Origin of the sequence: Pseudomonas sp. FP215, assembly GCF_030687795.1 — a bacterium.
GTDB lineage: Bacteria > Pseudomonadota > Gammaproteobacteria > Pseudomonadales > Pseudomonadaceae > Aquipseudomonas > Aquipseudomonas salmasensis.
In genome coordinates this window covers 634388-692058 of record NZ_CP117447.1, presented here as the reverse complement: position 1 = coordinate 692058, position 57671 = coordinate 634388, and the positions used below count along the sequence as shown (strand labels likewise).

General features: G+C 61.1%; 42 protein-coding genes, 2 tRNA genes and 2 pseudogenes (2 of these 46 running past the window's edge). 15 read left to right on the top strand and 31 right to left on the bottom strand.

The window, feature by feature from the left end; all coding sequences use genetic code 11:
* Positions 1-6796 carry the 5' portion of a dermonecrotic toxin domain-containing protein gene (locus PSH76_RS02935; RefSeq protein ID WP_305493568.1) on the bottom strand. The gene continues 152 nt to the left of window position 1, outside the view, so 6796 of the gene's 6948 nt are visible here — the first part of the coding sequence; the start codon lies at positions 6794-6796; its stop codon lies off the left edge, out of view.
* Between the two features lie 166 nt (positions 6797-6962).
* On the opposite strand from PSH76_RS02935, the gene PSH76_RS02930 reads away from it, so the two are divergent.
* Positions 6963-8231: an Hsp70 family protein gene (locus PSH76_RS02930; RefSeq protein ID WP_032893792.1), complete on the top strand. Its 1269-nt coding sequence runs from the start codon at positions 6963-6965 to the stop codon at positions 8229-8231.
* 538 nt (positions 8232-8769) lie between these two features.
* On the opposite strand, the gene PSH76_RS02925 is transcribed toward PSH76_RS02930, so the two are convergent.
* The 3 genes from PSH76_RS02925 to PSH76_RS02910 all read right to left on the bottom strand — a co-directional run bounded on the left by PSH76_RS02925 (position 8770) and on the right by PSH76_RS02910 (position 11120).
* Positions 8770-9783, bottom strand: coding sequence for an AI-2E family transporter (locus PSH76_RS02925; protein WP_003188124.1), 1014 nt, complete (start codon positions 9781-9783; stop codon positions 8770-8772).
* A 177-nt stretch (positions 9784-9960) separates the two neighbouring features.
* Positions 9961-10260, bottom strand: a complete 300-nt coding sequence (locus tag PSH76_RS02915; protein ID WP_003188123.1) for a PsiF family protein — start codon at positions 10258-10260, stop codon at positions 9961-9963.
* Positions 10261-10331: 71 nt separating this feature from the next.
* The gene (locus PSH76_RS02910; protein WP_032893796.1) at positions 10332-11120 is read right to left on the bottom strand and encodes a helix-turn-helix transcriptional regulator; all 789 of its coding nucleotides are present in this window, start codon (positions 11118-11120) and stop codon (positions 10332-10334) included.
* 98 nt (positions 11121-11218) lie between these two features.
* Between PSH76_RS02910 and PSH76_RS02905 the strand changes: the two genes are divergently transcribed.
* Positions 11219-12106, top strand: coding sequence for a DMT family transporter (locus tag PSH76_RS02905; RefSeq protein WP_044271043.1), 888 nt, complete (start codon positions 11219-11221; stop codon positions 12104-12106).
* Between the two features lie 96 nt (positions 12107-12202).
* Here PSH76_RS02905 and PSH76_RS02900 read toward each other — a convergent pair whose 3' ends face one another.
* Positions 12203-13093, bottom strand: a complete 891-nt coding sequence (locus PSH76_RS02900; RefSeq protein WP_305493567.1) for a triacylglycerol lipase — start codon at positions 13091-13093, stop codon at positions 12203-12205.
* 176 nt (positions 13094-13269) lie between these two features.
* Here PSH76_RS02900 and PSH76_RS02895 point away from each other — a divergent pair, with 176 nt between their 5' ends.
* Positions 13270-13800, top strand: a complete 531-nt coding sequence (locus tag PSH76_RS02895; protein ID WP_003188119.1) for a bacterioferritin — start codon at positions 13270-13272, stop codon at positions 13798-13800.
* 113 nt (positions 13801-13913) lie between these two features.
* Here PSH76_RS02895 and PSH76_RS02890 read toward each other — a convergent pair whose 3' ends face one another.
* Entirely contained in the window at positions 13914-15926 is a 2013-nt protein-coding gene (locus PSH76_RS02890; RefSeq protein ID WP_305493566.1) for an AsmA family protein, read from the bottom strand.
* Positions 15927-15936: 10 nt separating this feature from the next.
* On the opposite strand from PSH76_RS02890, the pseudogene PSH76_RS02885 reads away from it, so the two are divergent.
* From PSH76_RS02885 to PSH76_RS02870, 4 genes and pseudogenes are all read left to right on the top strand, one after another.
* Positions 15937-16389 (top strand): annotated as a pseudogene (locus PSH76_RS02885) (urease accessory protein UreF); the annotation flags it as partial.
* 14 nt (positions 16390-16403) lie between these two features.
* Entirely contained in the window at positions 16404-17018 is a 615-nt protein-coding gene (ureG, locus tag PSH76_RS02880) for an urease accessory protein UreG (protein ID WP_003188109.1), read from the top strand.
* 22 nt (positions 17019-17040) lie between these two features.
* Positions 17041-17613 carry a HupE/UreJ family protein gene (locus tag PSH76_RS02875; protein WP_003188108.1) on the top strand — a complete coding sequence of 191 codons (573 nt, stop codon included), beginning with the start codon at positions 17041-17043 and terminating at the stop codon, positions 17611-17613.
* A 176-nt stretch (positions 17614-17789) separates the two neighbouring features.
* Positions 17790-18899 carry an AGE family epimerase/isomerase gene (locus PSH76_RS02870; protein WP_098949716.1) on the top strand — a complete coding sequence of 370 codons (1110 nt, stop codon included), beginning with the start codon at positions 17790-17792 and terminating at the stop codon, positions 18897-18899.
* Positions 18900-19008: 109 nt separating this feature from the next.
* On the opposite strand, the gene PSH76_RS02865 is transcribed toward PSH76_RS02870, so the two are convergent.
* From PSH76_RS02865 to PSH76_RS02825, 9 genes are all read right to left on the bottom strand, one after another.
* Positions 19009-19914, bottom strand: coding sequence for a cation diffusion facilitator family transporter (locus PSH76_RS02865; RefSeq protein ID WP_003188105.1), 906 nt, complete (start codon positions 19912-19914; stop codon positions 19009-19011).
* A 173-nt stretch (positions 19915-20087) separates the two neighbouring features.
* A complete protein-coding gene (locus PSH76_RS02860; protein WP_005784288.1) occupies positions 20088-20855 on the bottom strand; it encodes an SDR family oxidoreductase in 768 nt (255 codons plus the stop codon).
* An 822-nt stretch (positions 20856-21677) separates the two neighbouring features.
* Positions 21678-22394: an ABC transporter ATP-binding protein gene (locus PSH76_RS02855; protein WP_005784287.1), complete on the bottom strand. Its 717-nt coding sequence runs from the start codon at positions 22392-22394 to the stop codon at positions 21678-21680.
* Entirely contained in the window at positions 22391-23266 is an 876-nt protein-coding gene (locus tag PSH76_RS02850) for an ABC transporter ATP-binding protein (RefSeq protein WP_003188102.1), read from the bottom strand. Before PSH76_RS02850 ends, PSH76_RS02855 begins: the two co-directional genes overlap by 4 nt.
* A complete protein-coding gene (livM, locus tag PSH76_RS02845; protein WP_003188100.1) occupies positions 23263-24540 on the bottom strand; it encodes a high-affinity branched-chain amino acid ABC transporter permease LivM in 1278 nt (425 codons plus the stop codon). Before livM ends, PSH76_RS02850 begins: the two co-directional genes overlap by 4 nt.
* A 2-nt stretch (positions 24541-24542) precedes the next feature.
* On the bottom strand, positions 24543-25457 hold the full coding sequence (locus PSH76_RS02840; RefSeq protein WP_003188099.1) for a branched-chain amino acid ABC transporter permease: 915 nt from the start codon (positions 25455-25457) through the stop codon (positions 24543-24545).
* Positions 25458-25658: 201 nt separating this feature from the next.
* Positions 25659-26795: a branched-chain amino acid ABC transporter substrate-binding protein gene (locus tag PSH76_RS02835; RefSeq protein WP_098949717.1), complete on the bottom strand. Its 1137-nt coding sequence runs from the start codon at positions 26793-26795 to the stop codon at positions 25659-25661.
* 374 nt (positions 26796-27169) lie between these two features.
* Positions 27170-28453, bottom strand: coding sequence for an FAD-binding oxidoreductase (locus PSH76_RS02830; RefSeq protein WP_305493565.1), 1284 nt, complete (start codon positions 28451-28453; stop codon positions 27170-27172).
* Positions 28454-28597: 144 nt separating this feature from the next.
* Entirely contained in the window at positions 28598-30088 is a 1491-nt protein-coding gene (locus tag PSH76_RS02825) for an aldehyde dehydrogenase family protein (RefSeq protein WP_305493564.1), read from the bottom strand.
* 153 nt (positions 30089-30241) lie between these two features.
* On the opposite strand from PSH76_RS02825, the gene PSH76_RS02820 reads away from it, so the two are divergent.
* The 3 genes from PSH76_RS02820 to nadE all read left to right on the top strand — a co-directional run bounded on the left by PSH76_RS02820 (position 30242) and on the right by nadE (position 33384).
* Positions 30242-31132, top strand: a complete 891-nt coding sequence (locus tag PSH76_RS02820) for a LysR family transcriptional regulator (protein ID WP_305493563.1) — start codon at positions 30242-30244, stop codon at positions 31130-31132.
* Positions 31133-31338: 206 nt separating this feature from the next.
* Positions 31339-32553 (top strand): nicotinate phosphoribosyltransferase, encoded by a 1215-nt coding sequence (gene pncB / locus PSH76_RS02815; protein ID WP_305493562.1) that lies wholly within the window; start codon positions 31339-31341, stop codon positions 32551-32553.
* 3 nt (positions 32554-32556) lie between these two features.
* Entirely contained in the window at positions 32557-33384 is an 828-nt protein-coding gene (gene nadE, locus PSH76_RS02810) for an ammonia-dependent NAD(+) synthetase (protein ID WP_305493561.1), read from the top strand.
* A gap of 136 nt (positions 33385-33520) precedes the next feature.
* Here the strand turns inward: nadE and azu are convergent, their stop codons facing one another.
* The gene (gene azu / locus PSH76_RS02805; RefSeq protein ID WP_003188091.1) at positions 33521-33967 is read right to left on the bottom strand and encodes an azurin; all 447 of its coding nucleotides are present in this window, start codon (positions 33965-33967) and stop codon (positions 33521-33523) included.
* Positions 33968-34300: 333 nt separating this feature from the next.
* Here azu and PSH76_RS02800 point away from each other — a divergent pair, with 333 nt between their 5' ends.
* A complete protein-coding gene (locus PSH76_RS02800; protein ID WP_005784271.1) occupies positions 34301-34483 on the top strand; it encodes a hypothetical protein in 183 nt (60 codons plus the stop codon).
* A 161-nt stretch (positions 34484-34644) separates the two neighbouring features.
* Here the strand turns inward: PSH76_RS02800 and PSH76_RS02795 are convergent, their stop codons facing one another.
* The 14 genes and pseudogenes from PSH76_RS02795 to rnr form a co-directional block, all read right to left on the bottom strand.
* Positions 34645-35535 carry a transglutaminase family protein gene (locus PSH76_RS02795; RefSeq protein ID WP_032893813.1) on the bottom strand — a complete coding sequence of 297 codons (891 nt, stop codon included), beginning with the start codon at positions 35533-35535 and terminating at the stop codon, positions 34645-34647.
* Positions 35535-38021: a circularly permuted type 2 ATP-grasp protein gene (locus PSH76_RS02790; protein ID WP_278916919.1), complete on the bottom strand. Its 2487-nt coding sequence runs from the start codon at positions 38019-38021 to the stop codon at positions 35535-35537. The genes PSH76_RS02795 and PSH76_RS02790 overlap by 1 nt, the downstream gene beginning before the upstream one ends.
* Positions 38022-38169: 148 nt before the next feature.
* Positions 38170-41460 carry a DUF2126 domain-containing protein gene (locus PSH76_RS02785; RefSeq protein WP_305493560.1) on the bottom strand — a complete coding sequence of 1097 codons (3291 nt, stop codon included), beginning with the start codon at positions 41458-41460 and terminating at the stop codon, positions 38170-38172.
* Positions 41461-41849: 389 nt separating this feature from the next.
* Positions 41850-41966, bottom strand: a pseudogene (locus PSH76_RS02780) (NAD synthetase); the annotation flags it as partial.
* Positions 41967-42526: 560 nt separating this feature from the next.
* Positions 42527-42976: a hypothetical protein gene (locus PSH76_RS02775; protein ID WP_047712445.1), complete on the bottom strand. Its 450-nt coding sequence runs from the start codon at positions 42974-42976 to the stop codon at positions 42527-42529.
* A complete protein-coding gene (locus tag PSH76_RS02770; RefSeq protein ID WP_078802395.1) occupies positions 42973-43905 on the bottom strand; it encodes an NAD synthetase in 933 nt (310 codons plus the stop codon). Before PSH76_RS02770 ends, PSH76_RS02775 begins: the two co-directional genes overlap by 4 nt.
* A 222-nt stretch (positions 43906-44127) precedes the next feature.
* Positions 44128-46431 (bottom strand): YgiQ family radical SAM protein, encoded by a 2304-nt coding sequence (locus PSH76_RS02765; protein WP_003188080.1) that lies wholly within the window; start codon positions 46429-46431, stop codon positions 44128-44130.
* A gap of 208 nt (positions 46432-46639) precedes the next feature.
* On the bottom strand, positions 46640-48037 hold the full coding sequence (dnaB, locus tag PSH76_RS02760; protein ID WP_003188079.1) for a replicative DNA helicase: 1398 nt from the start codon (positions 48035-48037) through the stop codon (positions 46640-46642).
* A gap of 110 nt (positions 48038-48147) precedes the next feature.
* Positions 48148-48594, bottom strand: a complete 447-nt coding sequence (gene rplI, locus PSH76_RS02755) for a 50S ribosomal protein L9 (protein ID WP_003171376.1) — start codon at positions 48592-48594, stop codon at positions 48148-48150.
* An 18-nt stretch (positions 48595-48612) separates the two neighbouring features.
* Entirely contained in the window at positions 48613-49506 is an 894-nt protein-coding gene (locus PSH76_RS02750) for a hypothetical protein (RefSeq protein ID WP_305493559.1), read from the bottom strand.
* 36 nt (positions 49507-49542) lie between these two features.
* Positions 49543-49773: a 30S ribosomal protein S18 gene (rpsR, locus tag PSH76_RS02745; RefSeq protein WP_002551829.1), complete on the bottom strand. Its 231-nt coding sequence runs from the start codon at positions 49771-49773 to the stop codon at positions 49543-49545.
* A 29-nt stretch (positions 49774-49802) separates the two neighbouring features.
* Complete coding sequence (gene rpsF / locus PSH76_RS02740) at positions 49803-50219, bottom strand: 30S ribosomal protein S6 (protein WP_098949725.1); 417 nt, start codon at positions 50217-50219, stop codon at positions 49803-49805.
* 324 nt (positions 50220-50543) lie between these two features.
* Complete coding sequence (gene rlmB, locus PSH76_RS02735) at positions 50544-51305, bottom strand: 23S rRNA (guanosine(2251)-2'-O)-methyltransferase RlmB (RefSeq protein ID WP_003188074.1); 762 nt, start codon at positions 51303-51305, stop codon at positions 50544-50546.
* On the bottom strand, positions 51302-53929 hold the full coding sequence (gene rnr, locus PSH76_RS02730) for a ribonuclease R (protein ID WP_003188072.1): 2628 nt from the start codon (positions 53927-53929) through the stop codon (positions 51302-51304). Before rnr ends, rlmB begins: the two co-directional genes overlap by 4 nt.
* 224 nt (positions 53930-54153) lie before the next feature.
* Here rnr and PSH76_RS02725 point away from each other — a divergent pair.
* The 4 genes from PSH76_RS02725 (at position 54154) to PSH76_RS02710 (ending at position 57204) form a co-directional block, all read left to right on the top strand.
* A tRNA-Leu gene (locus PSH76_RS02725) sits at positions 54154-54240 on the top strand.
* A gap of 154 nt (positions 54241-54394) precedes the next feature.
* A tRNA-Leu gene (locus tag PSH76_RS02720) sits at positions 54395-54481 on the top strand.
* Positions 54482-54625: 144 nt separating this feature from the next.
* A complete protein-coding gene (locus tag PSH76_RS02715; RefSeq protein ID WP_003188071.1) occupies positions 54626-55651 on the top strand; it encodes an extracellular solute-binding protein in 1026 nt (341 codons plus the stop codon).
* Positions 55651-57204: an iron ABC transporter permease gene (locus PSH76_RS02710; protein ID WP_305493558.1), complete on the top strand. Its 1554-nt coding sequence runs from the start codon at positions 55651-55653 to the stop codon at positions 57202-57204. Before PSH76_RS02715 ends, PSH76_RS02710 begins: the two co-directional genes overlap by 1 nt.
* 108 nt (positions 57205-57312) lie before the next feature.
* Here the strand turns inward: PSH76_RS02710 and PSH76_RS02705 are convergent, their stop codons facing one another.
* Positions 57313-57671 carry the final stretch of a methyl-accepting chemotaxis protein gene (locus tag PSH76_RS02705; protein WP_032893836.1) on the bottom strand. It continues 1576 nt past the right edge of the window, so only the last 359 of its 1935 coding nucleotides appear in the window; the start codon falls outside the window, past its right edge; the stop codon is at positions 57313-57315.

Here is a 57671-nt window from a genome sequence, read left to right as displayed (position 1 = left end):
CGGCCTCAACATCAAACCCCACTGTCTCGACGTTATAGCCACTTGGCGCCTGGCGCAGCGGCTTGCCGTTTTCGTCATATTCAAAGTGGGTGTTTATTCGCGACAGAATATTGTCCCCCGACAAATGAATCGGCACCTCCATCAGAACGTTACCCTCGGCGACCTTCTGGCTGCCCACCTTCATGGTGTAGGTCTGGCCGCCCTCGCCGAAGATCCCCGACGGCAGTACGGTACCGCCGTAGACACCGACGATTTCCCCTTTGGCGATACGCCGGTTGGCCACCACCATGGACTGGCCGATCAACGCCTTTTCGCCAGGCACTTTCACATCCTGCGCGGTGAACGTGCGCAGTTGCAGTTGCGCTTCATAGCGTGCACCGACGTGCTCATAGCCTTCGAACTGGATGTAGGGTTTGACCTGCGCGGAGGTGTATTGCGCGCCGGAATCCAAGGTCACTTGCCTCTCCAGGGTTCGGATACGGATCGGCCTGCCCTGGTAATCCCTGAGTGGGTACTTGCCGTTGTTGGCGCGGATGTAACTGCCGACCGGATTAGGGTTGGCCGTGAAGTGCACTTCCCGGCGCATGTAACTGAGTTCGGCCGTTGTATAGGGCTTGACCGGCATGGATTCCGACGCGTCGACAAACTCATCGTCGGACCCCGGCGGCGCCATCCCGCCCGCCAGGCCTCGGCGGCGCCACACGCCATTGACGTCAGGCTTGGCCACGATTGCGCTGCTGGTCAGGCGCAAGGGGTTATCCGCCGCTTGTACCCATAACACGTAATGCTCGCCATCACCCGCATCGGGCATGCTCGCCACGAAGTAGCGCTTGCCATTGAAGTCGATGGCTTGCGCCTGGGACAGTTGCAAGCCGTTGCCATCGCTATCCGCCAACACTTCAAGGCTCGCTGTCGGCACCAGCGCCTGCGCCACTTCATCGCGGCTCAAGCGTTCGATCAATTGTGCTTCTTCAATCTCGAACTGCGCCTGCAATGCCTTGACCTTGGTGTCGTAGGTTGCACGGGGCAGCGTCCCGGCCTCGAAGTCGCGCTGCAAGGCTTCCATTTGTTCGTGATGGGGTTCGTTCTGTGCTTCAAACTGCGCCCGGTATTTATTCGCCACATAGTCTTTCCAGAAGTCTCTGGCGAGCATGGCTTGCAACTCCTGGGCGGAGTTATCCAGGCTGAGCACCCGTTGGTAGGCCGCATCAAGCATAGCCTGGGTCACATTGCCGAAATGGGCAAACCGGGCCTGCTGCGGTTGGCCGGGCAATTCAAGGCGATCCTTGAGCCCATGGCGATACGCCATGCGCACCTCCACCTCTTCCACGGCCCTCAAGGCGCTCTCCCGTTGGGCAGGGCTCAAGCCCTCACGCGCGTTGATCGCAGCCCTGCGCTGGTCGATATCCTCCAGGGCGATCTTTTCCAGCTCATCGAGACGGAACAGCCCCTTGGACAGCTTCAGCAGGGCCTCACCCTGGGTCGAGTCCAAAGCGAGTGCCTTGGCGTTGTAGGTCATCAGCAGAATCTCCAGGTTGCTGAAGGTCAACGCCGCCCGGTCACAGCAGGCCGCCCGCCCCGCCCACTCGAACATCTCCTTGCGCAACTGCTCGGACTCATTGCTGTTTTGAGTGATGCCATCGATCACCTCCCAGATGCGGCGCTGCAAGTCTTCACGCCCGGCAGGCGCTATTTCCAGGTCCCGGAGCACTTCAAAGAAGCCGTCCGAACCCTGTAACGCACGCAGGGTGGACCACTGGAGCCGGCGCTGCGCCAACTGCTCAGTGGAAAAGCCCGTGGACCAGCGCCGAAACGGAGCATCCGCGTCATGCGACACCACCGGGCCATCCACCGCACTCGTCACACTGGCGACCAATCGATTGGCTGCTCGCTCGGTGGCGGTGAGCCGGTCGCCGTAGGCGTTGATGCGTTGTCGCGTATCGGCGGACAGCGGGTTAAGGCCCAGGTCGGTTACCCGGGTGACCCGCAGTGTCTGTTCCAGTTGCTCGTCCGACGGGGCGATCAGCGCATCGGGCAAGGTGGAAATATTGTTGCCTCGCAGGTACACCATGTCCAACAGGGGGAGCTCGTCCAAGCCGGTAGGCCAGGTATCGAGGCCGGTGGCCCCCATGCCCAACGAGTGCAGGTTGGTCATTTGGCTGAAGTCCGGCGCCCTACTCAGGGGGTTTGAATTGAGTACCAGAGCCTTGAGCGTGGTGCGTGACGAGAGTATCGCCGCCGAATCGGCAGTCAGGCGGATCCGGTTGTTTTGCAGGGACAAGCGGGTCAAGCCATGCATCTGCCCCACCGCCGGCGGTAACTCACGCAACTGGTTCTTGGACAAATCGAGCCAGCGCACCCCACGAAAACGCGCGAGGAACCCTTCCGGCGAGGTTCGAAGGTTCATATTGCTCAGTTTGAGCGAACCCACATGGCTGAAATCAGCGTCCAGGTCAGGCAGGCTCGGCAGGTTCAGATCACTGAGGTTCAACTCCAGGCCGAAAGGTTCGCCATCATTGGTGAGCTGTTGCGGTGTTTCTTGCCTCCAGCAGCGCAAGATGCGGTCCCAGGCCTGGTGGCGGTCACGCAAAGACCCTGCGTCATTGGCACGCTCGCCAACACGCACATAGCGCTGGCGCTCACCACCGCCTGAGAACAGCCACCCGTTCAACTGCCGGAGCAGCACAGAATGCTCTTGCCAGAGGCGGTTGAGCTGCGCATCGGCCCCTTCACCCCAGGACCAGATAAGCGCCCTGGCCTTCTGCACGGAGTACTCGGGGTACATGTACTGCACCTTCTCGATGCGCGGGTTTTTACTGTCGAAAGCGCCCTCCAGTGCCCCTTGCAACAGGTCGGGTCGAGACTGGGCCAGGTCCTGCCAGTACTTATCGAAGGTTTTCCAATAATCGGGGGGGAAGCGATTATTCTCGAGCAAGGTGACATTGTTGATCCGTGCCACGGTTTCCAATTGATCCGCGGGCGGCACCAGGTTGTCCTGTGGTACCTGTTGCAGACGGTTTTGACGCAGGTCGAGGCGCTCCAGCCCGGCTTGCTCTCTCAACCCCGAAGGCCACCGCTCGATGCGCGTCCTATACAGATTCAGCTCTCTTAAATGGGGCATGCCACTGAAGTCTGGGGTTACGCCCAGCGGATTACTCGACAGGTCGAGCACTTGCAGCGCATTGAGATTACTCACCAAGCCCGCGCTATGTTCAGTCAACTGCAAGCCGTTGTCGTGCAGCTTCAACGCAGTGAGCTGCTTCATGTCGCCAATCACCGCAGGCAGCTCGGTCATTTCGGCCCCGGTGATGCTCAAACTGTTCAGCTCGTTAAAGTTTTCGAGGAACAACACACTGGAATGCCCACCCCATTTGACATTCGACAGCACCAATTCCTGGACATGGTCGAAGCCTCCTTTTATGGCGGGCAAATCCACCCCATAGAGGTTGTCCCTGGGCAGGCGAATGTGCAGTTGGCTCCCGGTCTCACGGCGCCAGCAGCGTTTGATCTCTTCGCTCACACGCCACTCCTCGCTGTAAGGGGCCAAGGCCCGCGCTCCCTTAGCTTGCGCCCAGACTTTCAAGGTTTTTTTCAGGGTGCGGTACTCCAACTCACGGCGGCTCAACTCGCCCCGCACGTCTTCACCCAGCGACTCAATGAACGCCGTGACCTGCTCGTCGCTGAAGGTTGGAAACAACCGCCGTACCCGCTCCGCCGGGGAGCGAAGCACATTCCCCGCCGTCCTTAACAACTGACGCACCCCTGGGGCGCCGCCCAACAGCCTGGCCATCGGGTCGTAGTCAGGTTTGCGCAGTGGGTTCTCCTCCAGCACCGTGCGCAACGGCTCTCGCGGTAACGGGCTGCGTTGAATCGCCTGCTTGAGCTCAACGGCACTGCTCAAGCCCAGGCGCTGGCGTTCATCGAGTGCCAATTGTTCCCAGATAGCGCTGTAGAAATCACCGGGCATGGAGGCTTGGAAGTCGCCGCTTTCCAGCAGCACCAATGTGCGTTTATGCGGAAAGTCAGGCGAGCCGATGGCATCCAGCACCGTGCCTTCAGCCGAATACTGACGCAGCTCGATGCGCGAACCCCGGTGCCAGCCCGGCAGGGTTTCCAGGGTGCGCAAGGCCAGGCGCTGGCTATCGAGGTGCGTCTGGGTGTCCAGGTGCAACCCTTCGTAGGCACGGGCCACCCGGGTTTCCTGGGCACACCATCGGGCTTGCGTGGCCAGGGGCTCGGGCAAGCGACGGGTGCTGCGAAAGGCCTGCAACTGATCGGTCGTCGCCCCTTGCAGCACACGCTCGGCGACCGGTGCGGGCAAGGCCGGGTAGGTATCCAGCAGACGTTGCACATCGGCATCGGGCGCAGGGTTCAGCGCTTGGTAGCGTTGTTCCAGTAACGGCCCCTTGAGGCTGTCAACGGCATCGCCGAGATAGTGGCGCAGCTTGCCGGCGCGCACCTCCAGCGACTCCTCGGGGCTGCCGGGAAACTCCTTGAGCAGCGGGTCGACACCCTGCAACGTATACAACAACTCGCGCAGCAAACCGCCCCGGGCCATGGCGCTTTCGGTCACCACCATCACGCGCTTGCTGGCTGAAGCCGGTGCGTCGGGCGTCTCCCAGAGCACCTCGCCCTGGGGGCCGATGACTTTCAGCGCCACGTTATCAGGCAACAGGCCGCGGCGTTGAAGCAGGTCAAATTGCAGCTTGGGTTCGGCTTTAGAGTATTCCAAAGGGTCACTGCTTCTGATGCGCTCGGCAAAGGTGGTGAGCTGCTGGTGCAGTTCGAAGCGTTTGAGCGTGTCTTCCAGTAACCACGGCAACGGCTCGTGATGGAGCGCGGCCTGGCGCAACACGTCGGTGTCGACACCGCTGATGCGCAGCGGGTCCGCCTGGTCGACAAGCCCCAGGCGCTTGAGCAAGGTCGGTTCATCCCAGGTCAGCGGTTCTTCCAGCTCATGGCTCCATACCCCGTTGTGGTTGTGTTCCAACTCTGGGGTATAGGCGCCGGAGCGGGTCGGGTGCTGGATGCGGTAATCGCCAGTGAGGGGGTCTTGCTTGACCTGATAATGGGCGTCCTCGAATGCCACCAGTTGCTGCCCGTCATGCTCGTACAGGCCAAGCGCGTTGGCCTTGGCCTCGGGCGCCGGTTTGACGGGCGCTTCGTAGGGCGCGAGGTCAGGGTTCCACAGCACCTGCTTGCCGGACGGCATCGTCACAGGCTTGAGATGCTCCACCGCGCTCTGCCATTTGACGGCAGGCAGCACCTTGGCGCCGGTGGCAATAAACGCCACGTTCAACGCCACCGACGCAAAATGCGCCCACATTTGCCGTGGCTCGCCTTGCCCATAGGCCTCTATCCCTTCAAAGACCTCGTAGCACATCTGCGACGCGCCCACGGCCAGCATGATGGGCCCCAACCCTGGCACCACGAAGGCCGCCAGGTTGAACACACTGACAGCGGCGTCGAAAAAACCTTCCAGACGCTCCAGCCGCGCCTTGCGGTCCTCGTCCTCGGTGGGTACGGCCACGGCCCGCGCATCACTCAAAATCTTGCGGATATGTGCCTGGCGACTGCGCTGCCAGAGGTCACCACTGAGCAGGAAGCCGTCCATGGGCAAACGTACCAACGAGGTACGCAGCGGATAATCGGCCCCACCGTTGCCGTTATCGGCTGGCTGGTACAACCGGCTGAAACGGGCGAAAAAACCGCCTTGCTCGCGCACCGGTACAAAGCGGCTGAAAAAGCGTCGGTAGGATGCGCTGTGCAAGCGCATGCGCAGATCGACCATGAACTCGCCACTGGAGGCGTACTCCTTGACCGGCTGTTGCGGGTCGCCGGGTATGTACACCACCAGTGGCTCGGTACGGTCCGAACGTTCACGGTCTGGCCCGATCAGCAGCGGCCCTACCAGCACACTGTCAAACACCTTGAGGGCGGCGTAGGTGACCGGCTTGCCCGCCAGCTTTGGCGTGCCGGAACCGGCCACTACCAGTTTGAGCATCTGGTAGGCATCGGCGCTCAACGCCCCGTTTAACTGCAACCGGGCAATCTCGATGCTCAGCGCCAGTTGCTGGCGTTGATGCTCCTCAAGCAACTGCTCCAGCGCCTCGCGCTCTTGGGCGGCGTCGGGTTCGACAACCGCCTTGATGTGCTTCTGGTATTGCGCGCCGAGGTCCAGGGTGCGGCACAGCTTGGCAAACTCATGGGGCTTGATCGCCACCGCGTGGGCGTTGACGGCGGCGAATGTCGCAATGATGTGGGGGTTCTCGGGATTCCAGCGGGTAATGAGTTGGCAATCGGTGCACGGCGAAGGCTGTTCTTCATCGGCCTCGAAATTGGCCAGAGCCGCTTCCAACAGGGATGTACCACGGTAGGTGTAGGTCAGGCTGGGGTCGTTTTGCTGTTCAAAAACAAAGGCCCCGTAGAAATCGTCGCGAGCACCTTTGTAGGCGTATTTGCGCACGAGGAACACATTGCGTACATCCAACTCCAGGTTGAACTGCTTTTTGATCGCGTCCTTGAGCGGCTGCTCGGCGAACGCCAGGATGTCGTCGATCTGGCCAAGATGTTCTTCGATTGAATTGAGGGTTTCGCGAAAACGTGTGTGCTGCTCGGCCAGGGTGGTTTTGTCTTGGTGAGTCGCGGCCAGGTACCAGGAAGGAATGTCCATCTCGTGCTGGCCCAGCTCTTCCTGGCGCTGGGTCGTGCCCTCCAGGAACCAGCTTGGCACGCGTTGTTTGAGGAAGTCGTAGTGCACGCCGCGCAGGTCGGCGGTAAAGGTTGCATCAGGCATAGCGGTTCATCCGTGAGCGGTAAAACCGCAGCCTAGCCAAACCCCGGCAGCCTCAAGACGTAGCTATGTAGCGCGAATGCCGATGGATTTACGGATCACCGGTCTACGCATCCGCGCGCCAGTGGCATACACTGCGCGGCCGTTTTTTGCCCGGAACCTGTGAGACATGAAAAACGCATCCCCAGCCCGTGCCTGCGGCATCGACTTCGGCACGTCCAACTCCACCGTCGGCTGGATCCGCCCCGGCGAGGAGACGCTGATCGCGCTGGAGGACGACAAGATCACCCTGCCGTCAGTGGTGTTCTTCAACTTCGAGGAGCGCCGCCCGGTCTACGGTCGCCTGGCGCTGCACGAATACCTGGAGAACTACGAAGGCCGCCTGATGCGCTCGCTCAAGAGCCTGCTGGGTTCCAAGCTGATCAAGCACGACACCAGCGTGCTCGGCACTGCCATGCCCTTCACCGACCTGCTGGCACTGTTTATCGGCCAACTCAAGAGCCGCGCCGAAGCCAACGCCGGCCGTGAGTTCGAAGAAGTGGTGCTGGGCCGCCCGGTGTTCTTCGTCGATGACGACCCGATGGCCGACCAGGAAGCAGAAAACACCCTGGTGGACGTGGCGCGCAAGATCGGCTTCAAGGACATCTCCTTCCAGTACGAACCGATTGCCGCGGCCTTCGACTACGAGTCCACCATCACCAAAGAAGAGCTGGTGCTGATCGTCGACATCGGCGGTGGTACCTCCGACTTCTCCCTGGTGCGCCTGTCGCCGGAGCGTCGTCACAACGACAACCGCCAGAGCGACATCCTCGCCACCGGCGGCGTACACATCGGTGGTACCGACTTCGACAAACAGCTCAGCCTACAAGGCATGATGCCGCTGTTCGGCTACGGCAGCCGCATGAAAAGCGGCGCCTACATGCCCACCAGCCACCACATGAACCTGGCCACCTGGCACACCATCAACTCGGTGTACTCACAAAAATCCCAGCTGGCCCTGGGCAGCATGCGCTACGACATCGAAGACACCGGCGGCATCGACCGCCTGTTCAAACTGATCGAACAGCGCGCCGGGCACTGGCTGGCCATGGAAGTGGAAGAAACCAAGATCCAGCTCACCCACCAAGACAGCCGCCACGTGCCGCTGGACCGCATCGAAGCCGGCCTGAGCGTAGACCTGAGCCGCGCACTGTTCGAGTCGTCCATCGACAGCTTGCTGGAACGTGTACGCGGCAGCGTCACGCAGTTGCTCAACGACGCCTCGGTGAGCGTGGCGCAGGTGGACACCGTGTTCTTCACCGGCGGCTCCAGCGGCATCCCGGCACTGCGCCACAGCATCTCGGCAATGCTGCCGAATGCGCGGCATGTGGAAGGCAATATCTTCGGCAGTATTGGCAGTGGTTTGGCGATTGAGGCGAGCAAGCGTTACGGTTGCTGAGTTGTAGCTAAAACCGTGGCACGCCCCTCCGACGGTAACCACGATGCGAAGCGAGCCGCTCTTGATCTTGATCTGCTTTTGATCTTAAGCGCCCCGTCAAACCACGCTGGCCGAACGCAGGCTTGAATTCGTGGGTAACCCGGCAGGACGCCGGGTTAGCCGCCCCGCGCCATGGATGGCGCGTGGCGGCGGCCCACGGATTCAAGCCTGTGTTCGGGCACACCGAGCGTGAGCGAGGTGCCGAGTGGTGGGGCAAGAGCCCTTTGGTTACTTTGGGGCTTTTCCAAAGTGACCCGCCGTCAGGGCGGAACCCTAAGCGGCCGTTACCGCAGCAATGGATATACACACAATCCAACTGCGTTGACTGCCAGGCCGCCTTCGCGAGCAAGCCCGCTCCCACAGTTTGATCGCGGGGCGTCAGATAGATAGGGGCCGGCTGTGAGGCAGCCATCGCAGGCAAGCCAGCTCCCACAGGTGATCGCATTTCAATGTGGGAGCGGGCTTGCCCGCGATGGCGTCAGCCCAGGCGACACAAGGCCTAAACCATCCCCCCAAGCTTCAGCTCACTCTTCAGATAGGCATAGTAAATCGGCCCCGCCACCACCCCCGGCAAGCCGAACGCCGCCTCAAACACCAGCATCGCCAACAACAACTCCCACGACTTGGCACTGATCTGCCCGCCAACAATACGTGCGTTGAGGAAGTACTCAACCTTGTGGATCACGATCAAATACCCCAGCGCCGCCACCGCCACCCAGATCGACAACGACAACGCCACAATGGTGATCAGCGTGTTGGAGATCAAGTTACCGATCACCGGCAGCAGGCCGAGCAGGAAGGTCAGCACGATCAGGGTCTTGGTCAACGGCAGGTGGATGCCACACAACGGCAGCACCACCGCCAGGAACACCGCGGTGAAGGCCGTGTTCAGCGCGGCGATCTTGATCTGGGCAAAAACGATGTTGCGAAACGCCTGAACCAGCAGGTGCAGGCGGTCGAACAGCGCCGCGGCCAAGGGTTTGCGCTTGGTCAGGTCGGGCACGCGCTGCAAGGCGATGATCGCGCCCAGCACCATACCGATCAGCAAGGTGACGAACATGTGGGCGGCGTCTTTGCCGACCAGTTGCAGTTCACTCAGGTGCTTGCTCAGCCAATCGCCGATGGCCACGCGGAACTCGGCGGCACTGGCGGGCAGGTAAGCGTCGATGGACGGCGGCAATTGGCCGCGCGCGCGGTCGACCACGCCCATGAATTTATCCAGGGACGCCCCGGGGTTTTCCGCTTCGTGGAGCAGGAAGCTGATGGCGCCGGCGAAGATCAAGGCCAGCACGCTGACAATCAAGGTGCCCAGCAAAGCCACCGCCAGCCAGCGTGCGCGCCGGCCTTCGATCAGGCGTTGCAGTTGAGGGGTGAGCATGTTGACCAGCTCATAGACCAACAGGCCGGCCAGCAGGCTGGGCAGCAATTTCAGCGGCAGTACCAGCAGCAACCCGCCGAAAATGATGATGTAGCTGGACAGCAACAACACATGACGCTGAGAAAACGTTGGCATACAGCCTCAAAACAAACGGCGTTGAAGGATGTTGTAGGAGCGAGCTTGCTCGCGAAAAACGCAAGAGCGCCTCGTTTAGTCAGGGCGCCCGTGTGATCGTTCACGTTTTTCGCGAGCAAGCTCGCTCCTACAAAGGGGCTGTGTGCGAGTGTCGCAGCCTTCTATGGCCCGGGGCTATTATTTCTTCAGGCAGGTGCTCATGAAGGTTTTGCGCGCGTCACCGGCCAAGGCTTGGGTTTTCGCCGACGCATTGCAGTCTTTCATCTTCTGCTGCTGCGGGGTCAGGGTCTTGGCGTCGTTGGCGGCAGGTGCCGACAGGCAGGTCTTCATGAAGGCCTTGCGGTCATCGCCCTTGAGCGTCTTGGTGGTGGCCTCGGCATTGCAGGTGGTCATTTTGTTCTGCTGGGCAGTGGCGGCAAAACCCTGGGCACACATCAGCAGGCCCATCATCAACAACGGAATACGCAGCATCTTCATGGAGTTTTCTCCCTGTTACCGTGCCGACGGGCACGGCCTACCGCGCAGTGTAGTCAAAACCTGTTACAACTTCACCGGCCACGGATATTCGCCCGTCGGTATTGCTCCGGCGTGCAGCCAGCGTGGCGCTGGAACATGGCGATAAACGCCGAGGCGGTGCTGTAGCCCAGATCAAACGCCACGTGTTGCACGCTGCGGTCGCTGTCCAGCGCTTCGATGGCCGCCAGGTAGCGCAGGCGCTGGCGCCATTCGCCAAAGCTCATGCCCAACTCGCGCACAAACTGGCGTGCCAGGGTGCGCTCGCTCACATGCACCTGCTCGGCCCATTGCGCCAGCGGGCGGTTGTCTCCCGGCGCGGCCTGCATGCCCTCCAAGACCCCAAGCAACCCAGGGTGGCGGGCGTAGGGCAGGAAGCAGTCGTGAACCGGCGCCTGCCGGAGCTGGTCCACCAGCACTTGGGCCAGACGAATGTCAGCATCGGTGCGCGGTGCATTGACATCGCGCAGGGCGAAATCCTTGAGGATCGCCTTGAGAATGTCGCTGATCGCCAGGGTGCAAGGCTGCTGCGGCAACTGCTCGCACAGCTGCGGCGCCAGGCCTACGGAGTGGTAGACAATCGCCTCGGCATTGTAGGAGCTGTGCTCGGTATGCGGCGGCACCCACACCGCGTACTGCGGTGGCGACATGAAGCGATTGCCCGCCACTTCCATGCGCATCACGCCGCTGGCCGAGTAATCCAGCGAGCCCCAGGTGTGCTGGTGCGGGGTGCATTCGGTGTCCGGGGCAAAATCGGAATACCGAAAGTACACCGGGCTTGGCAGGCGGGCGAAATCGGGCAGGCGTACGGTGTGTCGGGACATATTGTCTGGATTCAACGCTCGGTTGTCTGGATCGCAGTATAGGCTTCGATCCAGACAGAGGATAATCCTGCCTCGTCAACACACTGGGTTTCTTTTCAATGCAATACGCGTATCCACTGCTGGCTATCTTTATCTGGGCCGGCAACACCGTGGTCAACAAATTGGCCGTGGGCTCGATCTTCCCGGCTGAAATCGGCTTTTACCGCTGGCTGTTCGCAGCGTTGCTGTTCACGCCGTTCATGCTCAAACCGGTGGTCGCCCACTGGCCGCAGATCCGCCCCAACCTGGGCAAGATCTTTATCCTCGGCGTGCTCGGCATGGCGGTGTATCAAAGCCTGGCTTACTACGCCGCGACGCTGACCAGCGCCACCAACATGGGCATCATCCTGTCGCTGATGCCGCTGATGGCGCTGACCGCCGCGATCATCAGCCTTGGTCAACGCCTGACCTTTGGCGCCTTGACCGGCGCGGTGCTGTCGTTCGCAGGCGTGGTAGTGGTGGTGTCAGCCGGCAGCCTGGGCGCGCTGCTGCAACATGGGGTCAACCTGGGCGACGGCATGATGCTGATTGCCACGCTGGCCTACGCGGTCTACAGCACCCTGCTAAAAAAATGGCAGCTGCGCCTGCCGCCGTTGGTGCTCCTGTATTTGCAAGTGCTGGTGGCGGTGGTGGTGCTGTTTCCGCTGTACCTGTTCTCGGCCAAGGCAGGTCTGGGCTGGGCGAATATCCCGCTGGTGCTGTATGCGTGCCTGCTAGCGTCGATGCTGGCGCCGTTGGCGTGGATGCACTCGGTGAAGACCCTGGGGCCAAGCCGTACCACGCTGTTTTTCAACCTGCTGCCCTTGATTACCGCGCTGATTGCGGCGCTGGTGCTCAAGGAAGAGTTGGCGCTGTATCACTTGGTGGGCGGTTTGCTGACCTTGGGTGGGGTGATTTTGTCGGAGCGTTGGACCACGCCGGTTGGCCGGAGGGTCAGCGTGGCCTGAGCCATCGCTATCGCAGGCAAGCCAGCTCCCACAGGGGAATGCATTTCAAAGGTAGGAGCTGGCTTGCCTGCGAAGAACGATAACGCGGCTGCCCGGTTAAACCCCGGCCGCCTTCAGCCGCCGGGCATGCTCGACAAACAAACGGATCGGCTCGGCCCCATTGCCCACCAGCCCCAGGGATTGGTTGACGATATCGAAGTGGTCCAGGGCGTAGTCATCGCCGATCACCGTGCCCAGGTGCGAGCTGTAACGCCCGACCAGGCCGTCACACTGGCCCTTCTCCCGCACAAAGCTGCGGGCGAACCAGCGGCAACTGCGATTCGTCCCATCCAGCAAGTTGCGCCCGCGGTCGGTCTTGCCCGGCTGCAAGGTGCCGGACCACGAGTAATAGCGCACACCGTTGACCTCCTCCACTCCCTGCCCACCCCATTCCTGGGGCAACCCCTGGGGATATTGGCGATTGAACAGCGCCACACCCGCGCTGGTCAGGGACTGGTGCGAGGCCGGCAGATCGGCCTTGAAGCGCGGCCCGCGATAGCCGGTTTCCAGCAGGCCCATCACCCAGGCTGCCAAGTGAAAGGCAGCGCTCATCAGCCGGCCTTTGACGCTGTCGACCGGGTAATGGGCGTGGATATGATCGGCCAGTTCCGAGCCATGATTGGGCCCGGCCACCGAGGTCACCGAGGCCACCCATTGCGGGCGCGTGGCCGCCGCATAGCGAGCGGTGAGCGAGCCCTGGCTATGCCCGATCAGGTTGACCTTGTCGGCGCCGGTTTCGCGCAGAATCCGCTCGATCTGCACCAGTAACTGCTCACCGCGCACCTCGCTGGAATTCAGCGGCGCAACCTGCACAGCAAATACCTGCGCCCCACCAGCCCGCAGCGCCGGGACGATGCCGTACCAGTAGGGGAACCACCCCAGGCGTACAAAACCCAGCATGCCGGGCACCAGCACCAAGGGGTAACGTGTAGCTAACGACTGCGGCATGGGCCGAACGTCCTTGATCCAGACGGAATAAAGTCAGGCTAGCCCACGCCCGCGACCAGAAGATGACACCCGCCGGCAAATCCAATAAAACTTTTTGCTCCGCCCAGGACTCACACCTGATAACGACCCCGCCGGCAGAGCGTGGCGTACAACCGGATTAGCCCCAGGAGATTGAAATGACTCAAGCACAATTGACTGACGTTGCAACCCTGCGCAGCCGCGCCCGCCAGAACGTCGAAAACGGCGCCGTAACCGAAGGCTACGACGCCGACCGCGAAGAAATCATCCGCCTGCTCAACGAGTCGCTGGCCACCGAACTGGTCTGCGTGCTGCGCTACAAGCGTCACTACTTCATGGCCAACGGCCTCAAGGCCAGCGTGGCTGCCGATGAGTTCCTGGAACATGCCACTCAGGAAGCCGAGCACGCCGACAAACTGGCCGAACGCATCGTGCAGCTGGGCGGCGAGCCGGAGTTCAACCCCGACCTGCTGTCGAAGAACTCCCATGCGCAATACGTGGCAGGCAACACCTTGAAGGAAATGGTCTACGAAGACCTGGTGGCCGAGCGGATCGCCGTAGACAGCTACCGCGAGATCATCCAGTACATCGGTGACAAAGACCCGACGACCCGTCGCATCTTCGAAGACATCCTGGCCCAGGAAGAAGAACACGCCGACGACATGGCGGATATTCTGCAGGACCTGTAACCACTAACACTGCAACACCCCACTGTGGGAGCGGGCTTGCCCGCGATAGCGTTGGATCAGTAGATAAATCATTGACTGATACTCCGCTATCGCGGGCAAGCCCGCTCCCACAGTTACTTAACAGTTTTTGGCGCCTTGCCTTCCTTCATCTGTTGCAGCAACGGTGCGCACTCATTGGGCTCACCACCGCTTGGGGCCACCAAGGCGAGCAAGCCGGCGGCCGGCCCGGCAATCACACCCAGGGCGACCATGCCGGCACCACGCAGGGCCAGCGGGATGGCCTTGACCCCGGCATTGGGCTTGATGAACGGCCCGTTGACGTACAGCGGTGAACGCAGGGAGAACAGGCGAAAGCCCTTCGATTCCGGCGTGATGGTCAGGTCCAACTGCTCGGTGGCCATATTCGCGGTGCCGTCGATGTAGATGATCGCGTTCTCGGTATCGAACACAAACAACCGCGTGGTCGCCAGGCCCGTCTTGATGCCGAAGTCCGCCGCCGCGCAATTGATCTTCACTTCCTCGTCGCCGAACAGGCGGCCTACCACGTAGTTACCCACGTTGAGCCCGGCGATTTCCATCAGGCTACGGCTGATGGCGCCATCGTTGATGAGCATCTTCAGGTCGCCGTTGGAGGTGCCCAACAGTGCCGCCACCGAGTTACCGCGCCCGGCAATATCGGCATCGCCGTTGAGTTCACCAAAGCTGGTTTTCATCGGTTCGAAGGTGGGGAACAACTGCTTGAGCTTGAAGTTACGCGCCGTGAGTTTGGCGCGGCCCTCCATCGGTGTGGTGCGGCCGTTCAAGCGAATCTGCGCATCGAGCTTGCCACCGGCCACGCCGAAGCGCAGGGGTTCGAGGCTCAGTTGGCCGTCGTTGAGTATCAGGTGGGTGTAGAGGTCGGTAAAGGGCAAATCGGCGCTGTGCACGATGCGCTTGCCGGTGAACTCGACGTCAGCATCCATATCGTGCCAACGCTCGGTGCGGAACTCTTCAACCGGCAGCACTTTGGTCGCCGGCTGTTTGCTTTCACCACCACGGGCTTTTTGCTTGGCGTTGGAGTCCGCGCCGATCAAAGGCGCCAGGTCATCCATCAGCAACTGATTGGACACCAGCGCGCCGCTGAGCTTGGGCCGTGGCTGGCTGGCGACATAGGCCAGGTCGCCATGGATGTCGCTGTTGCCGATCTTGCCGTTGAAGTTCTCGTAGCGGAAGGAGGCGCCGCTGGCTTCATGCAGTTTGGCGATCAGATGGCCGTCGGTGGAATAGGCCGGCGAGTCCGGCAGGGTCACGCCGGTCAGCGGGTACAGGTTGCCCAGGCTGCTGCCCGACAGTTTCAGGCGCAGGTCCAGGGCGCCGAGGTTCAGCGGGTCGGTCAGGGTACCGGCCAGCGCGATGCTGGTGTCGGCGATCTTGACCTGGGCTTGCAGCGGGAACGGCTTGGCCGCGTCCTGCAAGGCCAGCAAGCCACCGATCTTGCCCGTGCCCGCAAGCTTCTGGCCATGATACTGGCCTTTGACCTTGAGGCCGAACGCGTAGTCCTGGGGCGCCGAGCCTTTTTCCAGGGCCTTTTTGGCATCGGCGTCGCCGACGATTTCACCGAAGGGAATCGGCTTGCCCAGCGGGTCGATGATCACATCCAGCTGGGTCTTGAGGCTTTGATCGTCGAGGGTCACATGGCCTTTGTCGAAGCCGATGGCGCCAATGTCCACCACCCAGTTGGACGGTTCGGCGTTGGGGTCCTTGGGGTCGAACTTGAAGGTCCAGTTGGCGCGGCCATCCGCCAGGCGCTGCAACTGGGCACTGGGTTCAGTGAGGTCGATGCGCGGGATCACCACACGCTGCACCAGCAAGGCCAGGGGCGATATGCGCAGCTCAACCTTCTTGAGCGTGACCATCTGCGGTTGTTTCGACCAATCGGGGTTACCCAGTGTCAGGTCTTCGGCAATCACATGGGGCCACGGCACCCAGGCGCGCCAGCCGCCTTCATCGGGCTCACGCTGCCACACCACGGCGAGGTTGCCGTTAATGGCGAACGGGCGATGCAGCTCTTCGGAGACCTTGGCATTGAGGGGCGGCTTGATGCGGTTCCAGTCGAAGAACACCAACACCAGTACCACGATGGCCATTAACAGAACGAAGCTGGCGCAGTTGTGCGACGAGCACCGTGCCAGTCGTGAGACCCGCGAGCTGTATCAGGAGAGCCGCCAGATGGGCTACTCATTGCAACAACTGCTCAACGGCTTGCCGGAACTGGACGACAGCGCCCGTGACTTTCTCGCCCAACGCGACGAACCGCACCTGGCCCTTGGCTGGGCCCTGGCCGCGCGCGCCTGGCACATCAGCGCCGACGACGCCCTTGCCGCCTGGCTGTGGAGCTGGCTGGAAAACCAACTAGCGGTGCTGATGAAAACCCTACCACTGGGCCAGCAAGCGGCCCAGCGGTTGACCAGCGAACTGCTGCCGTTGCTGCAACAAGCCCAGCAGGATGCCGAGCGCATTAACCCTAACCATTTGGGCAGCGCCGCTTTTGGCCTGTCCCTGGCGTGCATGGCCCATGAGCGCCAGTACAGCCGCCTGTTCCGTTCCTGATTGTGGAGAAGCACATGAACACACAACCCCTGCGCGTCGGTATCGGCGGCCCGGTAGGCTCGGGCAAGACCGCCCTGACCCTGGCCCTGTGCCTGGCGCTGCGCGATCGCTATAACCTGGCGGTGGTCACCAACGATATCTACACCCGCGAAGACGCCGACTTCCTGGTGCGCAACCAGGCCCTGGCGCCGGAGCGCATCATTGGCGTGGAAACCGGTGGCTGCCCGCACACGGCGATTCGCGAAGATGCCTCGATCAACCTGGAGGCCGTGGACCAGCTCAACCGCCGTTTTCCCGGCCTGGACCTGATTCTGGTGGAGTCCGGCGGCGACAACTTGTCGGCCACCTTCAGCCCGGAACTGTCGGACCTGACCATCTATGTGATCGATGTGTCTGCGGGCGACAAGCTGCCGCGCAAGGGCGGGCCCGGTATTTGCAAATCCGACCTGCTGGTGATCAACAAGATCGACCTGGCCCCGCTGGTCGGCGCCTCGCTGGAACTGATGAACAGCGACACCCAGCGCATGCGCAACGGCAAACCCTTTGTGTTCAGCAACCAGAAAACCGGGGTCGGCCTGGATGACATTGTCGCCTTCATCGAACGCCAGGGCCTGCTGACCGCCGCCTGATCAACCCATAAGGAACCTGTCCATGAGACTCAACAGACTTTTCGCCGCCGCCGCGCTGCTGCTCGCCCCGGCCCTGGCCTTCGCCCATCCGGGCCATGGCGACAATGGCCTGGTGGCCGGTATCAGCCACCCCTTGGGCGGCCTCGATCACTTGCTGGCCATGGTTGCGGTGGGCCTCTGGGCTGCCCAGCAAAAAGGCGCCGCGCGCTGGGCGCTGCCGTGTACCTTTGTCGGCACCATGCTGATCGGCGGCGTGCTGGGTTTTGAAGGGCTGCAACTGCCGGCACTGGAAAGCGGGATTGCTGCTTCCGTGCTCGCCCTGGGCCTGGCGGTAGCATTGGCGGTGCGGCCACCGCTGTTCGTGGCCGTGGGCGCCACGGCCTTGTTTGCGTTGTTTCACGGCGTGGCCCATGGCCTGGAACTGCCGGATATGACCAGCCCTTGGGCGTATGCGGCTGGGTTTGTGGGGGCGACTGCCGTGTTGCACGCTGCGGGTTATGCGGTGGTGCGCTTTTTACCAGCAGCTGCAGCGCCACTGGTGCGAGTGGCCGGGGCGGCTTCGGCGGCGACTGGGGTTTGGTTGCTGGCGGGCTGATTTGCGGCACTGCTGAGGGCCTCTCGTTCCCACGCTCCGCGTGGGAACGCAGCCGAGGACGCTCTGCGTCCCAAAGCATGACGCAGAGCGTCATAAAATGCGTTCCCACGCAGAGCGTGGGAACGATCAGCCTGCTACCATGCGCGCCTACACCCCTGCCGTGACGACGCCAGCCAATGCCCATCGCTTCCCCCTCTTCCCTGACGCCTGTGCTCACGCACTTCCATGACCTGATCGTGCCGCTCTGGCAAGGCCCGGGCTGGAATGCCGACCTGGCACTGCCCTTTGAGGCCCTGGACGCCGACCACCAGCCTCTGCCCCCACAGCGCTATCGCGCCATGGCCTGCGCCCGGCAGTTGTACCTGTTCGCCAGCCTGATCGGCGAACCCGACGCGGCGTTCGCCGAAGAACGTGCGGCGGCGCTGTTTCGCTCCCTGCAACGGCACTTTCATGATGCCGAACACGGTGGCTGGTTCTACAGCATCGACCCCGCCGGCCAACCGCTGGACAAGCGCAAAGACCTCTACACCCACGCCTTCATTATTTTTGCCTGCGCCCATTACTGGGCCAAGGTGCGTGAGCCGTTGGTAGAGTCGGTGCTCAACGCCGCCCTGGAAGTCGTCGCCCAACGCTTTGCCACCGGCGACGGCTTGTACGAAGCGGTACTGGAGCGCAATTGGGCCTCGCTCAACGCGGGCCCCTTGCAAAACCCGTTGATGCACCTGGCTGAAGGTTTCCTGGCCACCCTCGCGGTGCGTGAGGATGCCGAGGTACAAGCGGCCCTGCTGGCATTGGCGACGGCCATGCAGCAACGCTTCATCGACCGCGAGCACGGCGTGATGATGGAGAAACCGCTGGGTGCTGTGGATAACTGGTTTGAACCGGGGCACCAGTTCGAATGGTTCTTTTTGCTCGAATCTTCAGCTGTGCTGCGCGGCACCGCGTTGCATGGCTCGCTGACACGGGCATTTGCCTATGCCGAGCAAAAGGGTGTGGATAAGTTAAGCGGCGCGGTCAGCGGCATGCTCGCGCTGGATGGCACGGTGCGCGACGGCACCCAACGGATCTGGGCGCAGGCGGAGTACCTGCGGGCGCTGACCTTGCGGCCAGGTAGCGAAGCAGTGCTGCTGCGTCAGTTGCAGGCGCTGCAACAGCGCTTTTTGCATGCAAAGGGTTGGCATGAATGCCTGGATGCCGAGGGTAAGGTGAGCCGACGGGATATGCCTTCGACTACGCCTTATCACTTGGCGACTTGCTATCAGGGTTTGATCCGGCATCTGGGCTGACCAGCAGGGCCCCATCGCAGGCAAGCCGGCTCCCACACTTGAATGTGCGAACACTATCAACTGTGGGAGCTGGCTTGCCTGCGATAGCCTCACCTCGGTCTAACTGACCTCACGCAATCCACTTGCGATCCCCGGTAAAACTGATCGTCAACCACCGCGCCGCATCCGCCGCCCCCAGCCCTGTGGATATCTCCTCACGCAGCCCATCAAGGGTGGCGACGTTATCCACCGGGTAATCCGCCGGCAGCACCACATGAATCTCGATAAACCGCGCGCGCCCGTGCTTCTGCACATAGGACACGTAGTCGTCGAAACCATGCTTGGCCTGCGCCGCGTCCATCACTTCGCGGACCTTGTCGTCCAAGTGATCCGGCGCGATGCCCAATACTTCGCGCAACGCCGGGCGCAAAATCTTGAATGCCGGCGCCAGCATGCTCAGGGCCAGCAGGATCAGGATCAACGGGTCCACGTAGACTGCCCACTCGCCATAGCCCTGGGACTTGAGCAACAGCGCCGCCAGGAAGCTGATCAACAAGCCCACCGACAGCATCGCGTCCACCAGCCAGCTGATGTTGTCGAACTGGATCAATGACGATTTGAGTGTGCGATTGCGATAGCGCACGTAGAAGAAGTAGGCGAACTCCACGACGGTAAACACCGCCGCATAAATGATCACCAGCCCCAACTCGATTTCGCGCCCGCCATTGATAATGCCGAACACGCCATTGAGGAACGCGTAGATGGCGATCAACAGCAGGAAACTGCCTTCTATCAACAGCACCATCGGTTCCAGGTGCCAATAGCCGAACTGGAAACGCTCGTTGCTTTTCTTGGCGATCAGCTTGGCCGTGATCAGCATCAACACCTTGATGGCGGTGGCGATCAGCGAGAAAAAGCCGTCGAACAGAATGGATTGGGCGCCGGATATCACACCCGTGACAATCCCGGCGATCGCGACTGCGAACATCAGGATGGTCGATTGTTTGAGCAGTGCCTGCTCACCTCGGTTACTCACATTGCCTCCTGTCAAAACCTTTAAACCGCTGGGTGCGGTGGGGTTTTCAGGCCGGCAGTGTACCTTATGCCGCATTTTGGCCGATTTGCCGCCACTGAAAGCGGGGCGCAGAGCGCCCCCGGCGGCATTACCACGCGGAGCGTGGGAACGATCAGCGTGTGTCGCGCAGGTGCTTAGCCCTTGGCCCCACGCTCAATCGCAAACCCAGCCCAGGTCTGGCTCACCGGCATCAGCTCCAGGCGGTTGATGTTCACGTGGGCCGGGGTATTCATCACCCAGAAAATCGTATCGGCAATATCCTGCGGCTGGATCGGCTCGGCCCCGGCATAGGTGGCGTCGTAACGCGCCTGGTCACCGCCGAAGCGCACCAGGGAGAACTCGCTCTCACACAGGCCCGGCTCGATATTGGTCACGCGCACGCCGGTGCCTTGCAAGTCGCAGCGCAGGTTCAACGAGAACTGCTTCACGAACGCCTTGGAACCGCCATACACATGGCTGCCCGGGTACGGGTAGTTACCGGCGATGGAGCCCAGGTTGATGATCCCGGCGCCACGGCCATGGGCGATCAGGCGCGGCAACAGCAGATTGGTGGTGGTCAGCAGGCCCTTGATGTTGGTATCGACCATGGTTTCCCAGTCGTCGAGGTCGCACTTGGGTGCCGGGTCGGTGCCCACGGCGAGACCTGCGTTGTTGATCAGGCCACGCAGCTTGGCGAACGACGGCGGCAGGTTGGCGATGGCCTCCTCCATGCCTTTACGGTCGCGCACATCCACCACCAGGCCATGCACTTCGGTCTGCTTGGAAAGCTCTTCGACCAAGGCGTTCAAGCGCTCGGCACGACGACCGGTGAGCACCAGTTTCCAGCCGGCCTCGGCAAAACGACGGGCACAGGCTTCGCCGAAACCTGAAGTGGCGCCAGTGATAAACAGCGTGTCGGACATGGTGTTCTCCTTACGGGCATCGGGAAAAAAACAGCCAGCAGAATGCCCTTACGCCGCCGTTGCGGCAACCGCTATGCACGCACATGCCTGCGCAACTGGTCATTTTTTAACCAACACTATTAAAGCCTTATAAACCGTGGCTTGCAGCCATATGCGCGCAGGTTATCCACAACTGCGCCCACAGTCTTTGGGGGCAAGTGCAAATGGCTCAAAGCCGCTGTGTACAAGGGTTGCAGGCGGTTTTAGAAAGTTTTTTTCTTGACCTGGGGGAGCGCCTATGTAGGCGCTGACAAATGCAGAAAAACACAACGATGGCTCCAGGCCAGTCATTCCGGCCCCTGCGCGCGTCTTTCCAGAGTTTAGTCACAGACTTATCCACAGGCAGGAATGACTTATTTCGTTCATATACCTGTGTCTTTAAACAGGTTGACAAACCCCTGGGGCGCTCGTGAAAAACACGCTGATCAAAAAACAACCACAGAGCTGTAAGCCACGTATTTAAAGGCTTTCAGCCAGCTACTCCCACGTTACCCACAGCCGGTTCCACAGTGGATGGGGACAAGTCAAAACTGTGACAAAACAGGGATTTGCGGCGGCTATATGTCGCGCTTTTGAGGTGGGCTGGATTTGTTTTCCACAATTTGGTTGAGCGCTTGTGGACATCGCAAAAACAAATGTGGGAACCGGCTTTGGGTGGGAGCTGGCTTGCCTGCGATGCGGCCACCTCGGTATGTCAGCTAAACCGAGGTGATGCTATCGCGGGCAAGCCCGGCTCCCACATAAGGCCCGGTTCCCACAGGGTTGATGCGCCTGGATCTTAGGTCAGTGACCACCCAGGTAGGCGTTGCGCACTTCCTCGTTCACCAGCAACTCCTTGCCGGTGCCTGTCAGGCGAATCTCACCATTGACCATTACATAGGCCCGGTCCGACAGGCGCAGCGCATGGTTGGCGTTCTGCTCCACCAGAAAGATGGTCATCCCAGTGGACGCCAGCTCGCGCAGGGTGGAAAAGATCTGCTTCACCACAATCGGCGCCAACCCCAGGCTTGGCTCATCGAGCAGCAACAGCTTGGGCCGGCTCATCAGCGCACGGGCGATGGCGAGCATTTGCTGCTCACCACCGGACATGGTCATCGCCCGCTGGTTGCGCCGCTCCTTGAGCCTGGGGAACAGCTCGAACATGCGCTGCATGTCTTCACTGGCGAACTTGTCGCCAATAGGGATGGTGCCCATCAGCAGGTTTTCCTCGACGGTCATGTCAGGGAACACCCGCCGCCCTTCCGGCGACTGCGCAATGCCGTTGGAAGCGATGTAGTGGGACGACTTGTGGGTAATGTCGACGCCGTTGTAGAGGATCTGCCCCGACTCGGCCCGAGGCTGACCGAAGATCGACATCAGCAACGTGGATTTACCCGCGCCATTGGAGCCGATCAGGCTGACGGTTTCGCCTTCGTTGATGTGCAGCGAGACTTTTTTCAGGGCCTGGATCGGGCCATAGAACACGTCCAGGTCCTTCATTTCGAGGATAGGTGCACTCATACCAGCTCCTCTTCGTCCGCGCCCAGGTAGGCGGCGATCACTTTCGGGTCGTTGCGGATCGCATCCGGGCCGCCTTCGGCGATCACGTTGCCGTGGTCCAGCACCACAATGTGGTCGGAAATACTCATCACCATGCCCATGTCGTGTTCGATCAGCACCACCGTGAGGTCGTGTTCGTCGCGCAGCAGGCGAATCATCGCGCTGAGGGCTTCGGTTTCCTGAGGGTTGAGGCCCGCTGCCGGTTCATCCAGGCAGATGATCTGCGGCCGCGTGCACATGGCGCGGGCGATCTCCAGGCGGCGCTGCTGGCCGTAGGAGAGCTCGCCGGCCAGGCGGTTGGCGCAGTCCACCAGGTCGACCACTTCCAGCCAGTAGAACGCGCAATCCAGCGCATCACTTTCGGCCTTGCGGTAGCCCTTGGTATTGAGGATGCCGGCGAGCATGTTGCGGTTGACCCACATGTGCTGAGCCACCAGCAGGTTTTCCAGCACCGACATTTCCTTGAACAGACGAATGTTCTGGAAGGTGCGCGCAAGGCCCGCGCGATTCACCAGATGGGTGCCGCCGAACATCTTGTAGTACACACGGCTGAGGAAGCTTTTGGGCGACACGAAGTCGGTGGCCTCAAAGCGCTCGCCGAGCAGTTGGATGACGTTGGTTTGCTTGCCCCGTACGTTGAGTTCGATCTTGCCGCCACTGGCTTTGTAGAAGCCGGTAAGGCAGTTGAACACCGTGGTCTTGCCGGCGCCGTTGGGGCCGATCAGGGCGAAGATCGAGTTGCGTTTGACCTGCAGGCTCACATCACTGAGGGCCTTGATGCCTCCGAAGTGCATCATCAGGTGTTCGACGGACAGCACGACTTCCTTGCTCATGGCGCTACCCCCTTGCGTGGAGTCACGCCGGTACGGCTGATGCGAATCAAGCCACGCGGCCTCCAGATCATCATCACCACCATCAACACGCCAAACAGCAACACGCGGTATTCGGAGAAGCTGCGCAGCAATTCAGGCGCCACGGTCAGCACAAACGCGGCAATCACCACGCCGACCGTCGAGCCCATGCCGCCCAACACCACGATGGCGAGGATCAACGCTGACTCAAAGAACGTAAACGACGACGGGTTGACGAAGCCCTGGTAGCTGGCAAAGAACACCCCGGCCAAACCGGCGGTGGACGCGCCAATGGTGAAGGCCGAGAGTTTGACCAGCACATGGTTCAGGCCCATGGAGCGGCAGGCGATTTCATCTTCGCGCAGGGCTTCCCAGGCGCGACCGACCGGCATGCGCGTCAGGCGATGCTTGATGTACAGCACGGCCAGCACCACCAAGAACAGCACGATGTAGATGAACATGAACTTGATATTAGGGTTGTAATCGATGCCGAAAAACTCGTGAAACGGAATGCCGCCATCCTTTGCACGCTTGCCAAACTCCAGGCCCAGGAAGGTTGGTGACGGCACGGGCATACCGTTCGGGCCGCCGGTAAACGACAGCCAGTTGTTTAGCACCAGGCGAATGATTTCACCAAAACCCAGGGTCACGATGGCCAGGTAGTCACCGTGCATTCGCAGCACCGGGAAGCCGAGTATGCATCCCGCCAACGCCGCCGCGATGGCCGCCAGTGGCAGCACGGTCCAGAAGCCCAGGCCCAAGTATTGATAACCCAGCGCCAGACCGTACGCACCGATGGCGTAGAAGGCCACGTAACCCAGGTCGAGCAGGCCCGCCAGGCCCACCACGATGTTCAGGCCCAGGCCGAGCAACACGTAGATCAGCCCCAGGATCACCACGGTGAGCAGGTACTTGTTGGCAAAGATCGGGAACACGATGGCGATCACGATCAGCGCCGGAATGATCCAGCGCAGCCGCGACTTGTAGTCCGGTGGCAGCACGTGCACGCCGGAGCCGCTGCTCTCAAACCCTTGCAGGATCTTCACGCCCTTGGGGGTTTGCAGGAACAGGCTCAGGGCAAAGCGCCCGGCCATGACGATGGCGACCAGCACGGCAACCCGCGCAGGTTCCAGGTTGAAGCTGTAGCCGTCGAGCACCACGCCGACAATCGGGCCGAACACGATCAGCGAAATCAGCCCCGCGAGCACCGTATCGACCACACTTTTCTTGATATCAATGGATTTGGCAGCAGACATGTTTACACCTTAGCCACGAGTGGGCGACCAAGCAGGCCCTGGGGACGGAAAATCAGAATCACCACCAGCAGGGAGAAACTGAACACGTCTTTGTAGTCAGAGTTGATCAACCCCGAGAACAGCGACTCGGAAATACCGAGGATGATCCCGCCGAGCATCGCCCCAGGCAGGGAGCCGATGCCGCCGAGTACCGCTGCGGTAAACGCCTTGATGCCGATGATGAAGCCGGCATAGAAGTCGAAGGTGCCGTAGTTGAGGGTGATGAGCACGCCGGCCAGGGCGGCCATGGCGGCACCGATGACAAACACGTAGGAGATCACGCGGTCGGTGTTGATGCCCAGGATCGAGGCCATCTTGCGGTCTTGCTGGGTAGCGCGGCACATGCGGCCCAGCTTGGTGTATTTGATGATGTAGGTGAGCAAGGCCATGCCAGCAAAAGCGGCGACCAGAATGAACACTTTGGTGTAGGTCAGTTGTACAAACCCGGTGCCGATATCGACGCGCCAGGCGCCGGCCAGCAGGGTGGGAATCCCTTGTTGCTTGGCGCCCTGGGCGATCTGTGCGTAGTTCTGCAGGATCAGTGAGATGCCGATGGCGCTGATCAGCGGTGCCAGGCGGGTGGAGTTACGCAACGGTTTGTAGGCGACACGCTCAATCACCCAACCGTACACGCCGGTGACGACCACGGTGAAGATCAAGGTACCGAGAATGAGCAGCGGGAAGGATTCGATGCCGAAGTAAGCCAGCAGTGCCAGACTGATCGCCGCGAGGTAAGCGGAAATCATATAAACCTCGCCGTGGGCGAAGTTGATCATGCCAATGATGCCATAGACCATTGTGTAGCCGATGGCGATCAGGCCATAAACCGACCCGAGGGTCAGGCCGTTGACCAGTTGCTGCAGGAAAATACCATCCATAACGCAATCTCACGCGGTGAGCACCTGCACACCGGTGGGTGTGCGGCGCTTCTGGAGGAAAAGACAGATCGGGGTCAAAACACAGCCCTTATGTGGGAGCGGGCTTGCTCGCGAATGCGGTGTGTCATAAACACATTCGGCGACTGACACTCTGCTTTCGCGAGCAAGCCCGCTCCCACATTGAGTCCGTGGTGCTTGTACTTACTTCTGCTTTTCCAACTGATGGTATTTGCCGTCTTTGTCCCACTGGTAAACCACGTAGTCAGAGACTTTCAGGTCGCCCTTGGAATCCCAGGCTTTTTCGCCCATGACGGTTTTAACCGGGTTGGCCTTGAGCCACTTGGCAGCGTCTTCGCCCTTGTTGGACTTGGCACCGTTGAAACCGGCGGCCAGGGCCTGGATCGAGGCGTAGGCGTACAGGGTGTAGCCTTCTGGCTCGGTGCCGTTCTTGCGGAACTCTTCCACCACGGTCTTGCTGTCGGGCAGCAGGCGCGGGTCGGCGCCGAAGGTCATGTACACGCCATCGACGTACTGCGCGCCGCCGGCGGTGGCTACCAGTTCGTCGGTGACCACGCCGTCATCGGACATGAACTTGACGTCTTTCAAGCCCGCTTCACGGATCTGGCGCACCAGTGGGCCGGCTTCCGGATGCAGGCCGCCGAAGTACACGACGTCGGCGCCCAGGGAACGGATCTTGGTAACCAGGGCGCTGAAGTCTTTCTCGCCACGGGTCAGGCCCTCTTCCAGCACCGGCTTGACGCCGCGCTTGGTCAACTGGGCTGCGGTGGCGTCGGCCAAGCCTTTGCCGTAGGTGTCCTTGTCGTTGATCACCGCGACTTTCTTGCCCTTGAGCACATCGACGATGTAGTCGCCGGCGACGATGCCTTGCTGGTCGTCACGCCCGCACATGCGGAACATGGCGCCCAGGCCGCGTTCGGTCACTTGTGGGTTGGTGGAGCCTGGGGTGATGGCGATGATGCCCGCTTCGTCGTAAACCTCAGACGCCGGGATGGTATTGGATGAACAGAAGTGCCCGACCACGCCGATCACTTTGTCCTGGTCGGCCAGGCGGTTGGCCACGGCCACGGCCTGCTTGGGTTCACAGGCGTCGTCGCCCGCCACCAGCTTGATCTGCTCGCCGTTAATGCCGCCGGCCTTGTTGATAACGTCGGCTGCCGCCTGGGCACCCTTCATGTACTGCTCACCGAAAGCGGCGTTGGCACCCGTCATCGGGCCCGCCACACCAATTTTCACATCAGCTTGAACAAACGTAGAAACACCCAGCGCCGCAGCAACGGCGAGGGCCAGAAAACCTTTCTTGTAAAACGTCTGGGACATGAGTGGTGCTCCGATATTTTTGATTTTTGGCACGACAACTTGCATTCAAACCTTTCACCGAAAGCTCAGAGCAAGCCGCGTGCCATTACGTTTTTATTCTTCAAAAAGACACGGTGTCATTGTTATTACAGGCGTTTCGACGCCTTTTGCCAGGACGTGCAACCGTCTAGCGTCTACAGGTGCAACCAACACTGCAAAAAAGTACAACCCTGGCAGGTCGCACCTGCAACCACAGGCATAAACGACAGTTCCTACAGCTGTAACAACGTGCGTAACGGAACTGCACATTTACAGTGCGTGATTGCTACGACTTGCACCAATACAGATGGGTAGCCTGCTAAGAAAATGCAGGCTTCTGAGGGGTATTTCGCTGATCAGATCACGATCCTCAGGCATTGCCCGGCGTGATAGAGCGAGAAGCCGGCTTCATACAGGCAACTGCGCAGGCCTACCCCGGCCAGGGGTTGCATGGGCGCAAAGGGGATCGGCAAGGCTTGGGGGTCCTGGTGACACAGGTAGTCGGCAAACGCCTTGCCCACCACGCTGCCGGTGGTCACCCCGCGCCCGTTATAACCGGTGACCGCCACCAGGCCGGGGGCCGGTTCGAACAGGCGCATCAAGTGGTCGGGGGTGAACGCGATGCAGCCGGTCCAGGTGTATTCCCACTGCACCGGTTTGAGGTACGGGAAGTAATGTTGCTGCACCCGATCGGCCCACGCTTTGAGAAACCATGCCGGTTTCTGGTTGCCATTGCCGAGGCTGCCGAGTAACAGGCGGCCATCGGCATCGCGACGAATGCTGCTCAGGACCTGGCGCGTGTCCCATGAGCCTTGGCCGCCGGGGAGGATCTGCTTGGCCGCGTCATCGGTCAGCGGCGCCGATGCCACCTGGTAGTAATAGCCGGGGAAGAAGTTACGCCGCAACTCGGTCCATTCGCCTTCGGTGTAGGCGTTGGAGGCGATCACCACCTGCGCGGCCTGCACCGCGCCCTCGGCGGTCTGCACCGACCAATCGGCGCCTTGACGCTCAAGCTGGGTGACCGGCGAATGATCGAACAATTGCCCGCCCAGCCCCACGGCGGCATTCGCCAACCCCGTGGTGTAGGCCATGGGGTTCAAGGTGCCGGCGCGCCGATCGAGCAGCGCGGCGGCGATTTTGCGGGTGCCGGTGGCGTGCTCGCAGACCTGGCCGGTGAGTAACTCAACCGGCGCGCCACGGCGTTTCCACTGCTGCTCACGGCTGCGCAAATCCGCCTCGCCACGGGCGTTGTGCGCCATGTGCAAGGTGCCTTCACGGCGCAATTGGCAGTCGATGTTGTACTTGTCGATCAGGCTGAACACCAGGGACGGCGCCGCACCCAACATGCGGTTGAGTTGGCTGCCCACCGCCGTGCCGAAACCGGCCTCGATCTCGTCCGGTGGAATCCACAGGCCGGCGTTGACCAGCCCGACGTTGCGCCCGGAACCGCCGTGGCCGGTGCGATGGGCCTCCAGTACGGCGACGCTTTTACCCTGCTCCAGCAAATGAATGGCCGCCGACAAACCGGTGATGCCGGCGCCGATCACGCACACATCCACCTTGACCGCGCCCTTGAGCGCGGCCCGGTCGGGGCGGCCAGGGGTGAGGTGTTCCCATAAACATGTTTCGCGCAGTGCCATTGCCAGACTCCGGGATGAATTCACCACCGCTCGTTCCCGCGCTCTGCGTGGGAATGTAGCCTTGGACGCTCCGCGTCCGCATTGTCGTGACGCGGAGCGTCACAGGATGAGTTCCCACGCAGAGCGTGGGAACGATCAGTCTGGTCAGTCGAAGGTGATGCCTTGTGCCAACGGCAGCTCCAGCGAGTAGTTCACGGTATTGGTCTGCCGGCGCATATACCCGCGCCACGCATCCGAGCCCGACTCACGCCCGCCGCCGGTCTCCTTTTCACCCCCGAACGCGCCACCGATTTCCGCGCCACTCGGGCCGATGTTGACGTTGGCAATGCCACAGTCGCTGCCCACCGCCGACATGAACTGCTCGGCTTCACGCACGTCGGTGGTGAAGATGCAGGACGACAAGCCTTGCGGCACGGCGTTGTTCAGGCGCAGGGCTTCGGCGAAGTCGGTGTAGCCCACCACGTAAAGAATCGGTGCGAAGGTTTCGCTGCACACCACGTCGCTTTGCTCGGGCATTTCCACGATGGCCGGCGATACGTAGTAGGCGTTGGGGAATTTGTCTTGCAGTTGGCGCTTGCCGCCGAACACCTTGCCGCCTTCGCTCAAGGCTTGCTCAAGGGCGTCCTGCATGTTGTCGAAGCTGTGCTTGTCGATCAGCGGGCCGATCAGGTTGCCTTCCAGCGGGTGGCCGATGCGCACCTTGGAATAAGCAGCCTTGAGGCGGGTGACGATTTCTTCCTTGACCGACTCATGGGCAATCAGCCGGCGCAGGGTGGTGCAGCGTTGGCCGGCGGTGCCCACTGCGCTGAACAGGATGGCGCGTACGGCCATGTCCAGGTCGGCGCTCGGGCCGAGGATCATCGCGTTGTTGCCGCCCAGTTCAAGGATACTGCGGGCAAAACGCGCGGCGACTTTGGGTGCCACTTCACGGCCCATACGCGTGCTGCCGGTGGCGCTAATCAGGGCGACGCGCGGGTCATCCACCAGCGCAGCGCCGGCGTCGCGGCCGCCGATGATCACTTGGCTGAGGTACTCGGGAGCACCGTCGAACGTCTTCAGCACGCGCTCGAACAGGGCTTGGCAGGCCAGTGCGGTGAGCGGGGTCTTTTCCGACGGTTTCCAGATCACCGCGTTGCCGCACACCAAGGCCAGCGCAGTGTTCCACGCCCACACGGCCACCGGGAAGTTGAAGGCGCTGATCACGCCGACCACGCCCAGCGGGTGCCAGGTTTCACGCATATGGTGGCCGGGGCGCTCGGAGGCGATGGTCAAGCCGTACAGCTGGCGCGACAGGCCGACGGCGAAGTCGCAGATGTCGATCATTTCCTGCACTTCCCCCAAGCCTTCCTGGGTGATCTTGCCGGCTTCCCAGGAAACGAGTTCACCCAGGTCGGCCTTGTATTCGCGCAATACATCACCGAACTGGCGCACCAGCTCGCCACGCCGCGGTGCCGGCACCTTGCGCCAGGCCTCGAATGCATGCTCGGCGCGACTGACCTGTTGCTCCACCTCGGCGGCGCCTTCCCAATGGACACTGCCGATACGGCTGCCATCAATCGGTGAATGCACGGGTTGTTTCCCGGCCTGGTACAGCACCGGGTTTACCCCGAGACGATCAAGCAATGCGGCAACCATGGGTCACTCCTTCAATCTGCATACAAAAATTCGCACCGCAATACGCACGGCGATCCTGGCCCTATTTGTAGCTGGCCCAAGACTTGCCAACAAACGACGATTAGGCGAGATATCATTCCCTTTATTCATGCAAAGAATAAGAAGAGGCATGCCGTGCTGAACAAAAGACATTTGCCCTCGATCACCGCCCTGCAGTGTTTCGAAGCGGCCACCCGCCACCTGAGCTTCACCCGCGCCGCCGAGGAACTGAACCTCACCCAAAGCGCGGTGAGCAAACAGGTGGCGCAGCTGGAAGAACTGTTGCAACACCTGCTGTTTCGCCGCGTGCGCCGGCGCTTGCAGATGACCCCGGCGGGCGACCTGTACCTGGTGGAAGTGCGCAAGATCCTCACCCAGGTAGAGATGTCTACCCACTACCTGCGCTCCTACGGCGGCGAAACCGAAGTGCTGCGTGTGTCCACGCCCTACACCTTCGGCGCACGCTGGCTGGTGCCGCGCCTCAAGGGTTGGCGCTTGCGTCACCCGCAGATCCACCTGGACCTGTGCAACGAGCAGGACCCGGACGAGTTGTTGCAAGGCAAGGCCGACATGGCGTTCTACTTCGGCCAGGGCGCACGTCCCGGCACCGAGAGCCTGAAACTGTTCAGTGAAGAGCTGGTACCGGTGTGTGCGCCCGAGAGCCTGCCCGCCCAGCCCTTCACCGACCCCACGCAACTGAGCGAGCTGGTGCTGCTGCAAAACGCCTCGCGGCCCCAGGGCTGGCATGACTGGTTCGCCAGCCAGGGCTTTCATACCGAGCACAGCTACCATGGGCCGCGGTTCGACACGTTCTACATGTGCATCCGTGCGGCGCAGGTGGGGTGTGGCGTGGCGTTGTTGCCGCGTTTTCTGGTGGAGGAAGAATTGGCCGAGGGCAAGTTGGTGATTCCCTGGCAGTATGGGATGCCAAGCCAGGATGCTTATTACCTGGCGTATCCTGAGCATTCTGCGGAGGTGCCCAAGGTGCGCGAGTTTGTGAAGTGGATGATGGAGCAGGTTATTTAGGCGCCTGGAAAACCGCCATCGCAGGCAAGCCAGCTCCCACATTGGAATGCATTTCAACGGTGGGAGCTGGCTTGCCTGCGATGGCGCCAATAGCCTCACTGAAAAAATCACTGGCAATCCCCCACAGGTCTATGCGCCACTAACCCCCTTCCTCAATTGTGCGTAAAGGCCGGCCTCCATCGCCGACCCGTCTGGAGATTCCCGTTATGAGCGAGAGTGTGTTTGCCGATCGCATCGTGCAGAACCTGCTCGACACCGACTTCTACAAGCTGACCATGATGCAGGCGGTGCTGCACAACTACCCGAACGTGGAAGTTGAATGGGAGTTTCGTTGCCGTAACAGTGAAGACCTGCGCCCTTACCTGGCGGAGATCCGTTACCAGATCGAGCGCCTCGCCGAGCTGAGCCTGAGCCCCGATCAACTGGGCTTCCTGGAACGCATCAGCTTTATGAAGCCGGACTTTTTACGCTTCCTCGGGCTGTTTCGCTTCAACCTGCGGTATGTGCAAACCGGCATCGAGAACGGCGAGTTGTTTATCCGCCTGCGCGGGCCGTGGCTGCATGTGATCCTGTTTGAAGTGCCGATGCTGGCCATCGTCAGCGAGGTGCGTAACCGCTACCGCTACCAGACCGTGATCCTTGAACAGGCCCGCGAGCAGCTGTACCGCAAGTTCGACTGGCTGACCGCCAATGCCTGCAGCGACGAGCTGTCGGAGCTGCAAGTGGCGGACTTCGGCACACGCCGGCGCTTTTCCTACCGGGTGCAAGAAGAAGTGGTGAGCGTGCTCAAGCACGATTTTCCGGGGCGCTTTGTCGGCACCAGCAACGTGCACCTGGCCCGTGAGTTCGATATGAAGCCGCTGGGCACCATGGCCCACGAATGGATCATGGCCCACCAGCAACTCGGCCCGCGCCTGATCGACAGCCAGATCGCCGCGCTTGATTGCTGGGTGCGCGAGTACCGGGGCCTGCTGGGTATCGCCCTCACCGATTGCATCACCACCGACGCGTTCCTCGGCGACTTCGACTTGTACTTCGCCAAGCTGTTCGACGGCCTGCGCCATGACTCCGGTGATCCAATCCAGTGGGCAGAAAAAGCCATCGCTCACTACCACAAGCTGGGCATCGAACCGATGAGCAAGACCCTGGTGTTCTCCGACAGTCTGACTTTGCCCAAGTCATTGGAGATATTCCGGGCACTGCGTGGTCGCATTAATGTGAGCTTTGGCATCGGCACCAACCTGACCTGTGATATTCCAGGGGTGGAACCGATGAGCATCGTGCTTAAAATGACCGCCTGCAATGGCCAGCCCGTCGCGAAGATCTCCGATGAAGCGGGCAAGACCCATTGCACCGATCCGAATTTTGTCGCCTATTTGCGTCACGTTTTCAAAGTACCTGCCCTATCCAGCAAGGAGTGAATCATGCAAGCCGTACAGCGTGAGATTGCGCAACAGCTCAAGGTGCAAGCCCCGTTCAAAGACCAGGCCGCCCTTGAAGCCGAAGTTGCCCGGCGCGTGGCCTTTATCCAGGACTGCCTGCGCAATTCCGGGCTCAAGACCCTGGTGCTCGGCATCAGTGGCGGTGTCGATTCCCTGACCGCAGGCCTGTTGGTCCAACGTGCGATGCAGGAGCTGCGCGCCAGCACCGGCGATGAGGCTTATCGTTTTATCGCCGTGCGCCTGCCCTACGAAACCCAGTTCGACGAACACGACGCCCAGGCTTGCGTGGACTTTATCGAGCCGGACGAACGCCACACCGTGAACATCGGCCCGGCAGTAAAAGCCCTGGCCAATGAAGTGGCCGCCTTTGAAGGCAAGGCCGCAGCGTCCCGTGACTTCGTGCTGGGCAACACCAAGGCGCGCATGCGCATGGTGGCCCAGTACACCATCGCCGGCGCGGCGGGCGGCCTGGTGATCGGCACCGACCATGCGGCAGAAGCAGTGATGGGCTTTTTCACCAAGTTCGGTGACGGGGCCTGTGACCTGGCGCCGTTGAGCGGACTGGTGAAGCACCAGGTGCGTGCCATTGCCCGCCACTTTGGCGCGCCGGAATCGCTGGTGGAGAAGGTGCCGACCGCCGACCTCGAAGACCTGTCGCCGGGCAAGCCGGACGAGGCGTCACATGGCGTGACCTATGCCGAGATCGATGCGTTCCTGCAGGGTGAGCCGGTGCGTGAAGAGGCGTTCAGGATTATCTGCGAGACCTATCGCAAGACTGAGCACAAGCGGGTGATGCCGTTTGCGCCTTGAGGTGAAACCGATGGTTTTGCATTGATTGTCAGATCGCCATCGCAGGCAAGCCAGCTCCCACACTTGACCGTATTCCAACATAGGAATGCGGTTGAATGTGGGAGCTGGCTTGCCTGCGATAAACGATAACGCTGTCTTACTTCAGAACCACAGCACCTTTCATCATCGAGATGTGGCCTGGGAACGAGCAGAAGAAGCTGTACTTCTCATCAGCCTTCAGCTTGGAGACGTCGAAGGTCACCGAGTCTTTCTCGCCAGCGCCGATGATCTTGGTGTGGGCGATGATGCGCTCATCACCGGCTTTCAGGTAATCCTTGTCGATCCCAGCAGCCATGCCGTCGGTTGCCACAGGCTGCATATTGGCTTCGGTGGTCAGCACCCAGTTATGGCCCATCACGTTCTTTGGCAAGTTGCCCGAGTGAGTCAGCTCAACGGTGAACTGCTTGCAGCTCTTGTCGATAGTGATTTCTTTGGTGTTGAAAGACATTTGATCGGTGGAGTCGACAGTGACCTTGCACTCTGCAGCAAGCAACTGGCCGCTCGCCAGAGTCAGCAGGGAAACAGCAACGAGTTTGGCAAACATGTGAATCTCCAAGGCAGGGTTTTAAAAACGCGGATTGCGGTAAGGGTGCCTCAATCAGGCTTGAGTTCTTATGATCTGAATCAACAGATTGTATACAACTTTAGGCTATCAGCTTCATCAACACAATCAACCAGCCAAACTGCCACACCCTGCCTATGATCGGCCCACCACTCACGGGAGTTCATGCCATGCACCTTAATCACCTGTTCAACGGCCTTCTGGCTGCCTACGCCTGCGGTAAGTGAAAGCAAAGGGCACCACGAAGCTGCTACCATGACGACCCAAGGCAGCTGCGCGCCGCCCACCCTCACCTTCGACCCTAGAGGATCGCCCATGGCCAAACCTAATTACTCCTTCGCCAAACGTCAGAGAGACTTGGCCAAGGAACAGAAGAAAGAGGAAAAGCTGCAACGCAAGAAAGCCGCTGCAGACGAAGAAGCCGGCGCGCTGAACCCGGATGCCGAAGGTGAAGCGGCAACTGACGAGACCGAAACCCCGAAAGACCCCGCAGAATGATCGTTCCCACGCTGATCGTTCCCACGCTCCGCGTGGGAACGATCAGCGTGGGAATGCATCCCCGGACGCTCCGCGTCCCGCACCAGGCTTGAAGCCGGCGCAAGGGTGACGCAGAGCGTCACAGCAGGCATTCCCACGCGGAGCGTGGGAATCATCGTTTTTTATTCCAGCGGCATCACCGTCACCCGCACCTCCGGGTCGTGGCTGCCTCCCCCCAGAATCACCCCCCGCAACGGCGACACATCAGAGAAATCCCGGCCCCAGGCCAGGGTGATGTGCTCCAGCGCCGGCTGCACATTGTTGGTCGGGTCAAAATCCACCCAGCCTGATACCGGGCAAAACACCGAAACCCACGCATGGGAAGCATCGGCGCCGATCAGCCGTGGCTGGCCGGGCGGTGGCTGGGTGAGCAGGTAGCCGCTGATATAGCGCGCCGCCAGGCCACGGGAACGCAGGCAGGCAAGCATCAGGTGAGCGAAGTCCTGGCACACGCCGCGACGGCGCTCCAGCACTTCCACCAGCGGTGTGGCGACCTGGGTGGCTTCGGCATCGAAGGTAAATTCGCTGAAGATCTTCTCCATCAATGCCTGCGTGCCCAGCAGTAAAGGCTCGCCGGGCGGGAAGCAGCTTTCTGAGAACTCGACGAAGGTTTTCTTCAGATGGACATAAGGAGATTCGAAGCGATAACGGCAGGCTTCGATCAGCTCGGCGCTCAAGGCCTGGCTGCTGTAGGTCAGGCTGTCGCGGGTGTGGTCCCAGGGCGGCGAGCGCTGGAAATCCAGAACAGGCCGCGCCAGCACTTCCACGGTGAGCCCGGCGTTCACCAGCAATTCATCATGGGGCCGTTCGAACGCCAGACGGGTGATCGGGTTGCCGAACACGTCCAGTTCGTCGCGGCGCGAGGTGGGTTCCGGGCTGATATCCAACTGCTGCCAGGTGCACTTCTGCCAGGCGCACGGCCGTGGCCACAGGTGCGCCAGTTGCTGGGCCAGGGACACCGGGCTGTCGTAGTGGTAATGGGTATCGTGGAAAATCTGATAGCGCGCGCTCATTACACCGACACCGTTTGCTGGCTGACATCATCCACGTGGGCAAAATGGCGTAGCGCCAGGCGATCCGACACTTGCCCACTTTCATCGGCCACCGCTTGCAGCAAGTCGGCCAGGCCGTCCAGGGCGGCACGCACGCTGGTTTCGCCAAACAGGCCGTTCTCCAGGCAACCCAGGTCAAAATGCGCCAGGCGCTCGACCAACGGCGCCAGCCCGGTTTCACGGGGCACGCCAAAATCATCATTGAGACGGCGCAGGGTGCGGCTCACCAACTTGAGCTGGAACAGCACCGCATGGGGGTTCTGCTCGTCGAGCAGCAGCAGGTCGAGCACCGGGATCAACTGCGGCACCGCCAGGTAGCGCGAGCGATAGGTGATGCTGCTGTTGCCCAGCTCCAGCAACCATTCCAGCCCGGCCTGATCGAACACCGCCACACCACGCAGGAACGCCGCAAGGCTGCTGCTTAGAAACTGCAGACGCTCGATGCGCCGACCCATCATCAAGAAGCGCCAGCCTTCATCGCGAGTCATGTCGTCCAGGGCAAACCCGGACAGCGCCGCCAGGGACATCACCAGGCGGTTGAGAAAGTCGAGCAGCTCGCCAAAGTCCGCAGTGTCGCTTTCCAGCTCCATGGCTTCACGCTGCAGCTCCACCAGGGCCTGCCAGTTTTCCCGGGACAACTTGCCGCGCACCTGGGACGCCGCCCACTGCAAGCGCTGCAAATTGGCGCGCAGGCTTGAAGGCCAGTCATCACCCAGCAAGGCCGCGAGCAGACGCTCCGGCAGCTCGCCCTCTTCCGGCAACAGGCGCAGGCTTTCGCCCAGTTCGACGGCGGCCTGCAGCGCCAGCGGATCATCGCCATCGACATACCGCGCCAGCACCACGCGCAGCCAGCGCGCACTGTCATCGCAGCGCTCGCAGTAACGCCCGAACCAGAACAGGTTTTCCACCACGCGCGAGGGCAGATAGGGATCGCGGCGCACCAGGTCATAGGCGCCAATGGTGCGTTGGGCGCGCCACTGCTCGCCACCCGGCGCGCGTTCGCCGAGCACCCAGGTGTCCTTGCTCGCCCCGCCGCGCTGCATCGACACCACCTCGGCATCGGCGTCGGCCGCCACGCGGGTCAGGCCGCCGGGCAGTACCCGATAACCGTCATCACTGGCCACGGCGTAGACACGCATGCCGATGGCGCGGTGTTGCAGATGGTCATCCACGGTGTGCCAGACCGGCGCCTGAGACAACTGCGCCAGCTCCTGGGCGACATAGGCATAGGGCCGCGCACGCATGCGTTCGGCCAGGGCCTGGCGCTGTTCGTCATCAAGGTCGCGACCAAACACCGGGGCGAAACTTTGCGAGGGGAATGCCGGTTTGATCAGCAGCTCCGGGAGTTTTTCCAGGGCTTCGGCAAGCACCGGCGCTTCGCCGCACCACCAAGTGGCAATCGACGGCAGGATCAAGGCTTCACCGAATAAAAATTCGTTGATCTTGGGCAAAAAGCCCAGCAACCCCGGCGACTCCAGCACACCGCTGCCCAAGGCATTGGCCACCAGCACATTGCCTTGGCGCACGGCATCGAGCAGGCCCGGCACGCCCAGCGCCGAGTCGGTGCGCAGCTCCAGCGGGTCGCAGAAATCATCATCAAGGCGACGCATGATTGCGTGTACCCGGCGCAGGCCGCTGAGGGTTTTCAGGAACACGGTGCTGTCGCGCACGGTGAGGTCGCCGCCCTCGACCAAGGGGTAGCCGAGCTGGCGCGCCAGGTACAGGTGTTCGAAATAGCTTTCGTTGAAACGCCCCGGCGTGAGCAACACGATCAGTGGCGGCTGGTCATCGCCAGGGGCCTGGCGCGCCAGGGTTTCCTGCAACGTGCGAAAGAACCCGGTGAGGTGCTGCACCTGCATATCCCGGTACAAGTCCGGGAAGGCGCGGGATACGATGGTGCGGTTTTCCAGGGCGTAGCCGGCGCCCGACGGGGCTTGGGTGCGGTCGGCGGTGACCCACCAGCGGCCATCCGGGGTGCGTGCCAGGTCGACCGCGTACAGATGCAGGAACGCACCGTCGGGCGGCTGGATACCCTGGCACGGCCACAGAAAATTGTTATGTCCGAATACCAGTTCGGCCGGCAGCAAGCCTTCCTTGATCAGGCGCTGCGGGCCATACAGGTCGGCCAGCACCGCATTGAGCAGGCGCGCACGCTGGGCGATGCCGGCCGACAGTTGCTGCCACTCCTCGGCCGCCAGCACATGGGGCAACAGGTCCAGCTCCCAGGGGCGGTCGGCGCCCTTGGGGTCGGCGTAGACGTTGTAGGTCACGCCGTTTTCCTGGATCTGGCGCGTCAATAACGCCTGGCGCTGGGCCAGTTGTGCGGGCGTGCTGCGTTGCAGGTGATCGAACAAGCGTCGCCAATGGGCACGCACCGCGCCGCTGGCATCCAGCAGTTCGTGATAGGTGCCCGCGGTGAGCGGGTAACGGTCGAGCAAGTCGGACATGGAACGCTCGGCAGAGGCAAGGGAAGTCAAAGTCACCACAGTCTAATGTGGGAGCGGGCTTGCTCGCGAATGCGGCGGGTCAGTCTATGCATATTTCGACTGATACACCGCTTTCGCGAGCAAGCCCGCTCCCACATTTGGATCGCATTCAGTCATTTTTATGGGGAAAGCGTCGCAGGTCCAAGGTCATCGGCAACTCGTCATTAATCACCCGAGCAGGCACTGGCAGCTTGCCCGGGCTATGCCCCAAGCGGAAAAACCGCGCCATGCGCCGACTCTCCGCCTCATTGGCATTCACCGGCAGGCTGTCGTAATTGCGCCCGCCCGGGTGCGCCACGTGGTATTGGCAGCCGCCCAACGAGCGCTGCATCCAGGTGTCGAGCAGGTCAAATACCAGCGGCGCATGCACGGGGATGGTCGGTTGCAGGCAGTTGGCCGGTTGCCAGGCGCGGTAACGCACGCCCGCCACGAACTCGCCGACGCGGCCGGTGGGTTGCAGCGGCACCGGCACACCATTGCAAGTCAGCAGGTAGCGTTGCGGCGGCAACCCGCTCAACTTCACTTGCAGGCGCTCCAGGGACGAATCCACATAGCGCACCGTGCCCCCCACCGCGCCTTCTTCGCCCAGTACATGCCAAGGCTCCAAGGCCTGGCGCAGTTCCAGTTCGATACCGCTGACGGCGTAGTCGCCCACCTTGGGGAAACGGAACTCCAGATGCGCCGCGAACCATTCGGCCCGCAATGGGTAGCCGGCCGCGTTCAGCTCGACGATCACGTCGGCAAAGTCCTGCTCGATAAAGTGCGGCAACAGGAAGCGGTCATGCAACTCAGTGCCCCAACGCGCCAGCTTCGGCGGCGCATAGGGCTCGCGCCAGAACCGCGCGACCAGCGCTCGCAGTAACAACTGCTGAGTCAGGCTCATGCGCGCATGGGGCGGCATTTCAAAGGCGCGCAGTTCCAGCAGGCCCAGGCGGCCCGTGGCGCCGTCGGGTGAGTAGAGCTTGTCGATACAGAATTCGGCGCGATGGGTATTGCCCGTCACGTCGATCAGCAGGTTGCGCAACAGGCGGTCCACCAGCCAAGGCGGGCACTCCTCGCCTGGCTCAGGCATCTGCGCAAAGGCGATCTCCAGTTCATACAGCGCATCGTTGCGCGCCTCATCTACCCTGGGCGCCTGGGAGGTGGGGCCGATAAACAGGCCGGAGAACAAGTAGGACAACGACGGGTGGTTGTGCCAGTAGCTGATCAGGCTGCGCAGCAGGTCCGGTCGGCGCAGGAACGGCGAATCCTTGGGCGTCGCGCCGCCCAGCACGAAGTGGTTACCGCCGCCGGTACCGGTGTGGCGCCCGTCGATCATGAACTTCTCGGTGGTCAGGCGGGTTTGCCGGGCCTCTTCGTAGAGGAATTCGGTGCGCTCCACCAACTCATCCCAGGTGGCGGACGGCTGTACGTTGACCTCGATGACACCAGGGTCTGGCGTGACCCGGAAATTGCTCAGGCGCGTATCCGCTGGCGGCTCGTAGCCTTCGAGCAGTACCGGGCAATGCAGCTCTTCGGCGGTGGCCTCGATGGCGGTCACCAGTTCCAGGTAATCCTCGACGCGCTCCAGCGGCGGCATAAACAGGTACAGGCGCCCTTCGCGGGCTTCGGCGCACAGCGCGGTACGGGTCAGCCAGTCGGCGGACTCGTCCACCTTGGGCACACGCTCATCACTGCGCGCGGGCTCGCCATGGTTTTGCAACTGGGCACTGGTCGGTAGCTCCGGCTGATCCTGGTTAGGGTCGGTCGGGTGCACAAACGGATACTCCGCCGCCGTCACCCAGGGCTGGGAAGCGAGCGGCAGGCGATAGCCCAGCGGCGAATCCCCCGGCACCAGGCGGCAATGGTTGTCGCGCAGGTACCAACGCCCACTCTGCCAGCGGTCATTGGCCGCCGTGCGTGCCAGCGGCAGCACCTGGCCGATGACTTTATCCAGGCCCTGGCTGAACACTTTGCGCAGGCGCTCACGCTCCAGGTCGTCGCTCAAGCGCGGGTCCTGGGCAGTGACGTTCTGGGGCAGCGCCCCTTCGCGCCACAGGTAGTAGAAATTGTCCTCGAACGCCGGGAATACGAAGCGCGCCGGCAGTTTCAGGCGCTCGGCGACGCTGGCCAGGAAACGCCCGGCCATCACCCCATCGGCGCCATAGTCCTCTTGCTCATCGGCGATCAGCGCGCTGTTGTGCCAGATCGGCACGCCATCGCGGCGCCAGTAGCAATTGAGCGACCAGCGCGGCAATTGCTCGCCGGGGTACCACTTGCCTTGGCCGAAATGCACCAGGCCCTTGGGCGCATAGTGCTGGCGCAGGCGCTGGAACAGCTCGGCCGACAGGCGTCGCTTGTCCGGGCCCAGGGCAGCGGTGTTCCACTCGGCGCCGTCGGGGTCGTCGATAGAAACGAAGGTGGGCTCGCCGCCCATGGTCAGGCGTACGTCGTCCTTGAGCAGGTCGCCATCGATCTGCCGGCCCAGGGCCTGGATCGCCAGCCATTGTTCTTCGGTATAGGGCTTGGTCACCCGTGGCGCTTCCCAGATGCGCTCCACCGACATCTCGTGGGTAAATTCGCACTCGCACGGCTCCACCAACCCACTGATCGGCGCGGCGGACGATGGATCGGGACTGCAGGCCAAAGGGATATGCCCTTCACCGGCAAACAACCCGGACGTGGCATCCAGGCCAATCCAGCCCGCGCCAGGCAAATACACTTCACACCAGGCGTGCAGGTCGGTGAAGTCCACCTCGGTACCGGACGGGCCATCGAGGGCTTTGACGTCAGCGGTGAGCTGAATCAGGTAACCGGAGACAAATCGCGCCGCCAACCCGAGGTTGCGCAGCAATTGCACCAACAACCAGGCCGAGTCGCGGCAGGAGCCGGACGCATTTTCCAGCGTGAATTCCGGCGTTTGCACGCCCGGCTCCATGCGAATCAGGTAACCGATATCGGCGGCCAGGCGCTGGTTGAGGCCGACCAGGAAATCCACGGCGGGTAGCGGCGTGCGGTCGATACCCGCCAGGTACGCAGCCAACCTTGGCGTCAGCGGCAAGGTTTCCAGGTACGGCGCCAGCTCGCGCTGCTCATCGGCGGCGTAGCTGAACGGGATATTTTCGGCGTAGGGCTCCAGGAAAAAATCGAACGGATTGAACACCGCCATCTCGGCGACCAGGTCGACTTCGATGCGCAACTCGTCAGTCTTTTCCGGGAACACCAGGCGCGCCAGGTAATTGCCCTGCGGGTCTTGCTGCCAGTTGATGAAATGCTGCTCGGGCAGCACCTTCAGCGCGTAGGACAGTATCCGCGTACGGCTATGGGCCGCCGGGCGTAGCCGCACGATCTGCGGGCCAAGTTCGACAGCACGGTCGTAGCGGTAATGCGTAACGTGGTGCAACGCGACATGAATCGACACGGCGGCCTCCTGCGAGCCAGGGCATAAGCACAACGCGCGCAAGACTTATGCCACAGCAGCAGTCATTGCACTAAAACGTCGGGCCCGGTGCAGTACAGCACCAAAACGGCGCCAACGTTGTGGCTATGGTGCAGGCGCTGCACACATTTGTAGCGCCGGGCTGAGTGCAGGTGGTGAATCTACCCAGTTAACGCGTGGTACGCCTGGTATTCGGGCTTGGCGCAGTTGGCGAATTTGCACAAGTTTTGCCCGCATTTCTCGCTGCCCGCTGCTGTTGAGTACCAGCAGGCCAAACAGCGGGAAAATCAGCGACAGACTATAGAGAACCCTGTGTGGGTTGTACTGAATCATTGATACTCGGTAGTTCCTTGGTCAGCTTGGCCCTCTCTTTCTGCATCGATGGCCGCAAACAGCCGTGGCAAGTTGATCCGGCTCTCGATGCGCTGGCGCGCCATAAACTGAGAGCGGTTGGAATGCATGCCAATGGTGAACAAGGAGTTGCCCATAAGGTTCTTCCTTGAAATTTAGAGTGCCCCGACCGGCCTCATCGCAGCATAGGTATCTACACAACTTTGTAGGCTGTAGCAGCAGACGGTAACTACGATGCGAAGCGAGCCGCTCTTGATCTTGATCTGCTTTTGATCTCAGGCGCCCCGTTAAACCACGCTGGCCGGAATTCGACAGGGATTTGGGGGGTAAACCGGCAGGGATGCCGGTTTAGCCGCCCCGCGCCATGGATGGCGCGTGGCGGCGGCCCCCCAAATCACTGGCGGATTACGGGCACACCGAGCCTAAGCGAGGTGCCGAGTGGTGGGGCAAGAGCCCTTTGGTTACTTTGGGGCTCTTTTCCAAAGTGACCCGCCGTCAGGCGGAACCCTAAGTGGCCGTTACCACAGCAATGGATATGTACACAATCCAACTGTGTTGACTGCAAGGCCGTCTTCGCAGGCAAGCCAGCTCCCACACTTGAAATGCATTCCCCTGTGGGAGCTGGCTTGCCTGCGATAGCAATCTGATGGGCGCCACCCTAACAAACAGGCCACCGACCGCCAATAAACCTACCTAATCAACGGGCCTTGCGTTGCGCAATCGCCGCCCGACGCAGGTGACGTATTTCGAGTAATCGCTGGCGCATTTCACGATGGCGCTTGCTGTTGAGCAGCAACAAACCCAGCAGCGGAAACAACACCGCCGAGCCGTACACCAGGGTGTTGAGGCCGTATTGAATCATCGGCAAGACGAACAGCAGGCAACACACCAGGTAGCCCGCCACCAGCCGGGTCGCCCAGGGGTACCCGCGTGCAATCATCACATTGCCAAACACCAGCACCGCCACCAGCACCAGGATTGCAGCCCCGGAGTAGTTGGCCTTGAGCGCCGGTTCAACCCCGCGCAAATAGGTCACGCCCGCCGTGGAGACCGCCACTGAGCCGGAAAAGATCGCCATGAAGATGGTGCCCATGAACACCGGAAAATAACGCGCAAGGAAACTGCGCCTATCGGGAAACCCCTTCATTCCGTCAGTTCCTCATACAGGCCAATGGCAAGCGTCGACGCCGAGCCGACGTGGCCGGTTCGATAGCTGCCCCAGATACCCAACATGCCGCCCAAGGCGTCCTTGAGTTGGGTGAGCGTGGCATGGCGGATTTCCGTCGAGCTGTAGCGCTTGGGCAACGTGCCGGCGCGCTGCTGCAACTTGAGCAACTTGGGGGTCAGGCTCGGGTCTTTGAGGCTGAGCAATTCCTGGGTCAATTTCTTGCGTTCCTGGCGATTCAAGCCCTTGAGCAACTCATACCAGCTCTTGCCCAACGCAGCGGCCTTTTTGGCCTTGAGCAGCCTTAATGTGGTGAAGGCACCCGTTCCGATCCCCACCAACGACGCGGCATCGAGAATCGGTGACACCGCGCCGTACCACTGGGCGTCGTCCATGCGGTCGTTGGCCTCCGGGTCAAGGATCTCGTTATAGGTACGGGCCACGCCAAATCCGCACTGAGCACTGCTGGCCAGCGCGGCCGTGACGCCAATACCCACCACAAAAGCACTGGCACCGGCGGTGAAGGGTACGGCGACGCTGCCACTGAACACCACGATCCAGCCAATGACTGCCGCCCCGCAGGAAAGGCCCATATCAAAGGCCTCCTTCTGGAGGCGCCCTTCACGGGGGTCGGTCTTCACCTGCTCGACAAACTGCGCCGGCGAGATGTACTTCTGCGCCTCGCGCAAAATGACACGCTTGGGCTTGATGCTGCAGATGGGCTTGAATTCGCGCAGGGTGATTACGTTGAAGTCGGCGTCGATGTACACCACGCCAGCACCGACGATGCTGGGGTCGGCGTCGATGACGGCGAACAGCCGTGGCAGGTTGATCTGGCTTTCAATGCGCTGGCGCGCCATGAATTGGGAGCGGTTGGAGTCCATGCCGATGTTGAGCAAGGGGTTGCCCATGGAGAGATTCTTCCTTGAAATAGGTGGTAACTGGACTGGCGCTTTCGCGAGCAAGCCCGCTCCCACATTTGAACCCTTTTCCAAGGATGTACTCGCTCAAAATGTGGGAGCGGGCTTGCTCGCGATAGCAATCTAATGGGCGCCACCTTACCAAACAGACTCAGCACCGACCAGAAAGCAAAACGCCAGCACGAGGCTGGCGTTTTGCATTTCAGGCGTCGATCAACGCGGCACTACCGGCTTGCGCGTAGGCTTGCCGCCCTTGCCCTTGGCCGCATCACTGCGCTCTTTGGCCGCCTGCTTGTTGCGCGCCTGGGCCGCAGCCTTGGCTTGCTCGCGTTTGTCCCACGGGTTGCTGCCGTCGCTGCCACGAGGCGGCAGGCCGGTGTGCTGGGTGAGGATCTTGGTGGTGGTTTCCTTGGCGACCTTATGGCTGCCCGCCGGCGTCGAGTTCTTGCGTCGGGCGCTCTGGTAGCTGTCGGTGGACGGCTGGTGTAGCGGGATCAACTGGTCCTTGCCCGATCCGATCAGGTCGGCACGGCCCATGCGGGTCAATGCTTCACGCAGCATCGGCCAGCCCTTCGGGTCGTGGTAACGCAGGAACGCCTTGTGCAGGCGGCGCTGCTCCTCGCTCTTGACGATGGTTACCGCGTCGCTCTTGTAGGTGACTTTGCGCAGCGGGTTCTTGCCCGAGTGGTACATCGCGGTGGCGGTGGCCATCGGCGACGGGTAGAACGCCTGCACCTGGTCGGCGCGAAAGCCATTGCCCTTGAGCCACAGGGCCAGGTTCATCATGTCTTCATCGGTGGTGCCCGGGTGAGCAGCGATGAAGTACGGGATCAGGTACTGCTCCTTGCCCGCTTCCTTGGTGTACTTCTCGAACATGCGCTTGAACTTGTCATAGCTGCCAATGCCCGGCTTCATCATCTGGTTGAGCGGACCTTCCTCGGTGTGTTCCGGGGCGATCTTGAGGTAGCCACCGACGTGGTGGGTGACCAGCTCTTTGACGTATTCCGGCGACTCGACGGCCAGGTCGTAGCGCAGGCCAGAAGCGATCAGGATCTTCTTCACACCCGGCAACGCACGGGCACTGCGGTACAGCTGGATCAACGACGAGTGGTCGGTGTTCAGGTTCGGGCAGATGCCAGGGAACACGCACGATGGCTTGCGGCACGCGGATTCGATCTCCGGGCTCTTGCAGGCGATGCGGTACATGTTGGCGGTCGGGCCGCCGAGGTCGGAGATCACGCCGGTGAAGCCCGGCACTTTGTCGCGGATCTCTTCGATTTCGCGAATGATCGACTCTTCGGACCGGTTCTGGATGATGCGGCCTTCGTGCTCGGTGATCGAGCAGAAGGTGCAGCCGCCGAAGCAGCCACGCATGATGTTCACCGAGAAACGGATCATGTCGTAGGCCGGGATCTTCTCCTTGCCATACGCTGGGTGCGGTACGCGGGCGTAGGGCATGCCGAACACGTAGTCCATTTCTTCGGTGGTCATGGGAATGGGCGGCGGGTTGAACCACACGTCCACTTCACCGTGCTTCTGCACCAGGGCGCGGGCGTTGCCTGGGTTGGTTTCCAGGTGCAACACGCGGTTGGCGTGGGCATAGAGCACCGCGTCGCCGCGGACTTTTTCCACCGAGGGCAGGCGGATCACAGTTTTGTCACGGGTCATGCGCGGGCTGGCCAGGATCTGCACAACCTTGGCTTCTTCCGGATCGTCCACCGGGCCTTTTTCTTGCTCAATGGCGCAGGCCTGGGTGTCCTGGGTATTCACGTACGGGTTGATGATCTTGTCGATCTTGCCCGGACGGTCGATGCGCGTGGAATCCACTTCGTACCAACCGGCTGGGGTATCGCGGCGGATGAACGCGGTGCCACGCACATCGGTGATGTCTTCGATCTTGTGGCCCCACGACAGGCGCTGGGCAACCTCGACGATGGCCCGCTCGGCGTTGCCGTACAGCAGGATATCGGCGGTGGCGTCGATCAGGATCGAGTTGCGCACGCGGTCTTGCCAGTAGTCGTAGTGGGCGATGCGGCGCAGGGAAGCTTCGATGCCGCCGAGTACAATCGGCACGTTCTTGTAGGCTTCCTTGCAACGCTGGCTGTACACCAGGCTCGCACGGTCCGGGCGTTTGCCGGCCATACCGCCAGGGGTGTAGGCGTCGTCGGAGCGGATTTTCTTGTCGGCGGTGTAGCGGTTGATCATCGAGTCCATGTTGCCGGCCGCGACGCCGAAGAACAGGTTTGGCTCGCCGAGCTTCATGAAGTCGTCTTTGGACTGCCAGTTCGGTTGCGCGATGATCCCGACGCGAAAGCCCTGGGACTCCAGCAGCCGGCCGATGATCGCCATACCGAACGAGGGGTGGTCAACATAGGCATCACCGGTGACGATGATGATGTCGCACGAATCCCAGCCAAGCTGATCCATCTCCTCCCTGCTCATCGGCAGGAATGGCGCAGGACCGAAACATTCGGCCCAGTACTTGGGATAGTCAAATAACGGCTTGGCTGTTTGCATGACGGTGACCGGTGTGAAGATGAAAAATCGCGGGCGCGGAATATAGCACAAAATTTGACCAATTCCGACGACAGTAGTCGGAATTGTGGTGACCCTGAATTGTGAACCCATTCAAATGTGGGAGCGGGCTTGCTCGCGAAGGCGGTGTGTCAGTCAATACACCTGCTGACCGATCCACCGCCTTCGCGAGCAAGCCCGCTCCCACAAACTACTCGTCGTCGTCGAAGTTGTAGCTACCCGGCGCCAGGTTCTCGAAACGCGTGTACTTGCCGATGAACGCCAAACGGATAAACCCGATCGGGCCGTTCCGCTGTTTACCGATGATGATTTCGGCAATGCCTTTGTGCTCCGTCTCAGGGTGGTACACCTCGTCGCGGTACACGAACATGATCACGTCGGCGTCCTGCTCGATCGCTCCGGATTCCCGCAAGTCGGAGTTCACCGGACGCTTGTTGGGACGTTGTTCCAGGGAACGGTTGAGCTGGGACAACGCCACCACCGGGCAGTTGAATTCCTTGGCCAGCGCCTTCAGGGAACGGGAGATTTCAGAAATCTCGTTCGTACGGTTATCGCCGCTGGAACCGGGAATCTGCATCAACTGCAGGTAGTCGATCATGATCAGGGCGATATCGCCATGCTCACGCACCAGGCGGCGGGTACGTGCGCGCATTTCGGACGGGCTGATACCCGCGGTGTCATCGATGAACAGCTTACGGTCGTTGAGCAGGTTGACCGCCGAGGTCAGGCGCGGCCAGTCGTCGTCTTCCAACTGACCGGAACGCACCTTGGTCTGGTCGATACGGCCCAGGGAGGAAAGCATACGCATGATCAGCGATTCGCCTGGCATCTCGAGGGAGTACACCAGCACCGCCTTGTCGCTGCGCAACACGGCGTTTTCCACCAGGTTCATCGCGAAGGTGGTCTTACCCATGGACGGACGGCCGGCGACGATGATCAAGTCGGACGGCTGCAGGCCGCTGGTCTTTTCGTCGAGGTCGGTGTAACCGGTGGAAATACCGGTAATCGCGGCATCGGTGTTGAACAAGGTGTCGATGCGGTCGATGGCCTTGGTCAGCAGGTCGTTGACGCTGACCGGCCCGCCGGTTTTCGGGCGGGCTTCGGCGATCTGGAAGATCTGGCGCTCGGCTTCGTCAAGGATCTCGGCGGCGGTGCGGCCTTCGGGGTTGAAGGCGCTGTCGGCGATTTCGGTGCTGATGCCGATCAACTGGCGCAGCGTGGCCCGCTCGCGGACGATCTGGGCATAGGCCTTGATGTTGGCGACGGACGGCGTGTTTTTTGCCAGCTCACCGAGGTAGCCCAGGCCGCCCACTTGGGAGGTCTGGCCTTCCTTGTCCAGCTGCTCGGCCAGGGTGACCACGTCGATCGGTGAGTTCTGGTCGGCCAGCTTGGCGATGGCGCGGAAGATCAGGCGGTGGTCATGGCGATAGAAATCACCGTCCGAGACTTGATCCAGCACGCGTTCCCAGGCGTTGTTGTCCAGCATCAAGCCACCGAGCACGGCCTGTTCGGCCTCGATGGAATGCGGCGGCACCTTCAGGGCAGCGGTTTGCAGATCGTATTGCTCAGGAGCGGAGATTTCGTTCATGGCCACTTGGAATTTGGGGTGTGTAGAAAAACAAAAGGCACGACCTGTAAACAGGATCGTGCCCGATGTTAACCGGCTGACACGCGAGGTGCCAGTCAGTTAGGTGCGACTTAAGCTGCTACCACGACAACGCGTACGGTGGCTTCAACTTCGGCGTGCAGGTGCACGGCTACGTCGAATTCGCCTACGTTGCGGATGGTGCCGTTCGGCAGACGAACTTCGCTCTTCTGCACTTCAACGCCGGAGGCGGTCAGTGCATCAGCGATGTCGTGGGTGCCGATCGAACCGAACAGCTTGCCTTCGTCACCAGCGGTGGCAGTGATAGTCACTTCCAGCTCAGCCAGTTGGGCAGCGCGAGTTTCGGCCGACGCTTTTTTGTCTGCTGCGGCTTTTTCCAGCTCAGCACGACGCTCTTCAAACGCAGCCAGGTTGGCAGCGGTTGCAGCGGTGGCTTTGCCGTATGGCAGCAGGTAGTTACGACCGTAGCCGGCCTTAACGTTCACTTTGTCGCCCAGGTTGCCCAGGTTGGCGACTTTTTCCAGAAGGATCAGTTGCATGTGAAAATCCTCTAACTTTTAACCTTCACCGTTCGCGTTATCGGCGTCTTTCGACGCCAGACGACCGCGAAAATCAATCAGGCTGTCAACAATGGCCAAGACCACGAGTAACGGATAGATCAGCTGCATGAACAGCACCAGCGTGACGTACAACCCCACCAGCCAAAACTTGGCCAGTCGCTTTTGCGCAGCAAGCCCATGAATCAGGGCCAGCCCGGCAAACACCAGCGGTACGCTGCAAATCGGCGCCAGCAAGGCCATCTGTGGGCCGAAGTTCGGCCCGACAACCATGCACGCCAGCAGCAACATCGCCGGCCCCGCTGGGATTCTGATACTGCGAAACTCGCGACCAAAACCACCCGGGTTGTACAACAACGCCTGCCAATAACGCCCAAGAATCAGGCTCAGCACGCTGACGACCTGCAACAAAGCCGCAATCAGGCCGGTCAGGACCGGAGCAATCAGTGACGCAAACCGCGCTCGCTCATCTACCGACAACTGCTGGTAGAGATCCCCGAGGGCCAACGGCAGGATCTTGACGATCTCCTGCGCCAGCGCCTCGATTTGCGGGCGGAAAGCCGCGCCAAGCATCACTGAGTACACCACCCCCAATGCCACGCTGACCAGCAGCGTACGGACCCAGGACTCACTTGCGCGCAAAACCAACGCAAGGCTCGATGACCCCAGCAGTACCAGAAGTACCCGTGGATCACCCATTTGCAGCCACCAGATCAAGGCCGGCAACAAACCCAGGGCAAGAACGCCAAGGGCGTCCTTCAAACCGCGCCGCAGCAGCACAAGGCAACCTGCGGCAGCACCCAACCAATAAAGCAACGGCAATGCCGCACATCCAGCCACTACCAGAGTGGCCTGCACGCGACCGCGCATGATGAACTCAGCTAAGGCGCGCATGCATTCAATCCCTTACTACTTGTCGACTGCCCGGTCTCAGCGGCCGTGGCTGTCGGTGTAGGCCAGCAGGGCCAGGAAGCGGGCGCGCTTGATAGCGGTGGCCAGCTGACGCTGATAACGTGCTTTGGTACCGGTGATACGGCTTGGAACGATTTTGCCGGTCTCGGATACGTAGGCTTTCAGAGTGTTGAGATCTTTGTAATCGATCTCTTTCACGTCTTCAGCGGTGAAGCGGCAAAATTTACGACGACGGAAGAAACGTGCCATTTGATAGGCTCCTTAATAAGGTCCGTGGATTACTCGTCAGCGTTATCGCTGCTGTCACTGTCATCAGCGCTATCATCAGCACCTTCTTCAGGACGGTCGCGACGCTCACGGCGCTCACTGCGGTTTTCTTCAGCCTTGAGCATCTCGGATTGGCCGGTAACGGCTTCTTCGCGACGGATGACCAGGTTACGGATCACTGCATCGTTGTAGCGGAAGTTGTCTTCCAGCTCGGCCAGGGCCTTGCCAGTGCACTCAACGTTCAGCATCACGTAGTGAGCCTTGTGAACATTGTTGATTGCATAGGCCAGTTGACGACGGCCCCAATCTTCCAGACGGTGGATTTTGCCGCCGTCTTCTTCGATCAGCTTGGTGTAACGCTCAACCATGCCGCCGACTTGCTCGCTTTGATCCGGGTGGACCAAAAAGATGATTTCGTAATGACGCATGAATGCTCCTTACGGGTTGTAGCCTGCCGCTCAAAAACGGTCAGACAAGGAGTGAATGACACTTATGGATCTTGCCGCAGGGGAGGCACATCGGTGCCTGCCAGGAAGGCAAGGGGCGCAATTGTAGAGAAGGGGGAGAAGCGGCGCAAGGTAATTGGTGATTATTTGAACAACCCCAAGCACCACAAAAACAAATGTAGGAGCGAGCTTGCTCGCGAAAAAATCACAGACACCGCGCTCATTCAGGAAACCCGCGTTATCGTTGACGTTTTTCGCGAGCAAGCTCGCTCCTACATTAAGATTGAGGCATGCCCCACACTGCAATTACTTCTTGGGCTTGGCCTTAGCCTTGGCACCACGCTGACGCTGGGCTTCAAACAGGCAAACACCCGTCGCAACCGACACATTGAGGCTGCTGACGCTACCGGCCATCGGCAGGTGTACCAGGTAATCGCAATGCTCACGGGTCAGACGACGCATGCCTTTGCCTTCGGCGCCCATGATCAGGATAGTCGGGCCGGTGAGGTCCTGGTCATAGATGCTGACCTCGGCCTCCCCCGCCGTGCCCACGACCCACAGGCCGCGTTGCTGGAGCTTCTCCAGGGTACGCGCGAGGTTGGTCACGGCCACCAGCGGAATCACTTCCGCCGCACCGCAGGCGACCTTGCGCACTACCGGCGTCAGGGTCGCGGACTTGTCCTTGGGCACGATCACGGCCAGCGCACCGGCAGCATCCGCCGAGCGCAGGCAGGCGCCGAGGTTGTGCGGGTCGGTCACGCCGTCCAGCACCAAGAGCAACGGTGCGCCTTCGGTACGATCGAGCAGCTCGTCGAGCATCGCCTCGCCCCACACCTGGCTCGGGCTGACGTCGGCCACCACGCCCTGGTGAACGCCTTCGACCCACACGTCCATTTCACGACGTTCGGCCTGGCCGATGGCAACCTTGTTTTGCGTAGCCAACTCGACCAGCGCCTGTACGCGCGGCTCGCTGCGACCTTCGGCCAACCACACCTGCTTAACGCGCTTGGGGTGGTGACGCAGCAGTGCTTCTACGGCGTGCACGCCGTAGATTTTTTCCAGACTCATGACTTGGCCTTAGGTTTGCGCGACCCGCCGCTTTTTGCGGGAGCCGAACCCGCTTTTGGCGGGCCTTTACGGTGTTTACTTGGCTTGCTCGACGGTTTTTCCGCCCCTTGGGACTTTCCCCCAGACGCCGCTTTACCACCGCTCTTGGCTTCGTTGAGCAACTGCTGCTTCAACTCGCGGCTCTTGCGCAGCTCGGCGTTTTTCGCCGCGGCGTCGCTTGGGCGGTAGGCTTCAGGGGCCTTGTCCTTGGCGGAAGAACGACGACCAGCCTTGGCAGGTGCAGGCTCAGCCGTGGTTTTCGCCGCGGCCGTTTTGCCTTTGGACGCAGGCGCTGTGGTTTCACCACGCTTTTTGCGACCCGCAGGCTCAGCCGGTTTATCAGGCATGCCGAAGTCGATCTTGCGCTCGTCGAGGTCGACACGCATGACCTGCACTTCAACGGTATCGCCCAGGCGGAAGCTGCGACCGGTGCGCTCGCCCGCCAGGCGGTGATGCACAGGATCGAAGTGGTAGTAGTCACCCGGCAATGCGGTGACGTGCACCAGGCCCTCGACGTAGATGTCGGTCAGCTCGACGAACAGGCCAAAACCGGTCACGGCGGTGATCACACCCGGGAACGACTCGCCCACGCGATCCTTCATGAACTCGCATTTGAGCCAGTTCACCACGTCGCGGGTGGCTTCGTCAGCGCGGCGCTCGCTCATGGAGCACTGCTCGCCCAGCTGTTCCAGGGCCGCTTCGTCGTACGGGTAGATCCGTGCCTTCGGAATGGTCATGGCACCGGCGCGCTTGACGTGCGGGGTGTTCTGCTTGGAATGGATCACGCTGCGGATCGCCCGGTGCGTGAGCAAGTCCGGGTAACGACGAATCGGCGAAGTGAAGTGGGTGTACGCCTCGTAATTCAGGCCGAAGTGGCCCTGGTTATCGGCGCTGTACACCGCCTGGCTCAGCGAGCGCAGCATCACGGTCTGGATCACGTGGTAATCCGGACGGTCTTTGATGCTGGCCAGCAGGGCCTGGTAATCCTTCGGCGTCGGGCCGTCCTTGCCTTTGTGCAGGGACAGGCCGAGTTCGCCGAGGAAAGCACGCAGTTTTTCCAGGCGCTCCGGCGGCGGGCCGTCGTGCACACGGTACAACGCAGGAATTTCGTGCTTCTTGAGGAACTCGGCAGTGGCCACGTTGGCCGCCAGCATGCATTCCTCGATCAGCTTGTGCGCGTCGTTGCGAGTGGTCGGGGTGATCGCCGCAATCTTGCGCTCGGAGCCGAAGACAATCCGGGTTTCCTGGGTTTCAAAATCGATCGCGCCACGGGTATGGCGAGCGCCCAGCAACACCTTGTACAGCGAGTAAAGCTGCTTGAGGTGCGGTACCACGCCAGCGTATTCGGTACGCAGGGCCTTGGCTTCGCTGGTCTTCGGTGTTTCCAGGATGGTGCTGACCTTGTTGTAGGTCAGGCGCGCCTGGGAGTGGATCACCGCTTCGTAGAATTGGTAGTCGGTCATTTCGCCGGTTTTGGAGATGGTCATCTCGCACACCATGGCCAAACGGTCGACTTTCGGGTTCAGGGAGCACAGGCCGTTGGACAGCTGCTCAGGCAGCATCGGGATCACGCGCTCAGGGAAATACACGGAGTTGCCGCGCACCTGGGCTTCGTTATCCAGGGCCGAACCGATCTTCACGTAGCTGGAGACGTCGGCAATCGCCACGTACAACTTCCAACCGCCGGAGAACAGGCGCAGCTTGCCTGGCTTGGCTTCGCAGTACACCGCATCGTCGAAGTCGCGTGCATCTTCGCCGTCAATGGTGACGAACGGCAGATGGCGCAGGTCGATGCGTTTTTCTTTGTCTTTCTCTTCGACTTCCGGCTTGAGCTTGGCGGCTTCTTTGAGCACAGCCTCAGGCCAGACGTGAGGAATATCGTAGGTGCGCAAGGCAACATCGATTTCCATGCCCGGCGCCATGTAGTTGCCGACCACTTCAACGATATCGCCCTGGGGCTGGAAGCGCGCCGTTGGCCAGTGGGTGATTTTCACCTCGACGAACTGGCCGACCTTGGCTGCGCCATTGCGGCCCGGGGTAATCAGCACTTCCTGCTGCACCTTCGGGTTATCCGGCACAACGAAGCCGATGCCGCCTTCTTCGAAGTAACGGCCGACGATGGACTCGTGGGCACGGGACACCACTTCGACGATCACGCCTTCGCGGCGGCCGCGGCGGTCCAGGCCAGAAACCCGCGCCAGGGCACGGTCGCCATCGAACACCAGGCGCATTTGCGCAGGGCTCATGAACAGGTCGTCGCTGCCGTCGTCCGGGATCAGGAAGCCGAAGCCATCACGGTGGCCGGCAATGCGACCCAGGATCAGGTCCAGCTTGTCGACCGGCGCGTAAGTGCCACGACGGGTGTAGATCAATTGAGCATCGCGCTCCATCGCACGCAGACGGCGGCGCAGGGCTTCGAGCTGGTCTTCGGTGGTCAGACCGAATTCTTCAACCAACTGCTCGCGGCTAGCAGGCGAACCACGATCGGCGAGGTGCGCCAGGATCAGTTCGCGGCTAGGAATAGGGTTTTCATATTTTTCCGCTTCACGAGCGGCCTCGGGATCGAGGGACTGCCAATCGGCCATTAGAGAGTTTTCACCTTGTCTATATGCGGGTTAGTTTGGCATACGCGTATTGAAACGGGAAATTTCAGGTATCAACAAGCGTTTAAAAGCTCTTTGCGACCCCCGGCGCGCACCTTGCACGACCACTGGCGAAATTTTCCAGGCTTTTTTCATGGCAGGGGTTTACAGCTCAAATATCGCTCCGTATAGTGCGCGCCATCGACGACGGCAACGTTGTTGATGCTGCCCAGGTGGTGAAATTGGTAGACACGCCAGCTTCAGGTGCTGGTGATCGCAAGGTCGTGGAAGTTCGAGTCTTCTCCTGGGCACCAAATTCAGATCAAACCCGCGAAAGCGGGTTTTTTCGTTTCAGGCCTTTGATTTTTAACGGAAAAATTGATTTATATTTTTCGAATCAGGGGTTTACAGATCAAAAGCCCCGCCGTATAGTTCGCCCCATCAACAGCGGCAACGTTGTTAGATAATGCCCAGGTGGTGAAATTGGTAGACACGCCAGCTTCAGGTGCTGGTGATCGCAAGGTCGTGGAAGTTCGAGTCTTCTCCTGGGCACCAAATTCAGATCAAACCCGCGAAAGCGGGTTTTTTCGTTTCCGGGGTTTGAAAACTTCACCGGTGATTTCCCCCTCATCCGCACTTGAGAAGATTTATCGTTTATCCTTGCAATGATTTGTTGCATATAAGCGAGGAACACTTCGGATGATGATCCGTGACAACCGACTCAAGACATCCCTTCTGCGCGGCCTGACCCTCACCCTACTCAGCCTGACCCTGCTCTCGCCCGCCGCCCATTCTGCCGACAAGGTCTCCCTGACCTTATACAACGGCCAACACAAAGAAGTCGGCGATGAACTCGCCAAGGCCTTCGAAGCCAAGACCGGCATCCACGTCAACGTGCGCAAAGGCAGCAGCAACCAGCTGGCCAGCCAGGTCGTCGAAGAAGGTGAGCGCTCCCCTGCCGACGTCATCTACACCGAAGAATCACCGCCCCTGAACAAACTCGGCGAGCAAGGCCTGTTGGCAAAAATCGATGCCAGCACCCTGGATGTGCTGCCCAAGGATTACGTGGGCAAAAACGGCGATTGGATGGGCGTGACCGCACGCACCCGCGTCGTGGCCTTCAACCCGAAACTGATTGCCGAAAAAGACCTGCCCAAATCGGTGCTGGATTTCGCCGGCCCCGAGTGGCAAGGCAAGGTCGGCTTCGTACCCACCAGCGGCGCGTTCCAGGAACAAGCCGTGGCGATCATCAAGCTGCACGGTCGCGAAGCCGCCGAAGAGTGGCTGACCGGCCTGCGCGCCTTCGGCAAGGTGTACAGCAACAACATGGTCGCCCTCAAGGCCGTGGAAAACGGCGAAGTGGCCACCGTGCTGGTGAACAACTACTACTGGTTTGCCCTGAAAAAGGAAAAAACCAATCTGGACTCCCAGTTGCATTACTTCACCGATGGCGATGCCGGCGGCCTGATCACCGTGTCCTCCGCTGCCGCACTCAAATCCAGCAAACACCCCAAAGAAGCTCAGCAATTGCTGGCATTCATGGCCAGCGAAGAAGGCCAGCGCGTGATCACCAACACCTCGGCCGAGTACCCGCTGCGCAAGGGCATGGAATCGAACCGTGGCCTCAAGCCGTTTAGCGAGTTGCAGCCGCCGAAAGTCACCCCCGCAGACCTGGGCAACGCCGAAGAAGCCCTGGAACTGGAACGTGACGTTGGCCTGAACTGATGAACCCATCGCTTTCCGTCGCGGGGTTCACCCCCCGTCGCAAACGTCCGTCGATCTGGCTGCTGCTGCCCGTGCTGTTGCTGGTTGGCCTGAGCCTGTTGCCACTCGCCTATGTCGGGCTCAAAGCCTGGCAGGCGGGCTGGACGGAGGCGGTGCATCTACTGTGGCGGCCTTATGTGTTCGGGCTGCTGCGCAACACCCTGGCGCTGATGGTCGGCGTGACGCTGGCCTGCGGCGTGATCGGCCTGTCCCTGGCCTGGCTGCTGGAACGCAGCAACCTGCCAGGTCGGCGCCTCTGGGGCGTGATTCTTTGTCTGCCGTTTGCGGTGCCGGCGTTTGTCAGCAGTTTTACCTGGGTGTCGTTGAGCGCCCAGTTCGAGGGGCTCGGCGGCGCGATCCTGGTGATGAGCCTGTCCAAATACCCGCTGGTGTTTCTACCGGTGGCGGCAACGCTGCGCAATCTTGACCCTTCCCTGGAAGAGTCGGCCCGCACGCTGGGGCTCAACCGCTGGGGTGTGTTCTTTCGCATCACCTTGCCGCTGCTGTGGCCATCGCTGCTGGCTGGCTCACTATTGATCGCACTGCACATGCTGGTGGAATTCGGCGCGCTGTCGATCATCGGCTTGCAGACCTTCACCACTGCGATCTATCAGCAGTTCGAACTGGAATTCAGCAATGCCAATGCGGCGATGCTCTCGGCAGTGCTGCTGCTGATGTGCCTGACGCTGCTGTGGCTGGAGCTGCGCGTACGCGGCAAAGGCCGGCACGTGCGCATCGGCCAGGGCGCGGCACGACACGCCGAGCAGGTTCGGCTGGGCAAGTGGGCGCCATTGGGCCAGGTGTATTGCCTGGCGCTGGCGATCATTGGCAGCGGCATTCCGCTGGGGATGCTCGGGTATTGGTTGGCAGTCGGTTCGTCGGCAGCGTTTCCGATGGCCGAGATCGGTGAGGCACTGCTGTCATCCCTGGCGCTCTCGCTGGGCGGCGCCGCACTGTGCCTGGTACTGGCCGTGCCGGTGGGGTTGCTGGTGGTGCGCTACAAAGGCCAACTGGCGATCTGGGCCGAACGTTTGCCGTACCTACTGCATGCCCTGCCCGGCCTAGTGATTGCGTTGACCCTGGTGTATTTCGCCCTGCATTACGTGCCGGCGCTGTACCAAACCTCGGCGTTGTTGCTGATTGCTTATGCGCTGCTGTTTTTGCCGTTGGCACAGGCGCCGATTCGTACAGCGCTGAACAAGGCGGCTCCACAACTGGAAGAGGCTGCGCGCACATTAGGCGCATCGTCGTTCAGTGCGTTTTGCAGAGTCACCCTGCCGATCATATTCCCGGCATTGGGTGCGGCGTTTGCGTTGGTGTTCCTGGATGCGATGAAGGAACTGACGGCCACGCTGCTGCTGAGCCCGACCGGGTTGAATACCTTGGCGACGGCCGTCTGGGCGCATACCTCGAATGTGGAATTTGCAGCGGCGGCGCCGTATGCAGCGTTGTTGATTCTGGTGTCGGGGTTGCCGGTGTATCTGCTTACGACGCGGATGTATTTGAGCCGCTGAAACAGCTATCGCAGGCAAGCCAGCTCCCACAGTTGACCGCACTCCAACTTTGGAATGCAGTTGAATGTGGGAGCTGGCTTGCCTGCGATGAGGCCAGTCCAGGCAACCTCAAGCCCTGAACTGCCCCAAACTCGCCTTCAACTGCGCCGCCAACCCATCCAGCACCTTGCCACTGGCCGTCGTCTCCACCACCGCCTGCGCCGCACGCTCGGCCTGGGCATGGATCACCTCCACGCGCCCACGCACCGCATGCGCGCCCTGAGCCTGATGCTCAGCCGCACGCGTCGCCAGGCCGATGGCAGCATGCACCTGCTCCACCGAAGCCTGTACCGTCTGCTGCAAGCGCACGCTGTCGCGCAGCACCAGCAGCCCCTCATTGGCCTGACGCCCGGCCTTGCCGATGGTTTCCACGGCCTCACGCGCGCCCTGCTGCAACGCGACGATATGCGCCTGGATATCGCCCGTAG

Coding starts and splice junctions, on each gene's coding strand:
- PSH76_RS02835 (WP_098949717.1), bottom strand. CDS start 26,795: ATGTCCCAGACGTTTTACAAGAAAGGTTTTCTGGCCCTCGCCGTTGCT.
- PSH76_RS02715 (WP_003188071.1), top strand. CDS start 54,626: ATGATGATCCGTGACAACCGACTCAAGACATCCCTTCTGCGCGGCCTG.
- PSH76_RS02765 (WP_003188080.1), bottom strand. CDS start 46,431: ATGCAAACAGCCAAGCCGTTATTTGACTATCCCAAGTACTGGGCCGAA.
- PSH76_RS02795 (WP_032893813.1), bottom strand. CDS start 35,535: ATGAGCGCGCGCTATCAGATTTTCCACGATACCCATTACCACTACGAC.
- PSH76_RS02925 (WP_003188124.1), bottom strand. CDS start 9,783: ATGCCAACGTTTTCTCAGCGTCATGTGTTGTTGCTGTCCAGCTACATC.
- PSH76_RS02790 (WP_278916919.1), bottom strand. CDS start 38,021: ATGTCCGACTTGCTCGACCGTTACCCGCTCACCGCGGGCACCTATCAC.
- PSH76_RS02770 (WP_078802395.1), bottom strand. CDS start 43,905: ATGGGCAACCCCTTGCTCAACATCGGCATGGACTCCAACCGCTCCCAA.
- PSH76_RS02840 (WP_003188099.1), bottom strand. CDS start 25,457: ATGGATGGTATTTTCCTGCAGCAACTGGTCAACGGCCTGACCCTCGGG.
- azu (WP_003188091.1), bottom strand. CDS start 33,967: ATGTTTGCCAAACTCGTTGCTGTTTCCCTGCTGACTCTGGCGAGCGGC.
- ureG (WP_003188109.1), top strand. CDS start 16,404: ATGAACACACAACCCCTGCGCGTCGGTATCGGCGGCCCGGTAGGCTCG.
- rpsF (WP_098949725.1), bottom strand. CDS start 50,219: ATGCGTCATTACGAAATCATCTTTTTGGTCCACCCGGATCAAAGCGAG.
- PSH76_RS02900 (WP_305493567.1), bottom strand. CDS start 13,093: ATGCCGCAGTCGTTAGCTACACGTTACCCCTTGGTGCTGGTGCCCGGC.
- PSH76_RS02750 (WP_305493559.1), bottom strand. CDS start 49,506: ATGCGCGCCTTAGCTGAGTTCATCATGCGCGGTCGCGTGCAGGCCACT.
- PSH76_RS02855 (WP_005784287.1), bottom strand. CDS start 22,394: ATGAGTGCACCTATCCTCGAAATGAAGGACCTGGACGTGTTCTATGGC.
- PSH76_RS02905 (WP_044271043.1), top strand. CDS start 11,219: ATGCAATACGCGTATCCACTGCTGGCTATCTTTATCTGGGCCGGCAAC.
- PSH76_RS02830 (WP_305493565.1), bottom strand. CDS start 28,453: ATGGCACTGCGCGAAACATGTTTATGGGAACACCTCACCCCTGGCCGC.
- livM (WP_003188100.1), bottom strand. CDS start 24,540: ATGTCTGCTGCCAAATCCATTGATATCAAGAAAAGTGTGGTCGATACG.
- PSH76_RS02870 (WP_098949716.1), top strand. CDS start 17,790: ATGCCCATCGCTTCCCCCTCTTCCCTGACGCCTGTGCTCACGCACTTC.
- PSH76_RS02915 (WP_003188123.1), bottom strand. CDS start 10,260: ATGAAGATGCTGCGTATTCCGTTGTTGATGATGGGCCTGCTGATGTGT.
- nadE (WP_305493561.1), top strand. CDS start 32,557: ATGCAAGCCGTACAGCGTGAGATTGCGCAACAGCTCAAGGTGCAAGCC.
- PSH76_RS02775 (WP_047712445.1), bottom strand. CDS start 42,976: ATGAAGGGGTTTCCCGATAGGCGCAGTTTCCTTGCGCGTTATTTTCCG.
- PSH76_RS02825 (WP_305493564.1), bottom strand. CDS start 30,088: ATGGTTGCCGCATTGCTTGATCGTCTCGGGGTAAACCCGGTGCTGTAC.
- PSH76_RS02910 (WP_032893796.1), bottom strand. CDS start 11,120: ATGTCCCGACACACCGTACGCCTGCCCGATTTCGCCCGCCTGCCAAGC.
- PSH76_RS02875 (WP_003188108.1), top strand. CDS start 17,041: ATGAGACTCAACAGACTTTTCGCCGCCGCCGCGCTGCTGCTCGCCCCG.
- rlmB (WP_003188074.1), bottom strand. CDS start 51,305: ATGAGTCTGGAAAAAATCTACGGCGTGCACGCCGTAGAAGCACTGCTG.
- rpsR (WP_002551829.1), bottom strand. CDS start 49,773: ATGGCACGTTTCTTCCGTCGTCGTAAATTTTGCCGCTTCACCGCTGAA.
- PSH76_RS02890 (WP_305493566.1), bottom strand. CDS start 15,926: ATGGCCATCGTGGTACTGGTGTTGGTGTTCTTCGACTGGAACCGCATC.
- PSH76_RS02800 (WP_005784271.1), top strand. CDS start 34,301: ATGGCCAAACCTAATTACTCCTTCGCCAAACGTCAGAGAGACTTGGCC.
- dnaB (WP_003188079.1), bottom strand. CDS start 48,037: ATGAACGAAATCTCCGCTCCTGAGCAATACGATCTGCAAACCGCTGCC.
- PSH76_RS02850 (WP_003188102.1), bottom strand. CDS start 23,266: ATGAGCAAGGAAGTCGTGCTGTCCGTCGAACACCTGATGATGCACTTC.
- rplI (WP_003171376.1), bottom strand. CDS start 48,594: ATGCAACTGATCCTTCTGGAAAAAGTCGCCAACCTGGGCAACCTGGGC.
- rnr (WP_003188072.1), bottom strand. CDS start 53,929: ATGGCCGATTGGCAGTCCCTCGATCCCGAGGCCGCTCGTGAAGCGGAA.
- pncB (WP_305493562.1), top strand. CDS start 31,339: ATGAGCGAGAGTGTGTTTGCCGATCGCATCGTGCAGAACCTGCTCGAC.
- PSH76_RS02860 (WP_005784288.1), bottom strand. CDS start 20,855: ATGTCCGACACGCTGTTTATCACTGGCGCCACTTCAGGTTTCGGCGAA.
- PSH76_RS02710 (WP_305493558.1), top strand. CDS start 55,651: ATGAACCCATCGCTTTCCGTCGCGGGGTTCACCCCCCGTCGCAAACGT.
- PSH76_RS02895 (WP_003188119.1), top strand. CDS start 13,270: ATGACTCAAGCACAATTGACTGACGTTGCAACCCTGCGCAGCCGCGCC.
- PSH76_RS02930 (WP_032893792.1), top strand. CDS start 6,963: ATGAAAAACGCATCCCCAGCCCGTGCCTGCGGCATCGACTTCGGCACG.